The 57,671-nt window shown below is 43.7% G+C and carries 50 protein-coding genes (3 of these 50 running past the window's edge); 26 read left to right on the forward strand and 24 right to left on the reverse strand.

All coding sequences use genetic code 11. The features are described 5' to 3' along the window. Positions 1 to 8, forward strand: partial view of a M23 family metallopeptidase gene (locus C2M32_RS03090; RefSeq protein ID WP_158678085.1) — the end only. 1,087 nt of this gene lie to the left of the window's left edge; 8 of the gene's 1,095 nt are visible here — the last part of the coding sequence; its start codon lies beyond the left edge, outside the window; it ends in the stop codon at positions 6 to 8. After that, positions 1 to 411, forward strand: the 3' portion of a protein-coding gene (locus tag C2M32_RS03095; RefSeq protein WP_234401206.1) for a bactofilin family protein. The gene continues 3 nt to the left of window position 1, outside the view; the window shows 411 of its 414 coding nt (coding positions 4-414); its start codon lies beyond the left edge, outside the window; the stop codon is at positions 409 to 411. Before C2M32_RS03090 ends, C2M32_RS03095 begins: the two co-directional genes overlap by 11 nt. On the opposite strand, the gene C2M32_RS03100 is transcribed toward C2M32_RS03095, so the two are convergent. Then, positions 398 to 868 (reverse strand): hotdog fold domain-containing protein, encoded by a 471-nt coding sequence (locus C2M32_RS03100; protein ID WP_199886104.1) that lies wholly within the window; start codon positions 866 to 868, stop codon positions 398 to 400. The genes C2M32_RS03095 and C2M32_RS03100 overlap by 14 nt on opposite strands. A gap of 156 nt (positions 869 to 1,024) precedes the next feature. Here C2M32_RS03100 and C2M32_RS03105 point away from each other — a divergent pair, with 156 nt between their 5' ends. The 4 genes from C2M32_RS03105 to C2M32_RS03120 all read left to right on the forward strand — a co-directional run bounded on the left by C2M32_RS03105 (position 1,025) and on the right by C2M32_RS03120 (position 5,562). Beyond that, entirely contained in the window at positions 1,025 to 2,212 is a 1,188-nt protein-coding gene (locus tag C2M32_RS03105) for a multidrug effflux MFS transporter (RefSeq protein WP_105167060.1), read from the forward strand. Positions 2,213 to 2,509: 297 nt separating this feature from the next. Beyond that, positions 2,510 to 4,342: a S8 family serine peptidase gene (locus tag C2M32_RS03110; protein WP_105167061.1), complete on the forward strand. Its 1,833-nt coding sequence runs from the start codon at positions 2,510 to 2,512 to the stop codon at positions 4,340 to 4,342. A 123-nt stretch (positions 4,343 to 4,465) separates the two neighbouring features. Further along, positions 4,466 to 5,095: a LysE family translocator gene (locus C2M32_RS03115; RefSeq protein WP_105167062.1), complete on the forward strand. Its 630-nt coding sequence runs from the start codon at positions 4,466 to 4,468 to the stop codon at positions 5,093 to 5,095. Positions 5,096 to 5,103: 8 nt separating this feature from the next. Then, positions 5,104 to 5,562: a methylglyoxal synthase gene (locus C2M32_RS03120; RefSeq protein ID WP_105167063.1), complete on the forward strand. Its 459-nt coding sequence runs from the start codon at positions 5,104 to 5,106 to the stop codon at positions 5,560 to 5,562. A gap of 42 nt (positions 5,563 to 5,604) precedes the next feature. Here C2M32_RS03120 and yegD read toward each other — a convergent pair whose 3' ends face one another. The 6 genes from yegD to sixA form a co-directional block, all read right to left on the reverse strand. Then, entirely contained in the window at positions 5,605 to 6,972 is a 1,368-nt protein-coding gene (gene yegD / locus C2M32_RS03125; RefSeq protein WP_105167064.1) for a molecular chaperone, read from the reverse strand. Between the two features lie 100 nt (positions 6,973 to 7,072). Continuing rightward, positions 7,073 to 7,834: a DNA ligase gene (locus C2M32_RS03130; RefSeq protein WP_267894514.1), complete on the reverse strand. Its 762-nt coding sequence runs from the start codon at positions 7,832 to 7,834 to the stop codon at positions 7,073 to 7,075. 129 nt (positions 7,835 to 7,963) lie between these two features. Further along, a complete protein-coding gene (locus C2M32_RS03135) occupies positions 7,964 to 8,617 on the reverse strand; it encodes an HAD family hydrolase (protein ID WP_105167065.1) in 654 nt (217 codons plus the stop codon). Between the two features lie 23 nt (positions 8,618 to 8,640). Further along, positions 8,641 to 8,940, reverse strand: a complete 300-nt coding sequence (locus tag C2M32_RS03140; protein WP_105167066.1) for a hypothetical protein — start codon at positions 8,938 to 8,940, stop codon at positions 8,641 to 8,643. 121 nt (positions 8,941 to 9,061) lie between these two features. After that, positions 9,062 to 11,380, reverse strand: coding sequence for a TonB-dependent receptor (locus C2M32_RS03145; protein WP_105167067.1), 2,319 nt, complete (start codon positions 11,378 to 11,380; stop codon positions 9,062 to 9,064). 416 nt (positions 11,381 to 11,796) lie between these two features. Then, complete coding sequence (sixA, locus tag C2M32_RS03150) at positions 11,797 to 12,264, reverse strand: phosphohistidine phosphatase SixA (RefSeq protein WP_105167068.1); 468 nt, start codon at positions 12,262 to 12,264, stop codon at positions 11,797 to 11,799. A gap of 162 nt (positions 12,265 to 12,426) precedes the next feature. Here sixA and C2M32_RS03155 point away from each other — a divergent pair, with 162 nt between their 5' ends. The 4 genes from C2M32_RS03155 (at position 12,427) to C2M32_RS03175 (ending at position 19,740) form a co-directional block, all read left to right on the forward strand. After that, the gene (locus tag C2M32_RS03155) at positions 12,427 to 15,099 is read left to right on the forward strand and encodes an insulinase family protein (RefSeq protein ID WP_105167069.1); all 2,673 of its coding nucleotides are present in this window, start codon (positions 12,427 to 12,429) and stop codon (positions 15,097 to 15,099) included. A gap of 84 nt (positions 15,100 to 15,183) precedes the next feature. Further along, positions 15,184 to 17,436 (forward strand): sensor domain-containing protein, encoded by a 2,253-nt coding sequence (locus tag C2M32_RS03160; protein WP_199886105.1) that lies wholly within the window; start codon positions 15,184 to 15,186, stop codon positions 17,434 to 17,436. 741 nt (positions 17,437 to 18,177) lie between these two features. After that, a complete protein-coding gene (locus C2M32_RS03170) occupies positions 18,178 to 18,579 on the forward strand; it encodes an MmcQ/YjbR family DNA-binding protein (protein WP_070991720.1) in 402 nt (133 codons plus the stop codon). 165 nt (positions 18,580 to 18,744) lie between these two features. Further along, a complete protein-coding gene (locus C2M32_RS03175; protein WP_234401208.1) occupies positions 18,745 to 19,740 on the forward strand; it encodes an ATP-dependent 6-phosphofructokinase in 996 nt (331 codons plus the stop codon). On the opposite strand, the gene nhaD is transcribed toward C2M32_RS03175, so the two are convergent. Further along, positions 19,732 to 21,105 (reverse strand): sodium:proton antiporter NhaD, encoded by a 1,374-nt coding sequence (gene nhaD / locus C2M32_RS03180; RefSeq protein WP_105167135.1) that lies wholly within the window; start codon positions 21,103 to 21,105, stop codon positions 19,732 to 19,734. The genes C2M32_RS03175 and nhaD overlap by 9 nt on opposite strands. 337 nt (positions 21,106 to 21,442) lie before the next feature. Next, on the reverse strand, positions 21,443 to 22,318 hold the full coding sequence (locus C2M32_RS03185; RefSeq protein WP_105167136.1) for a DUF368 domain-containing protein: 876 nt from the start codon (positions 22,316 to 22,318) through the stop codon (positions 21,443 to 21,445). Between the two features lie 222 nt (positions 22,319 to 22,540). Here C2M32_RS03185 and C2M32_RS03190 point away from each other — a divergent pair, with 222 nt between their 5' ends. After that, the gene (locus C2M32_RS03190; RefSeq protein ID WP_105167071.1) at positions 22,541 to 23,386 is read left to right on the forward strand and encodes a DUF3530 family protein; all 846 of its coding nucleotides are present in this window, start codon (positions 22,541 to 22,543) and stop codon (positions 23,384 to 23,386) included. On the opposite strand, the gene djlA is transcribed toward C2M32_RS03190, so the two are convergent. Genes djlA through C2M32_RS03205 form a run of 3 tightly spaced genes read right to left on the reverse strand, consistent with a single transcriptional unit; the run spans position 23,387 to position 25,922 of the window. Then, the gene (djlA, locus tag C2M32_RS03195) at positions 23,387 to 24,244 is read right to left on the reverse strand and encodes a co-chaperone DjlA (protein ID WP_105167072.1); all 858 of its coding nucleotides are present in this window, start codon (positions 24,242 to 24,244) and stop codon (positions 23,387 to 23,389) included. Next, positions 24,244 to 24,912, reverse strand: coding sequence for an N-acetylmuramate alpha-1-phosphate uridylyltransferase MurU (gene murU, locus C2M32_RS03200; RefSeq protein ID WP_105167073.1), 669 nt, complete (start codon positions 24,910 to 24,912; stop codon positions 24,244 to 24,246). Before murU ends, djlA begins: the two co-directional genes overlap by 1 nt. Continuing rightward, positions 24,909 to 25,922 carry an aminoglycoside phosphotransferase family protein gene (locus C2M32_RS03205; protein WP_234401209.1) on the reverse strand — a complete coding sequence of 338 codons (1,014 nt, stop codon included), beginning with the start codon at positions 25,920 to 25,922 and terminating at the stop codon, positions 24,909 to 24,911. The genes murU and C2M32_RS03205 overlap by 4 nt, the downstream gene beginning before the upstream one ends. Before the next feature lie 87 nt (positions 25,923 to 26,009). Here C2M32_RS03205 and lptD point away from each other — a divergent pair, with 87 nt between their 5' ends. From lptD to C2M32_RS03240, 7 genes are all read left to right on the forward strand, one after another. Further along, complete coding sequence (lptD, locus tag C2M32_RS03210) at positions 26,010 to 28,256, forward strand: LPS assembly protein LptD (protein WP_105167074.1); 2,247 nt, start codon at positions 26,010 to 26,012, stop codon at positions 28,254 to 28,256. Between the two features lie 16 nt (positions 28,257 to 28,272). Then, positions 28,273 to 29,565, forward strand: coding sequence for a peptidylprolyl isomerase SurA (gene surA, locus C2M32_RS03215; protein ID WP_105167075.1), 1,293 nt, complete (start codon positions 28,273 to 28,275; stop codon positions 29,563 to 29,565). 6 nt (positions 29,566 to 29,571) lie between these two features. Continuing rightward, positions 29,572 to 30,564, forward strand: coding sequence for a 4-hydroxythreonine-4-phosphate dehydrogenase PdxA (gene pdxA / locus C2M32_RS03220; RefSeq protein WP_105167076.1), 993 nt, complete (start codon positions 29,572 to 29,574; stop codon positions 30,562 to 30,564). Beyond that, a complete protein-coding gene (gene rsmA, locus C2M32_RS03225; RefSeq protein WP_105167077.1) occupies positions 30,561 to 31,367 on the forward strand; it encodes a 16S rRNA (adenine(1518)-N(6)/adenine(1519)-N(6))-dimethyltransferase RsmA in 807 nt (268 codons plus the stop codon). The genes pdxA and rsmA overlap by 4 nt, the downstream gene beginning before the upstream one ends. Then, positions 31,351 to 31,740, forward strand: coding sequence for a Co2+/Mg2+ efflux protein ApaG (gene apaG, locus C2M32_RS03230; RefSeq protein ID WP_105167078.1), 390 nt, complete (start codon positions 31,351 to 31,353; stop codon positions 31,738 to 31,740). The genes rsmA and apaG overlap by 17 nt, the downstream gene beginning before the upstream one ends. Before the next feature lie 5 nt (positions 31,741 to 31,745). Further along, positions 31,746 to 32,546 carry a symmetrical bis(5'-nucleosyl)-tetraphosphatase gene (locus C2M32_RS03235; RefSeq protein WP_105167079.1) on the forward strand — a complete coding sequence of 267 codons (801 nt, stop codon included), beginning with the start codon at positions 31,746 to 31,748 and terminating at the stop codon, positions 32,544 to 32,546. A 116-nt stretch (positions 32,547 to 32,662) separates the two neighbouring features. After that, the gene (locus tag C2M32_RS03240; RefSeq protein WP_105167080.1) at positions 32,663 to 34,678 is read left to right on the forward strand and encodes a methyl-accepting chemotaxis protein; all 2,016 of its coding nucleotides are present in this window, start codon (positions 32,663 to 32,665) and stop codon (positions 34,676 to 34,678) included. Positions 34,679 to 34,834: 156 nt separating this feature from the next. Here the strand turns inward: C2M32_RS03240 and tkt are convergent, their stop codons facing one another. Then, the gene (gene tkt, locus C2M32_RS03245) at positions 34,835 to 36,826 is read right to left on the reverse strand and encodes a transketolase (RefSeq protein WP_105167081.1); all 1,992 of its coding nucleotides are present in this window, start codon (positions 36,824 to 36,826) and stop codon (positions 34,835 to 34,837) included. A 265-nt stretch (positions 36,827 to 37,091) separates the two neighbouring features. On the opposite strand from tkt, the gene metK reads away from it, so the two are divergent. Then, entirely contained in the window at positions 37,092 to 38,243 is a 1,152-nt protein-coding gene (metK, locus tag C2M32_RS03250; protein WP_105167082.1) for a methionine adenosyltransferase, read from the forward strand. A gap of 52 nt (positions 38,244 to 38,295) precedes the next feature. On the opposite strand, the gene C2M32_RS03255 is transcribed toward metK, so the two are convergent. Then, a complete protein-coding gene (locus C2M32_RS03255) occupies positions 38,296 to 39,237 on the reverse strand; it encodes an AraC family transcriptional regulator (RefSeq protein WP_105167083.1) in 942 nt (313 codons plus the stop codon). Positions 39,238 to 39,334: 97 nt separating this feature from the next. Here C2M32_RS03255 and C2M32_RS20415 point away from each other — a divergent pair, with 97 nt between their 5' ends. Continuing rightward, the gene (locus C2M32_RS20415; protein ID WP_158678086.1) at positions 39,335 to 39,745 is read left to right on the forward strand and encodes a hypothetical protein; all 411 of its coding nucleotides are present in this window, start codon (positions 39,335 to 39,337) and stop codon (positions 39,743 to 39,745) included. After that, complete coding sequence (locus tag C2M32_RS03260; protein ID WP_105167084.1) at positions 39,735 to 40,550, forward strand: sterol desaturase family protein; 816 nt, start codon at positions 39,735 to 39,737, stop codon at positions 40,548 to 40,550. Before C2M32_RS20415 ends, C2M32_RS03260 begins: the two co-directional genes overlap by 11 nt. A gap of 22 nt (positions 40,551 to 40,572) precedes the next feature. Here the strand turns inward: C2M32_RS03260 and C2M32_RS03265 are convergent, their stop codons facing one another. The 4 genes from C2M32_RS03265 to C2M32_RS03280 all read right to left on the reverse strand — a co-directional run bounded on the left by C2M32_RS03265 (position 40,573) and on the right by C2M32_RS03280 (position 45,753). After that, positions 40,573 to 42,390 (reverse strand): FAD-dependent oxidoreductase, encoded by a 1,818-nt coding sequence (locus tag C2M32_RS03265; RefSeq protein WP_199886106.1) that lies wholly within the window; start codon positions 42,388 to 42,390, stop codon positions 40,573 to 40,575. 128 nt (positions 42,391 to 42,518) lie between these two features. Further along, a complete protein-coding gene (locus tag C2M32_RS03270) occupies positions 42,519 to 43,436 on the reverse strand; it encodes a DMT family transporter (protein WP_105167085.1) in 918 nt (305 codons plus the stop codon). 127 nt (positions 43,437 to 43,563) lie between these two features. Then, positions 43,564 to 44,226 (reverse strand): START domain-containing protein, encoded by a 663-nt coding sequence (locus C2M32_RS03275; RefSeq protein WP_105167086.1) that lies wholly within the window; start codon positions 44,224 to 44,226, stop codon positions 43,564 to 43,566. A 6-nt stretch (positions 44,227 to 44,232) separates the two neighbouring features. Further along, positions 44,233 to 45,753: a CYTH and CHAD domain-containing protein gene (locus C2M32_RS03280; protein ID WP_105167087.1), complete on the reverse strand. Its 1,521-nt coding sequence runs from the start codon at positions 45,751 to 45,753 to the stop codon at positions 44,233 to 44,235. 165 nt (positions 45,754 to 45,918) lie between these two features. Between C2M32_RS03280 and C2M32_RS03285 the strand changes: the two genes are divergently transcribed. Continuing rightward, the gene (locus tag C2M32_RS03285; RefSeq protein WP_105167088.1) at positions 45,919 to 46,563 is read left to right on the forward strand and encodes a TIGR04211 family SH3 domain-containing protein; all 645 of its coding nucleotides are present in this window, start codon (positions 45,919 to 45,921) and stop codon (positions 46,561 to 46,563) included. 47 nt (positions 46,564 to 46,610) lie between these two features. Here the strand turns inward: C2M32_RS03285 and C2M32_RS03290 are convergent, their stop codons facing one another. After that, on the reverse strand, positions 46,611 to 47,096 hold the full coding sequence (locus C2M32_RS03290; RefSeq protein ID WP_105167089.1) for a winged helix-turn-helix transcriptional regulator: 486 nt from the start codon (positions 47,094 to 47,096) through the stop codon (positions 46,611 to 46,613). Between the two features lie 285 nt (positions 47,097 to 47,381). Here C2M32_RS03290 and putA point away from each other — a divergent pair, with 285 nt between their 5' ends. After that, the gene (putA, locus tag C2M32_RS03295) at positions 47,382 to 51,185 is read left to right on the forward strand and encodes a bifunctional proline dehydrogenase/L-glutamate gamma-semialdehyde dehydrogenase PutA (RefSeq protein ID WP_105167090.1); all 3,804 of its coding nucleotides are present in this window, start codon (positions 47,382 to 47,384) and stop codon (positions 51,183 to 51,185) included. 172 nt (positions 51,186 to 51,357) lie between these two features. Continuing rightward, positions 51,358 to 52,596: an HD-GYP domain-containing protein gene (locus C2M32_RS03300; RefSeq protein ID WP_105167091.1), complete on the forward strand. Its 1,239-nt coding sequence runs from the start codon at positions 51,358 to 51,360 to the stop codon at positions 52,594 to 52,596. A gap of 3 nt (positions 52,597 to 52,599) precedes the next feature. Here the strand turns inward: C2M32_RS03300 and C2M32_RS03305 are convergent, their stop codons facing one another. Next, positions 52,600 to 53,658 (reverse strand): general secretion pathway protein GspB, encoded by a 1,059-nt coding sequence (locus C2M32_RS03305; RefSeq protein WP_105167092.1) that lies wholly within the window; start codon positions 53,656 to 53,658, stop codon positions 52,600 to 52,602. A gap of 10 nt (positions 53,659 to 53,668) precedes the next feature. Continuing rightward, positions 53,669 to 54,583 carry an ExeA family protein gene (locus C2M32_RS03310; protein ID WP_105167093.1) on the reverse strand — a complete coding sequence of 305 codons (915 nt, stop codon included), beginning with the start codon at positions 54,581 to 54,583 and terminating at the stop codon, positions 53,669 to 53,671. A gap of 103 nt (positions 54,584 to 54,686) precedes the next feature. Here C2M32_RS03310 and C2M32_RS03315 point away from each other — a divergent pair, with 103 nt between their 5' ends. After that, positions 54,687 to 55,796, forward strand: a complete 1,110-nt coding sequence (locus C2M32_RS03315; RefSeq protein WP_105167094.1) for a tRNA nucleotidyltransferase — start codon at positions 54,687 to 54,689, stop codon at positions 55,794 to 55,796. Between the two features lie 49 nt (positions 55,797 to 55,845). Here C2M32_RS03315 and C2M32_RS03320 read toward each other — a convergent pair whose 3' ends face one another. From C2M32_RS03320 to folB, 3 genes are read right to left on the reverse strand one after another with little or no spacing between them, the layout of a single operon-like run. Continuing rightward, entirely contained in the window at positions 55,846 to 56,649 is an 804-nt protein-coding gene (locus C2M32_RS03320; RefSeq protein ID WP_105167095.1) for an undecaprenyl-diphosphate phosphatase, read from the reverse strand. Further along, on the reverse strand, positions 56,646 to 57,134 hold the full coding sequence (folK, locus tag C2M32_RS03325) for a 2-amino-4-hydroxy-6-hydroxymethyldihydropteridine diphosphokinase (protein WP_105167096.1): 489 nt from the start codon (positions 57,132 to 57,134) through the stop codon (positions 56,646 to 56,648). The genes C2M32_RS03320 and folK overlap by 4 nt, the downstream gene beginning before the upstream one ends. Positions 57,135 to 57,136: 2 nt before the next feature. Continuing rightward, positions 57,137 to 57,490 (reverse strand): dihydroneopterin aldolase, encoded by a 354-nt coding sequence (folB, locus tag C2M32_RS03330; RefSeq protein WP_105167097.1) that lies wholly within the window; start codon positions 57,488 to 57,490, stop codon positions 57,137 to 57,139. A 114-nt stretch (positions 57,491 to 57,604) separates the two neighbouring features. Between folB and plsY the strand changes: the two genes are divergently transcribed. Further along, positions 57,605 to 57,671, forward strand: the 5' portion of a protein-coding gene (gene plsY / locus C2M32_RS03335; RefSeq protein WP_158678087.1) for a glycerol-3-phosphate 1-O-acyltransferase PlsY. It continues 521 nt past the right edge of the window; 67 of the gene's 588 nt are visible here — the first part of the coding sequence; the start codon lies at positions 57,605 to 57,607; the stop codon falls past the right edge of the window.

The following is a 57,671-nucleotide window of genomic DNA, read 5'->3' on the forward strand; positions in this document are numbered from 1 at the left end:
TTCAGTAGTTTAATAGGCAGCGATAAAGCGCCCTCCGGTTTGCCCGCAATCATTTCTCCCAACACCGTCGTTGAGGGTCAGATAAGGTGCGAAGGTGAATTGCAAGTCGATGGTAAAGTGATCGGTGATTTGGCTATCAACACCCTGATCATTGGCCTGCATGGCGTTATTGAGGGCAATGTAAAAGCTCACATTGTTAGGATCAAAGGCACCGTGAATGGCTGTATTGATGCTGATAAGGTCATGCTTGAAAAAACCGCCAAAGTGCATGGCGATGTAATGCATGACACGCTCAGTATAGAGGCCGGTGCATTAATCGAAGGTAAACTCACTCACAAAACAGAGGTGACAAATATCACCTCGTTTAAAGATAAAGCCTCAAACAAAGACAAAACCACTAACGCTCAGTAATGTACATGTTGATATCGGCATGGAAAACTTTAGTACCCTGAGCGTCGAAGATCTCTACGGGTACTATCAAATCTTCCTTATCTTGCCACTGATGTGGCAAAGTCATTTTCGCTTGTGCAGTTAAGTCTGTTTCAGCCTTCCTCAAATACTGTACTGTCATCCCTTTGGGGATCCAGCGATGAGTCTTGTGAGGTACGGTTGCATCAACCATCACACCCGCACATAACTCAGCTAGATTACATTGTGCGATGGCATGGATAGTGCCAATATGATTAAACACGGCTTTGCGTTTCGGTATACTGGCGCAACACTCACCGGGTTCCAACTTAGTTATTCGTGGTTTAATTGAGCCAAAATAAGGAGCTTTTCTACATACAGCTTTACTAAAAAGCCACTGTCCAAACGGTAACCACTGCATTCTTTTATAAATTTTGAGTAATGGAGCCGACACGGTCAATCCCTCTGTAAACGAATTAATGATATCAAATTAACACATCCGACCTGTTGAGAAAATATGCAAGTTAGTGCATTTATACTTTTATTTTGATGACCCGGCGCTTTGTCCTGTTCTTTTTTTATGAGCGCACTAAAATAGCGGCCAAAAGGAGTCGTCATGCCGCAATCTCAATCTATCAGTAAATCTTTAGTATTTATTCTCGCGTTACTCGTCATTTTTTGCCCCTTGGGTATTGATCTGTATTTACCTGCCTTTCAAGCCATGCAGCAAGGTCTAAATGTATCTGAATCAAAAATCCAGCAAACTATCAGCGTGTACATGCTGACTGTGGGACTTGGCCAACTTGTTGCGGGGCCCCTTGCAGACAAATACGGAAGAAAGCCTATCGCCAGTGTTGGAATTGTGTTGTTCATCATTGGCGCTATGTTGGCGTCGTTAGTTGAGAGTTGGCTATGGATGATGATTGCCCGAGCAATGCAAGGTTTTGGAGCCTGCGCGACATTCGTTGCAGCTTTTGCCATTGTAAGAGACAGCTTTGGACACAAAGGCAGTGGCCAAATGATCACTTACCTCAATGGTATTGTCTGTTTTATTCCTGCACTTGCGCCATTACTCGGCGCTTGGTTGACCCTCGAGTTTGGCTGGCGTAGTAACTTTGTATTTCTAGCTGGTTTTTCGCTATTGGGGTTAGTCTTGGTACTTGGCTTATACCGTGAAACTAAGCCTACAGATAGTATCTATCAGGGCCATATTTTAGATTTGCGCCGCTTTATGCCTATGCTAACAAGCTCTGAGTTTATGTTTAATGCTGCGATCACTATGTTTGGCATGGCCGCCATGCTGGTTTTTGTAACCACAGCCCCAGGCTGGATCATGAATCATTTAAATGGTTCTGTCGCTAACTTTACGAGTTGGTTTACTGGCAACGCCGTGCTCAGTATCATCGCCAGCTTCTGCGCGCCTATTTTAATAAAGCGTCACAGCCGCAGAGCACTCATCGTGGGCTTAACGCTCTTTACACTAGGTGGCCTCGCAATGTTGTGGGCAAGCCAATATGCCCACCCAGCAGCATTTATGGCGCCTATGTATATTGCCTCAATTGGTTTTGCCTTCTCGCTGGGCTCTGCGGCTGGAAAAGCCCTCTCAGGTTTTGCTCAGCAAGCAGGCACAGCTTCAGCGTTGATTGGTGTTATGCAAATGAGCGGTGCTGGTGTATTAGCTCTATTGACACAACAATTACACTTAGCCGCACCACATCAATTGGCTCTACATTTGCTCATAACTCTGCCATTTTTAATCGCTCTATTAGGCAAAAATAAACAATTCTTACATAGTGCGGCTTAGCCCGCACCTCCCCCCTTTAAATAGGTATAATTATCATTTCCTTTATAAATCATGTATCTATTATAGTAAACCATGTAACCTGCTAGACATCCTCTAATACTAAAATAGTATATGCACATAATTTAATACTCTAAATTTTTATAAAAAAAGCAATAAAATATTCTTTACGCCGTAGGGCATTTCGATCTACTCTGTTCACCCGTTAATCAATTGTTATTTGTTTAACAATCTTTGACTAATTAACACCCTTCGTTTAACAAGCGATTCACTCATTTTAACGAACTAGAGATAATAATAATGAAACTAAACAAGTTCACTTCAGCATTAATGTTTGCCGGTATGTGTGCAGCAGCAGGCGCACAAGCATCAGATGACCGTTACATCATTCAAGTTGATAATAATAAAAAAGGCGTTGTAAAAGCGCTAGCTAAGCAATTAGGTGCACAACTTCACGTTGATGGTGACGGATTTATCGCTGCAACTTTTTCTGGCAAAGATCTTTCTCAAGTTAAAGGTTTATTAAACAATCCACACGTAAAACTCGTTGAGCAAGACTTTAAACGTGTACCAATGGCTATCTATAACGATGACGCTGGCGACGCGATGACTCAACAACTTACGCCATATGCTGTTTATCAATCACAAGCGAATCAAGTTACTTTCAACCCAAATGCAGGCATGAAGGTATGTGTTATCGACTCAGGTCTTGATAGCTCTAACCCTGATTTCATCTGGGGTAACATCACGGGTGATAACGACTCAGGTACAGGTAACTGGTTCGATCACGGTGGTCCTCACGGTACTCACGTAGCGGGTACAATCGGTGCAGCTGACAACAACATTGGTGTTGTAGGTATGGCTCCGGGTGTAGACATGCACATCATCAAAGTATTCAATGCTGAAGGTTGGGGATATTCTTCTGATTTAGCACACGCGGCAAACCTATGTTCACAAGCAGGTGCAAACATCATCAGCATGAGCCTAGGTGGCGGCGGTTCAAACAACACTGAATCAAATGCATTTGCTAACTTTAACGCTGCAGGTGGTCTAGTAATCGCAGCTGCGGGTAACGATGGTAATGACGTACGTTCATACCCTGCGGGTTACCCGTCAGTAATGATGATCGGTGCGAACGATGCGAACAACCAAATCGCTGATTTCTCGCAGTTCCCTAGCTGTGCAAGTGGCCGTGGTAAAAATGCAACTGAAGATGAAACTATCTGTGTTGAAGTAACAGCGGGTGGTGTAGACACACTTTCAACTTACCCTGCGGGTATGGCAACATCAGCAAGCTTAAACGTTGACGGTAACGTAGTAGCAAGCTCAGCAATGGAAAACTCAGGTACAGTAACTGGCAGCTTATTCTTCATGGGTACAGCTGAAGCAGCGGATGCTGGCGCTAACGGTAAAGTATGTTTAATTGACCGTGGTAACATTTCTTTCCACGACAAAGTAGCAAACTGTGAAGCATCAGGTGGTATCGGTGCAATTATCGTAAATAACGAAGCTGGTATGCTATATGGCACACTGGGTGATACGAACTCAACAAGCATTCCTGCTGTAGGCGCGGCACTTGAAGACCGTGCAACTCTCATGTCTGCAAGCACTGCAACTGTTGACATTGGTACAAGCGATTACGGCTTCATGAGCGGTACTTCAATGGCAACGCCAGCAGTTTCTGGTGTAGCAGCACTAGTATGGTCAAATCACCCAGAGTGTACTGGTCAAGAGATCCGTGCAGCACTTAAAGCTACAGCTGAAGATGCTGGTGCAGCAGGTAAAGACGTATACTTCGGTTATGGTATCGTTAAAGCTGCTGATGCAGACGCTTACCTAACTGCAAACGGCTGTTCAGGTGGTGACAACGGCGGTAACCCAGGTGAGGGCAGCATCAGCTTATCTGTTTCTGGCTACAAACAAAAAGGTAGCAACTTTGCTGATTTAAATTGGCAAGGTGCAAGTACAAGCCAAGTAGATATTTATCGCAACGGTAGCAATATTGTCACAACTGCAAACGATAATAGCTATACGGACAGCATCAGTGGCAAAGGCGGCGGCAGCTACATTTACCAAGTATGTGAGCAAGGTAGTACAACTGTATGCTCTGACACACAAACTGTTGTGTTCTAAAAACCCAACCTAATTATAAGCGGGCTCTAAAGCCCGCTTTTTAATGCCTGTTTTACCAATCATATCTTTTCTGCGCAAAACCACTTAGACTAATTAACATTGTTGAACTTTGCTCAATTTACAATGCTCAATCCAGAATCCTTCGTTTCATTTTTAATTGCGAGTGCCATCATTGCGGTTGCCCCTGGCCCTTCCAATGCGTTTTTAATGGCGCAAACCTTTACCCATGGCCGTGCTGCGGGCATGAAGAGTGCGTTAGGCTTTGCTGTGGGTGGTGTGATCCATACCGTATTTGCAGTGATTGGCTTATCTGCTGTTTTAAAAGCCTCGGAGAGTGCCTATAACGCAGTTTTATACTTGGGCGCTGCCTATTTAGCTTTTCTTGGTTTTACAACCATTAAAGACACCTTAAAAGTACACATAGACAGTGAAGATAAGCCTCATGTCAGTACCAAAAAGTCAGGCAACGTTTTTGTACAAGCCATGATGACAGAAGTGCTCAACCCCAAGGTTGCTTTGTTCTTTATCGCTTTCATTCCTCAATTTGTTGACCCAAGCCTGTCTTCACCCACATTGCAATTGGCCATCTTTGGACTGCTTTACCCTATTTTGGCATTCCCAATTGACTGCGCGTATATTTACGGCGGCGATAAAATAGCAAGCTATTTTCGTCGCCATCCTAGTGCGCCGATTTGGATAGATAGAACATCGGGGTTAATTTTTATCGCGCTGGCCGTCAACCTAATAATATGAGAACAAACATGCAAACTAAGATACAAACCTTACCAAGCAAAAAAAATATCGCCTTGGTCGCCCATGATGGAAAAAAAGCTGCACTTAAAGCATGGTGTCTCACTCACAAAGCGGTGCTACAAAACCATCAACTATTCGCCACAGGTACCACGGGCCATGTGATTGAAAAAGCAACCGGTCTAAGCGTTGATAAATTACTCAGTGGTCCAATGGGGGGAGATCAGCAAATTGGCGCAAAAATCGCCGAGCATCAAATTCATATGTTGGTATTTTTTTGGGATCCATTAGCTTCCCAGCCTCATGATCCTGATGTAAAAGCACTGTTGCGACTTGCCGCTGTGTGGAACATTCCCGTGGCCTGTAATGAAGTTACAGCAGATTTGCTTATTTGCTCACCGAGCATCGGTGATGAAATCATCCGTGATTTACCTGATTACCAAGACTACCTTGCTACCCGACTGGATTAAGTAATTTGTATCGTGCACAAGTGCACGATACAAACAATCGGCTTATCTAAAAATTTTGTTAGCCCACTTGGTTAAACCAGCTGTTACACTGCCAAAGTTATCACCGTTAAGCATAGGAATATTGCCAAGCGATTGCTGTAATGCCGCTTTGAGTAGTGGAGATTGAGCGCTTCCGCCCGTTAGATAAATCACATCAGGTTGAGTTTGCGCACTGCGGATTGCATCCTGCGCCAAGGTACAGATCTGCTTTAAACTATCCGATACAGCGTCTTGCAACTGTGTCTGTGTAACCATCGAATTCAGCCCTGACTCGACAAAATCCAGCGGGGCTAAATAATCATCATCACTAGACAACGCAATTTTGCATAACTCTCCTTGGCGAACAACTTGGTGGCCCAATTTGTTTTGTTGAATTTTAAGTAAACGGGCTAACTTTTCAGGTTCATTTACATCTCGCAGCATAGCTTGAAGTTCACGCCGATTGGCTTGCCCATAGAACTCGGTTTGTAGATGAAGATCATTAATTTTGCAGGCTTGCCAATAAAGTTGGTTTGGCATAGGTAACCCTGACTTTAATGTCGAGCCCAACCCGCATAGCGGCATGAAGTTATGATAAGCCATCGCAATATCAAGATCATTTCCCCCTAGCCTTTTGCCTGTGTGTGACAAAAAGTCTTGCTCTCGGTTACTACGTGCTCGGTAATTTGGGCCCATTTGCACAAAGGAGCAATCACTGGTACCACCGCCAATATCCACGACCAATACCTTTTGGTCTTGTGTGAGTCTCGATTCATAATCAATGCCGGCGGCTAGTGGCTCAAACAAAAACTCAACCTCTTTGAAACCCGCTCGTTTTGCTGCTGTGGTGAGAATATCAATTGCCTGTTGGTTACTTTGTTCGCCACCAATGGCCTGAAAGTTCACGGGTCGCCCTATCACGGTATGGGTTATATTTTGACCGAGCTGACGTTCCGCTCGCTGCTTTATCTGCATGATCATAGCTGTGGCAATATCTTCAAAAAAAGCAATTTGTTGTGGCTTTAGGCCTATGGCACCGAAGAATGATTTCGGTGACTTAACAAAATATCCGTCTTCAGGAAAATCAATATATTCCGCTATTGCAGCACTGCCGATGTGTAGTCCCGTTTCATTGTTCGCTAAGTCTAAGTCTTTACGGATACCGCTGATGCCGCTTAGTAAAGCCGCTCTGGAGTGCCGATACTGCTCTGCATCGGCCGTGTCAGCAAGCTGTTTAGCAACAAAATCAACCACCAAAGAATTATGCTGTGCATACAATGTCGAAGGTAAATAGTGACGCCCTGCTTCCAACTCAAGCATTTTTACGTTTTGCTCATCAACCATTGTAGCAACAGCACAGTTTGAGCTTCCGTAGTCAAATCCAACAATCATATTAACCTCACGACAGAAAAAGGTCGCGCAGATTATCACACTTGCACAGCAAACCTCAACTCAATGACATGCGCCATGGGAGTTTACAGGTTTAACCCTGTTACAGTCGCTCACGCACTCTTAAAAAGCGGGCAAAGCGAGGCTTTGAGTATTTAGTAAAGCCCTGATAGCGATAGGTGATTTGTGTTCCAATTGCAGGTGGCTGCCGACGTAACTGATCACTCAGTCCCGATCCGACTTTAAACTCAATACCCTGTTTGTTTCTTACTTTAAGCGCCCCTATCATCCCTTGATACTTGCCCTTACCCAGTGTGTAACCAATGACTGTCGCCTCAGCATCATGATAGGGCTTGTATTTGAGCACATTATCCGACCTACCGGCTTGATGTACGGCGTCTTTGCGATGCAACATAACCCCTTCTCCGCCACGCGCCAATACCTTGTGGTAATACTCATTCAGTAATTCGTTGCTGGTGAAATCATATTGTTTGATAGCTTGTAAATGGGCGACCAGAATACGGCTCAGTTCATGTTGGTAACGTTGGTAGCGTTTTATAAAGGGCATGGTTGGGTGAGGGGCGTCAAACACTAGATAGCGTATCTTACGCCAATCCTTATCCGCTGCTTGTTTGCTGCGGATCAAGCCACTTACAAAGGCAAATTGTTGATACCCTGACCAGAGTTCACCATCTAGTGGCATACTACCAAGCGGTTGTGTAAACCATTTAGGGGCATTGATGCGAAATCCACCCCGAGTTAATAACTCGGAGCCATTCCAGATGGCTCGAACACCATCAAACTTCTCACTCACCAAGTAGTCAGCGATGGGTATATTTTCACGATATGTGTTTGCTAACTCAATGCTCGGCGGGTGTGCGCTTTACCGGCGGGTAAAAAACAAAGGTAACTTATCAGTAATAGTATCCATACTTTCATTTAAAGGCTCCTTGCACTTGTGTAATGAGCCTTTAACTTTAGTATAGATATACCGTTATGCGAGCTGCTTTATTTGCTCCCAAGCCGCGAGTAAATCGCCCACTTGAAAGCTTGCTCGAGAAAAGTCTTGTTGTTCAGAATGATGATTTGGAACAACAATCGTTCTCAAACCTGCCGCCCGCGCTGAACTTAAACCTGTATAAGTGTCTTCAATGGCAACCGCTTGATTAGCTTTTAGAGAAAGCTGCATGAGCGCTTTGCAGTAGGGTTCAGGGTGTGGTTTAGCGTGCACCACATCGTCCTTACAGATAAAATATTTGAACAGCTTGTCGAGCTTATAAAACTCTAATACTGGCAGTGCTTCGGCTCGCGTACTCCCCGTGACTAATGCCAAGGTAAAGCGCTCATTTGCTCGCTGTAAAACCTCTTTGGCATGCGGCATTAACTTAGGTTGTATGGTTCGTGCAACTTCTACGAAAAACTGGTTTTTCTGATATGTTAAAGCCTCAGCATGAACATTCAGCCCGTGACGTTGATTGAGCGTTGCGGCTGCCTGAAGTGTTGGTACGCCCGAAAATTCACCGCAAAAGGTCAGTTCATCATAGCTTACCCGCCAAGGTTCAAGCACACGCATCCAGCTTTGATAATGGAGCGCTTCAGAATCCACTAAGGTTCCATCAAAATCAAATAAAATGGCCTGTAAACTCATCTTTCGCTCCTTAAAATTGAGGGTTATTCGCTTAACCCAGCTGGCGGCTCAGCACTGGCTTCCAGCCCGCTTTCCACTTCAACTAACTCATAGCCTCTTGGCTTTCTTACGACTTTTAAGACCGGCTTATCAAAAGCTGACTTTAAGCGTTCTGTATCGGCCTGTAGCTCTTCTATGCTACGACCAAACGGTGCTGCCCCCGTTTCTGACCAGTTGGTGACTTTACCATTTAAGTTATATTCCACCTCATGAATTTGATACAACGCGGCTTCATCTTTAGTCGCTTCACAAAAAATCACTCGGTAATTCCAAAATCCAGACATTATCTTTCTCTTCATTTCATACTTGGCTACGACTTTATCAGCTCTTGCCAAGCTTTTCATTACAGACAACAAAAAACCCGCTTGAAAGCGGGTTTTTCATCATTGTAAGTTACTGTGACGTTTAGAAGAAACGTACTTTAAACTCAGCACCTACATAACGTTCTTCATTCAACATGCCTGTTAGGTTGTTGAAATCAACGCCACCAATCACTACTTGCTCATCAAACAGGTTGCGAACAAACGCTGATACTTCGTATTCGTTGTCGCCAGCAGCCCACATGTAACCTGTACGCACGCCCGCTTCAAACAATGCATCACCTCTGAACTCAACAGCTTCGTACAAGAAGAAGTCAATTTCGCTGCGATAAGATACGTCACCATACACAAAGAACTCACCGCCTTCTAGCTCAGTGGTATAGCGTAGTGTAGCGTTTGCAATCCACTCAGGGGCATGAGGTAAGCTATTACCATCGATCATAGCAATCTCATCAAACCCATCGCCATCTGCAGCAAAAGGATTGGCAACTTGACGGTATGGGTCAGTGATTGTACAGGCAGAACCACATGCACCTACTTCTAAGCCAGGAGAATCCAGCTCAGTTTTGTTGTAGCTTAGGTTAAACGTTGCATTTAATTCATCCGTTAACACCCACTCTGTATCTAATTCAAAACCATAACCAGTTGTTTTATCTGCATTGATCAAACGGTTAAAGTTCGCGCCACCACCTACAGCTGTTAGCTGTTGGTCATCCATCTGGAAGTAGAATACCGTCGCGTTTACTCGGCCTTGGCCATCAAGTACATCAGATTTAATACCGGCTTCAATTGAATTAATTGTTTCTGAGTCAGCAACTGTTACAACATCACCAAACAAGATACGACCCTGCACACTTGGTGCACGGAAACCATTTGCGATACGAGCAAACAAGTTAATGTCATCGCTGTACTTATAGGCTGCACTCAAATCCCAGCTTACATGGCTATCGCTTGGGTTAGCTGTTTTTTCTAACAGTGCAGCTGCACCGATTGGGCTCATGGTACGCTTTGCATAAAACTCTTTGTCATCATCAGAATAACGAAGGCCCGCAGTGATTTTTAAATCGTCAGTTACAGTGAAGTCAACTGAACCAAATACCGCCCAAGCAGACGTGTCTTGGTTTTGAACTGCATAACCATTTTGCAAACCGTAGTTGTTCGCAGTTGGGTCATACGTCAACGTGTCATATGAGAAGCTTTCTATCGTTAAATCTTCTTCGAATAGGAAAATACCGACTTGATAGTTAATATCACCAGAGAAGTTGCTTGATAGACGAAGTTCTTGTGTATATTGGTCGTGATCAGGAATTGCATCCGCAGTTTCTGATGGGAAAGGAATTAGACCTGGACCTTGGAAACCGATAAATACTGCACCGTAACCACCGTCGACGTCAGCGCGAGAGTATATTTCAGCGCTTTCCCAAGCTGTGATTGATGTTACCGTGTGCTCAGCCAAGTCCCACTCTAATTTAAGGTTTAGACCTTGAGAGTCAACTTGCTGTGTAGAACGAGAAGCTGCATCATGATAAACAACGTCATTATCATACAGAGGGTTAATGTTATTTGAACCTTTTTCAATTAGGTTCGCACGAAACGCAATGGGACGACCATCTAAATCACGCACGTGGTAGTTTAGCAAACCAGTAAAACCATCACCTTCATACAAAAACTGTACACGAGCCGCTTTTTCGTTATAGCCACCTAGTGAGTCTTCTTTCTCAAAACCTGGCGCTTTAACGTCAATGTAATCTTCTTTATCTTGCCAAAGTACTGACACACGAGTCGAAATACGATCCGTCAATCCAGTACCTACAGCACCTTCAAAGTCTACCGCACCTTTGCTGCCGTAAGATACCGCACCATAAGCATCAAACGATTGACTTGGCTTAACAGAATCAAACTTCACTAGACCAGCCGGCGTGTTACGACCAAACAATGTACCTTGTGGACCACGTAAAACTTCAACACGTGCGACATCAAATACAGGGAAACCTTTTAGAATTGGGTTCTCTTGTACCACCTCATCAACCACTAAAGATACTGGCTGTGATGCATTTAAATCAAAATCGGTATTACCAAGACCACGAACATAAAAGCGCGGAAATGTACGACCAAAAGACGACTCTACAGACAAGCTTGGAATCTTCGCATTCATAAAACGAATATCCATACCCGCAGAGCTGTATGCATCCAAGCTGTCCCCCTGTAGTGCAGATACACTCACTGGCACTTCCTGAGCATTTTCAACACGCTTACGCGCGGTAATCTGGATCACTTCCAGTTGGTTACTTTTTGCTTCAGGGGTTTGTTCAGCAGCGAGAGTAGAAAATGAAGTACCTGCTACAGCAGAGAACAACGTTGCATTGATTAAAGTTGCTAACGTAGATCTTTTCATTGCTTTCATGTTTGGGCTTAACCTTTTATGTGCACTCTTTTTGTTCAACGGTATGTATGGTCGCCGTATCACGTTGGCGTGGTACGTTCAATTTTTCGCGCGTATCTAATTTTGCGCGGACCTCACAACCGAGAGTGCAAAGCGAACCTGTGAGGCTGAACGTGACGCCCACATTATAGCAGCTAAATAAAATATTACCGACATGCCAACAACAAAAAATCGTTTTTTTTGATTTTTTCGCAACAAGAAGCCAGACGTTTACAACTTTTAGCTACAAAAAAGCGCAATGATGAGGACATATGTCCTTCCCTACTTTTGACTCAAAATGTAGAGGTGGGCACTTTTTACCCCGAGTGGAAACGTATGCTTAACAAGCAAACTATCGGGGGGTAACATCATTGAGCCGTACGTCTTAGCGCAAACGTTTATAAAGAAGGTGAGTTCATGCTCTTAAAGACCCCTTGCTGTGTCACTTCATCATATTCTATGACAGCAATCCCAGCAGTATTAAAAATAGGTAGATGACCGGGACATAGCTGTTCCACCAAATAACTTACAATGGGCATGTGGGCAACAATCAGCCAAACATCAAGGTGCTCATTTAAGCTAATGAGCGTTTCGAGATAATCTATTGCAAATGCAGCATTACCCATAGGGGTAACATCTTTGCAAATCTCCACATAGCTGAAGTCGTTGATCGCCAGTACTTGCTGCGCAGTTTGCTGTGCCCGAGTATAGGGACTGACGAGTGCTGCTTGCGGTTTGAAATGCCCTTTTAACCACCACGCCATTTCCTTAGCTTGCTTAATTCCTCGTTCAGTTAGAGGCCTAGCTTCATCATTAACCTGCATAGGGACAGCTTCACCATGGCGCATAATTAAAATAGTTTTCATTGCACTCTCTAATGTTCTTTGTAAATTTGCCTGCTAACCTGTAGCTAATTACCTCGTTTGTTCGCTATATTAAAACAAACGACCCTATAAACATAAAGCAAAGTTCTTCATTTCGCATTGTAAGCTTTCTTTATTTACATTCTATGTATCGGCGGCAAAAATTTGAAAGTTAGTAATAATGATAATCGCAACTACCACCGGCTTACACTCGACAATGGTCTACAAGTTTTAGTAGTCAGTGACTTGTCCAGTGACAAGTCTGCCGCATCGCTTACCGTCAATGCGGGACACTTTGATGATCCTGCGGACCGCCAAGGTATGGCGCACTTTCTTGAACATATGTTATTTTTGGGTACAAAGCAACATCCCCAGCCGGGTCATTTTTCTCAGTTTGTTAGTCAGGCTGGAGGACAAAGTAATGCTTGGACTGGTACGGAACACAGCTGCTTCTTTTTTGATTGTGCACCGCAACAGTTTTTCAGTGCACTGTCATTATTTGCAGAGTTTTTCATTGATCCCCTGCTCGATGCGTCACAAACTGAGAACGAGCGCAATGCCATAGACGCTGAATTCAAAATGAAAATAAAGGACGATGGGCGTCGAATTTATCAGGTCCATAAAGAGACCGTGAACCCCAAACACCCCTTTGCCAAATTTTCGGTGGGTAACAAAACCACGTTGAGTAATCGAGATGTGTGTATAGCTCAGGAAGTGAGGGAGTTTTTCTTAGCTCATTATCAAGCACAATGGATGACGCTCGTAGTTGCTGGTCCGCACTCGCTGGAGGAGTTATCACATCAAGTAGAGCAATATTTTAGTCCTATTCATGGCTCGCACCAACGCAAGGCCGAAATATGTGAGCCACTCTATCGGCCCCAAGATTTAGGATTGTTATTACATATTGCTCCGCGCAAGCATATGCAAAAGCTGATTGTCAGCTTCGCGATGAACGGCATCGATGATTTATACAAGCATAAGAGCGTTAGCTTCTTAGCTCATTTGTTAGGCTATGAAGGAGAAGGTTCACTCTACTCCATTCTCAAAGAACAAGGTTGGATCAATGCGCTATCCGCTGGCGGTGGAATAAGCGGCAGCAACTTTAAAGACTTTAATGTGAGCTTCGCGCTTACTGATGAAGGTATTGACTACTACGAAGATATCGTAGAAATGCTGTTCGAATATATTGCGCTTATCAAGTCGCAACTCGCTGTACTTCCAAGGCTTTACCAAGATAAGAAAACGCTGCTCGACATTGCGTTCAACAATCAAGAACCGAGTCGCTTACTCGAGTGGGCAAGCAGCATAAGCGTTAATATGCATCACTATGAGCCACAGGACTATCTATATGGTGACTATGTGATGCAAGGATTCAATGAACAGTTACACACCAAACTGTGTGGCTACTTATCGCCTCACAACATGCGTATTGTGTTGATCCATCCCGCCGTTGAAGCCACGTTGAAGGCGAAGTGGTATCACACCCCCTACGCTGTCGAACAGCTCAATCATGAATGGCTAAATGCGCTGGCAGCAATCGATACACCATTACCTGAAATGCAGCTACCTAAAGTAAACCCTTACTTACAAGTAGACAACATCTTATACGATGTGACCAATAAGAACCGCACTCCGACGTTACTCAAAGACAAACCAGGCTTTGCATTTTGGTTCAAACAAGACACCACCTTTCGAGTTACCAAAGGTCACTTTTATATTGAAATCGATTCATTGCTTGGCATCAAAAGCGATAAACATATGGCACTGACGCGCCTTTTTGCCGACTTATTAATGGATAGCATGGCCGAGCAGTACTACCCTGCTGAACTAGCGGGCCTAAATTACCATATCAACTCCCACCAAGGTGGACTCACTCTGCATACTGCTGGACTATCTGGAAATCAAATTACCCTCGCATTGCAACTGCTTGAACATATGTTGCATGCAGTGATCAGTGCCACCCGCTTCGCTGAATATAAAAAGCAACTGATTCGACATTGGAAAAATCATAACCATAATAAACCCGTCAGTGAATTATTCAGTATTCTCGGGGCAAAGCTCATGCCATGGAACCCTGAACCTATGGCTTTGGCTAGGGCGTTGAAAACCATTAGTTTCAATGAGTTTTGTCAATTCAGGAATCAATTTTTTGATTCCGTACATATCAAGGCATTTTTACACGGTAACTGGCAAGAAACTCACGCTCTAGAGATGCAGAAAAAGCTTAGGCGTTTGTTTGAGAAAAGTGAGATCTTAGAGGACTTGAAGCGACCTTTGCTGGTGCTTGACAGCTATCAGCAACAGCATATCGAGAAAAGTGGCAGTGAACACGCTATGGTCTTTTATATACAAGCCCTAAGTGAAGACGTGTTTGAGAAAGTCGCGTTGATGATGCTCAACCAACTCATTAGTCAACAGTATTTTGAAACACTAAGAACACATCAACAACTTGGCTATTTAGTTGGAGCAGGTTATGCACCTTTTAACACTCGAGCTGGTATCGCGTTTTATATTCAATCACCGCAATATGACTCCAAACAGTTACTTGCAAGACATGAACAGTTTGTGGCTGAGTTTATTGAACATTTGGAAGCGCTGAGTGATGTAACATGGCAAGAAGCCATTGGCGCATTACGTTTACAAGTCGCAGAGAAAGACAAGAACTTAAGACTTCGTGCCCAACGCTTTTGGATAGCCATTACCAATGATGACCACGAATTTAATATGCAAAGACGACTTGTGGCGCAAATTGACTCCCTCGATAAAGACGCGCTTATTGCATACATTAAAACGATATTTTCACCAACCCATCCAAAAGTAGCGCTCCTTTGTAACTAAAAAAGAAACAAATTACGTCATTTCTCTTTGACTCCGACTCTTGCATCATTTAGATTAAAGCTCGCAATAAAGAGTTATGCATCTATGATAAGACGAACAATAAAAAAAACATCCATCATGATGCTGTTGTACTCCGTACTTAGCGCTCCTCTGCAAGCACTTAACTCCGGTCAACAGCTAGTATTCCTAGAACCAGTCTGGGCCGGGATCTGTCTGACTTTTTTTCTGATCATTAGTTATCTACTGGTGACTAATGCTAGGTTAAAAAAGTCTCAAGCAGTATTGCAGCTATCTGAACAACGATTAAAAAGTACTGTAGAAGGAAGCGGTGATACACTTTGGGATTGGAATATCGCAACGGGTGAAGTTGTACGGATCAACGACAAATATATGTTGCATAAAAGTAAGTCTAATCATTTTATTCCTAACGCAAAGCGAATTCATCCTCAGGACTTACCACTCGTAGAAAAGCTTCTTAAACAACATTTCTCAGAGAAAAGTGCGTTTTTCGAGGCAAGCTATCGCTTGAAAGACACTCAGGATCAATATCACTGGGTATTGGACAGAGGCAAAATCATTGAAAAGGATAATAACCTAAATCCGCTTAGAATGACTGGGACCGTAAGAGATATCAGTCACTTAAAGAGTACTGAGGAGCGCCTCAATTTATTTGCCAAATGTGTCGAATCTCTAACAGACGCGATTGCTATTTATGACGATCACTTTCGCTTGGTAGATTTAAACCCAAGTTACTTAGTGCTATTTGGGGGGAATCGAGCTCAATATGTAGGTAAATCATTTAACCTGCCAGGCTACGATGAACGCTATATCAATCAGGTTATTACCAGCCTCAAAGAAACCGAGCACTGGCAAGAAGAGTTACGACTGAGAAATCACAAAGATATTTTGCTGCCGATCGAAGTCACCATCGATGAAATTAAGAACACTCATGGCCAAGTAACTAACTATGTTGTGGTTTATTCAGACCTAACTGAGCGTAAAAAAGCAGAATCACAACTCCATAATCTATCTAACCGAGATCGCACAACAGGCTTGCCCAATCGCAATCTGTTTTTTACCAATCTAAAGAAGTTAGCACAGCAAGATACTCATCATGCCCTACTTGTGTTCGATTTGGACAACTTTAAAAAGATCAACGACTCGCTGGGCCATCAACTAGGCGATAGCCTCCTTGCCAAGCTAGCAATGCGGTTGAATAAGCTCGCTCGACAAAAAGATACCTTTTATCGACTTGGCGGGGACGAGTTTGCATTAGTCATGACAGGCACCAATGACATTCACACCATCACTCGAACAGCTAAGCTGTTTCTCGCAGCCATTGCCACACCGTTTAAAATGGCAAACCATGAGCTGGTGATCACCTCATCTGTCGGTATTGTGCTGTTTCCAGAGGACGGGGCAACACCTGAAATTCTGCTTAAAAACGCCGATACAGCCATGTATCATGCCAAGCAAAGAGGTAATCACTATTTGTTCTTCAACGATTCGATGAATGAACAGGCAGTAAAAAGGCTGCAAATAGAGAACCTGATGAGATTTGGCCTTAAAGAAGACCATTTCGTTGTTTACTATCAACCGAAAATGGACATTAAAACGGGACGCCTTGTTGGTATGGAAGCTTTGGTTCGCTTCATCACGCCGAAAAAAGGTATCATCAGCCCTGGCATATTTATTCCGATCGCTGAAGAAACAGGGCAGATCATCGATATCGGTGAGGTGGTATTGGATAAAGCCTGTAAGGATGTGAAACGCTGGATTGATCAAGGTTTATTTGACGGTCGCGTTGCCGTGAATTTATCTGCAAAGCAATTCAGTTTGCCTGATTTGACAACCAGAATTGACGTCATCTTACAAAAAAACCAGCTTCCTTCTTATTTTCTCGAACTAGAAATTACTGAAGGCACTATTATGGATGATCCACAAGAAGCGATTGCTATCATGCGTTCTCTCAGTGCACGCGGCATACACCTAGCAATTGATGACTTTGGTACGGGCTACTCGTCGTTGGCTTATCTGAAGCAGTTTCCGCTGAACACGTTAAAAGTTGATAAAGCGTTTGTAGACGATATGTCCTCTGAGCGAGGACGTAACATGGTAGATTCTATCGTCACCATCGCTCACAACCTTGACCTACACGTTGTGGCCGAAGGGGTAGAAAAAGAGGAACAACTTAGTGCTTTAGAGCAGCTTAACTGTCAGACTATCCAGGGTTATTTTTATTCCAAGCCATTATGCGCTGCTGATTTTACAGCTTTTTTAAGAGCTCAGAAACAAAGAGAGAATCAATCACAACCCAAATTGAAGGTCGTAAATTAGTAGATTAAGCACGCCACATACAGCAGCTATGTAATTGATTACGCAGCCATGCACGACGATGATGTACCCTCAATAAGCACCATGCGCAAGGACCGCACATTATACCGGCAACGACCCAACGTTTAATAGGCATTCCCTTACGAATTGCTTCTACATAAAGTAATATGGCACCTAAGAACGACAACACAATCCACATCATAAACCAGCTTAACCTACGACTTTTAATAACGGCGCGCAGGGTATCAAAATGCACAGTATTTGTACAATTAAATATTAATTGTTGCAAAATATTGCATTATTTAATTTAATAGCAGCTCAGTTCGATGCAATATTAGCAATAAGAGTGATGTTAATATAGTAGCTAGTTGATTATTAAATAATTTATTTTCTAATCATCTAAACTGCATTGAAAATTGAAACTACGAGGTATGGTTTTCATCATTAGCAGCCCGATTTAGCACGTGCTAGAGAGCGTTTTAAACGTATCAACATTAGCCGAGCAAACTTCGCATTGTTCATAACTTGATTCAGTTAAAACATGCGCAAAAGGCCGAATATTATACGATTTAAACAACTAGTTAAGTTCAAATTGTTGTTTTTTATATGTAATACTAAATTGGCCTATGTAAACAGAAGCTTTCAAGCCGTTTTATAAACGGGTAATTACAGTATTCTCATAATAGCTGCTAAAATTAGACCATGTTGTTTTAAATTATTTAGTTACGTCAAGGACACGATCATATGGATCAAAAAAGCGTACATGACTATTTGCAAAGTAAACCCGCGACGTTTATAACTCAGCCGTTTGCTCAAGATGTTGATGTCTACAAAGTGCAACACAAGATGTTTGCGACTTTATCTGAAGGTAAAGAAGGTCAAGTGGATGCCAATGGTGAGCCTGTCTGGTGGCTTAATTTGAAGTGCGATCCCGATGAGGCTTTGTTACTTCGAGATGAGTTTCCAGCTATCGTTCCTGGTTACCACATGAACAAACGTTTATGGAATACGATCATTTTGGACGGCTCAGTGCCCGACGAGAAAATTAAAGAGATGATCGATAATTCTTATAATATCGTTGTCGATAATTTGCCAACCGCACAAAAAGAAGAACTAGCAAAAATCGCAGCGTCTTTAAATAAATAAATAGATTGGATTTGGCTCCCCTCGCACATCAGCGAGGGCCATTTCCCTTTCCCCCTCCCCTTCTATTTCCTTTTCCCTTGCTCTGCTTCTAAATATGCTTGTATGCTGGCTGTGCTGCTCATGTGTTATCTATAATTACATTCATAGTTTGAAGAAGGATTTATTATGAAGAAGATCGCTGTTTTAACAAGTGGTGGGGATGCACCTGCCATGAATGCTGCAATTAGAGCAATTACATTGAGCTGTAATTACCACCAGCTACAGTGTGTCGGCTTTTATCACGGCTACAACGGTTTAATCGATGATCAATATGTAGAAATGGAGCATTTTGACATCAATCCAACCCTACAACAAGGTGGCACCATTTTGAAAAGTGCACGCTGCCAAGCCATGCTGACTTCCGAGGGCATCATTCAAGCGTGTAATACCTTAAGAAAGCATGAGATTGACGCATTAGTAGTAATTGGTGGTGATGGCTCATTGAGAGGGCTACAAAAAATCAAACAGCACTGGGAAAAACAAGTCATTGGCTTACCGGGTACCATTGATAACGACCTCAGCGGCACTGACTACACCATTGGCTTTGCGACTGCTGTCACAACTGCGACCCATGCAATAGATAAAATTCGCGACACCGCCAATGCATTTGAGCGCATATTCATTGTTGAGGTTATGGGTAGACACAGTGGCCACATCGCTTTTAATGTAGGTATCGCTACCGGTGCCGAAGCCATTATTTCTTTTGAGAATTTCTCTGCCGACCAAGCGCAATACAAAGTAACTGAGCTTTTGCGTGCAATTGAAAAACAACAGCGCACCCATGGTAGCTTTCTCATTGTACTCGCTGAAAACTTATGGCCTGGCGGTGCTCAAGCACTAAAAGAGAGTCTCACCGAACAAGGAAAAGTAGACAGTGCCATTTGTATCCTGGGCCATATTCAGCGAGGTGGTAGTCCGGTTCCTGAAGATAGAAACCTAGGAACTGAACTGGGACTGGCAGCTGTTGATGCTATATTAATGGGAAAAGACAATGTGATGATAGGACGTGCCGCAGGCGAAATCGTTGCCACACCACTTGAGCAAGTTATCAATACGGCTAAGCCAGTAAGCGCTCACTGGGTAAACGCTCACCAGCAACAATTAACTCATTACCTAAAATAGCTCAGCGTTAAGCCAGAGGTGCATCAGTACGCTGGCAACATAGCCCAAAGCAATGACAGGCGCCCATTTCAAATGACCAATAAATGTGTAGTAACCACGCGCCTGTCCCATCAAGGCGACACCTGCTGCAGAACCAATAGATAGCAGACTGCCCCCAACTCCTGCGGTGAGGGTGATCAATAGCCATTGTCCATGTGACATTTCAGGCTGCATGGACAACACAGCAAACATCACCGGAATATTATCTATCACCGACGACACGATGCCCAAAAATATGTTAGCTGCCGTTGCACTCCACTGCCCATATAACATCTCAGACAGAAGACCTAAATATCCTAAAAAGCCAAGGCCTCCTACACACATAACAATGCCATAGAAGAATAATAAGGTATCCCATTCGGCACGCGCCACTTTATTGAAAACATCAAATGGCATCACACTGCCCAACAGATCTATACGTCTTTGATCGCCAGCTTGCAGCGCTTTATTACGTCTTTTCTCCAACGTAATACGCAAGTAATAGCCAAATAGTTGTAAATAGCCTAATCCCATCATCATTCCCAGAACTGGTGGCATATGCAACAAGCTGTGACACAACACCGCAGTGAGAACAGTCAATAAAAACAATGCTAGGATGCGTCTAGCACCGCGCTTCATTTTAGTCGGCTCATAAAGCGCCGAAGGCATTTTCTTCTCAACAACAAAGCTCATTATAAATGCAGGCACCAAATAGTTGACTAGCGAGGGGACAAATAAAACCATAAACTCATTGAACTGCACCATACCCGCCTGCCAAACCATCAAAGTCGTAATATCACCAAATGGGCTGAATGCTCCCCCAGCATTTGCAGCCACCACAATATTAATACAGCTGAGATTAATAAATCGTTTGTCACCTTCAGCCACTTTCATCACCACTGCACACATTAACAGCGCCGTGGTTAAGTTATCGGCAATAGGTGAAATAAAGAATGCTAGAAAACCGCTTATCCAAAACAAACTCGTGTAACTAAAGCCTCGTTGGATCATCCAAGCCCGCAACGCGTCAAATACTTTGCGCTCCTCCATAGCATTTATGTACGTCATCGCAACGAGCAGAAATAACATCAGTTCGGCAAACTCTAGTAAATTATGCCTAAACGCTTCTTCCGTCACATGAGGAATATCGTGAGTAACATAGTAAGCGCTGATGAGTATCCAAATTACGCCCGCTGCCACCAATACTGGTTTGGACTTTCTTAAATGAAGCTTTTCTTCAACCATGACCAATGCATAGGCAATCACAAAGATCAGGATACAAAGCCCGCCTAAAAACGATGACGTCAGGTCTAGTCGTTCCACGCTTGCCCAAGCGGGGGAAACCATACCGATTAACAGAATGACCAACAAACCAAACTTGTAACTCACTGTGCTCATGGACTTATTTTGCCTTTTTATCTAGTGGACGAAGGTGCAGCAAAGATATTAAAAAACATAGCATATTTGTTGAGTCATTAATCATTCTTATACAAACGATATACGCCCTAGTCTTTGCATATTATATGTTCGCTTTTTTGGTGAAGATTGAATATTACCCATTGGTATTAAACCAAAATCCAAAAGGGGGACGTAGTCGGCTTTTGTACAAATCAAGAAAGGGAGTTTGGTGGTAGAAGAAAATAAACAGCCAACACAGCAAGAGCTCATGTTGGCTGCCCAGAAATTACTTGTTTGTTAGCTTTTCAATCGCCAGAATGAGTAACAAGCCACCCACTGCCAGCGCTATACATATTCCGGTTTGCGGTGCCATACCAGTCACTGCTGCAAACTCCATGGGAGTCACATTTTGCTGTAACAGAGGCTTTTCTATGCCGCTAGAACTCGTGTAGGTTGATAGCACGGTTTTCCACGGCCAGAGTAAATTGAGCGATCCCAACAAAAAACCAGCCAGTAGTGAAAATGTCACCTGTTGATACTTATCGAGCAGCCAAGATAAAAAACGAGAAAAAACCATGAGCCCCACCACACAGCCCACCAAAAATAGCCCAACCAACATAACTTCTTTTTGCGTAATGGCCTGCAGAACATGGCCATACATTCCCATCAATAACAGGATAAAGCTACCAGAAATGCCGGGTAAAATCATAGCGCACACCGCAATTGCACCAGCAACAAAAAACATCCACCAATGGGGCTGAGCTTCAGTAGGCGCGAGCGTCGTAATAACAAAGGCAATCGCCGCACCGAGTAAACAACTTAGTATCGTTTGCCACCGCCAGTGAGTAACCTGCTTGGCTACATGGATAAACGATGCCACTATCAAACCAAAGAAAAATGACCATACCAAGATTTGATGATTAGCCAACAAATAGGTGATTAACTTTGCTAACGACGCGGCACTGGTTATTAACCCTGCAAATACAGCCAACAAAAAAGACCCGTCAATATGACGCCAGCACGCTTTGATACCATCATTTTTCAGTATACCGAGTGCCGCTAGATCAACACTCTTTATCGCATGTAAGAAGCGTGAGTATATGCCTGTAATAAAGGCAATTGTACCGCCAGAAACGCCCGGCACAACATCCGCGGCCCCCATGCCAGCCCCTTTCAAAAATAACCAAACATAGTCTCTTTTAGAATCACGATGCTCTGTCACTTATCTACTCCATCTTAAATTTGGGCTTAGTCTAACGGAAAACGACTCTTGCAAACAGCATCATAAATCGGTTGTTTCCATATTTAGCGCGTATGATTTGACTAAATAAAAATGTATCGCTGCCGATATGGTGACATGAGCCAATTTTTTTAAAGCATTGTTATGAAGCTTATTTCGCTAATTTTATGCGTGTTCCTAGTACCGGCGAGCACTTTTTGCATCGCTGCCTCTGCGCCATTTATCATGCCGCCAGCACGCACAGCCATAGAACAAGGCGACCTAAACAAGTACTTTTCTAAACAGCTTGTTGAATTAGATACCGAACATGGCAAAGTTTTAGCTTTATATTCGCCCTATATGAGTGCAATCAAACGTGGTGTTGTGGTCATGCTTCCAGGAGCAGATCAAGGGCCATTATCACCCCACGGCCTCAGCTATCTATCTCAAGCGCTGACAGATGATGGTTTCGATACCTATGCATTGCAAAGTCCTGAACTCAACTGGCAAGCTGGCATGTTTTCAGACGACGCCACCAATGAAAACACATCCTCTGAGTATCAGGGCCCTTGGTCAGAAGCCATGCTAGATGAGTATAAAGAAAATTTATTGGCCAGCTTTGAGGCATTACAGCAAACTCTCGATTTGAACCCTGAGCAACAGTTTGTCGTTATTGCTGCTGGAACCAGTGCGGGTGTGTTTTCAGAACATTTGGCTGCTCTACCGAATGTTGAGATTGACGCCCTCATCACCCTCAGTGCACAACTTCCTAATATTAAAAGAAATAAGCATTTACCAGCGGTACTGTCACTGGTTAGCCCCCCCCTACTGGACATCGTCTACTCACAAGACAATCAAACCTTGCTAGACAATGCACAGCAAAGGAAGCGGTGGGTCAAACGCAATAACAAATATGACTACCGACAACGTGAGTTGTTTGGTGCAAGCAACGAACCGCTGCAACATCAGCGGTTGAGAAAGGAGCTTGACGGCTTCTTAAGGCAATTGTGATTAACTGACCTTTTTCAAAAACTCGTATGCAGACTGAATATCTTGGCTTTTACGTTTAGCAACCTCCATCATGTGCTCAGGTAAGCCCTGTGACACTAACTTATCGGGGTGATGCTGGGCCATTAGCTTACGATATGCTCGTTTGATGTCTTTCTCACTGGCATCATTACCAAGCCCCAACACCGCCAATGCCTGTGATTTAGAAAAGGTGCCGCCATTGCTCGTTGTCTGTTTTTGTTGATAGTGGTTCTGTTGTTGCCCATTTTGCTGACTGTGATGCTGGGCTCGCTGCTGACGAAAACTAAACTCCGCCTGATAACGTTTAAGAATAAACTGAAAATGGGTGGCAGAGATCCCCAAATATTGACTGACTTTTTGCAACAACTGTTTTTCTTGAGCCGCCAAGTGCCCATCCGAAAACGCCATTTGAATTTGGATTTCTAAGAATAACTGCAACAAATCATAGCGCCGAGCAAAGACATCTTTAAAATCACTGATCGCCTCTTTTAATTGGAAATCGGCACTTTTACCCGCGCGAAAAGCATTTTGAGCTTCCTGCCTATTTTCACCGTGCAGCCCCATTTCATCCATAAATGCCGATGCAGCCTGAATATGAATTTCACTCACCCGACCATTAGATTTAGCAATGTGCCCCATAACCGCAAAGCAGCTAGAAAAAAACAGCGCTTGGCGTTGATGTAAGTCATCGCCACTAAAGAACCCTTGAAAGCCACCAACCTTATCAAAGTTTTGTTTTAAGCTCTTGTCGAACATGTGACCGAGCCAAAACCCTAAAATCGCCCCAACCCAACGCCCAAACATGAAGCCAAAACACGTACCAAGCAACTTACCCCACATTATTGTTGCTCCCACTTACGATTCATTTCTGATAGCCGTTCAGGCGTGCCTATATCGTGCCACTGACCTAAATACAGTTGTGTAGATACCCGGCCTTGTTCAAGTGCTTCTCTTAGCATTGGGCCTAAAGGAGTAAATCCAGGCGTCAAATGTGAAAAGAAAGAGGCGTGATATAAACCTATGCCCGAAAAAGTATAACGCTGTTCATTCAACGGTTGATGCGCCAAACGAAAATCACCGTCAGGATTATGTACAGGGTTTTCGACCAAAACGATATGCGCTTGTTGCGGCTCTAACACCAACTGCGTTAACGCACTCACGTCATAATCGGTAAATATATCGCCATTAATGACGATAAACTTGTCATCGTCATTACTTAGTAGCGCTAAGGCGTTGAAGATACCACCTGCGGTTTCTAAACCTTCCTGCGGCTCATAACTGTAATGGATATGCACACCCCATGACGAGCCATCGCCAAAATACTGAACGATTTTGTCCCCTTGCCAAGCTAGATTGATCACTATGTCTGTGATACCTGCATTTTTCAGGCGCTCTATGTGATACTCAAGTAATGGACGGCCAGCTACCGTCAACATGGGCTTGGGTACATCAGCGGTCAATGGCATCATTCGCTTACCGCGTCCAGCCGCAAGGATCATGGCTTTCATACTGTTAAACTACTCAACTTTGCTTCTACTTTTGGCATTATGTCATGCCGTATCCAAGTTGCAAGCCACTGAAACGACTCGTAACATTTCGCAACATCATGGATATAATCCAAAGTTGGAAGTATATTTTGCAGATATCCAGATTTACCATCTCGCAGTAGCAGGCGGCAGAATATCCCCGCAGCTTTAAGATGCCGTTGCATGCCAGTTAAGTCAAAATATCTGCTGTACTGCTCAAACGTCATTCCAGCAAGTAAGTTTGCATCACGCAACACCACAAAGCTGGCTTTTTGTAATACATTAAATTCGTCTTGTGGTAACTTGAAATAACAATCTCTAAGTAGAGATACTGCGTCGTAAGTAACCGGTCCTTGCACCGCATCTTGATAGTCTATAAGCGCCCACTCGCCACTTACATTCATGATATTTCGACTATGAAAGTCGCGATGCATCGTCACCTGAGGCTGTGCGAGCATCGCATCAACCAACTGCTTTTTTAGCAAGAGCCATTGCTCAACAGGCAAACTGCTTTCGTCTAGTTCTAACCAATCACACACCAACCATTGCCAGAAAATATCTAACTCCATGCCAATAAATTCAGCGTCATAGGGTTTCATAAATTCAGAGACGGGAGTACTTGCGATGTTCGCAAGTAAGGCAATGATTTCTAGATAATCTTGCTGCCGAGTTGTAGTACTCAGTCTATCAGCTAAATGCTCAGAGCCTAAGTCCTCCAACAACATGAGACCATTGTCCATATCAGCGTGCAAAATGCTTGGCACCCTCAAGCCGCCTTGCGCAAAACAACTGTTTAGCGCGACAAATGGCTGGTTATCCAACTTGTCAGGGTCTGAATCCATCAAAATGTAGCTGTGCTCTCCACTGACGACCCGACTATAACAACGAAAACTGGCATCGCTCGTGATAGCACGATGTTGGTATTCGATATTACCAAAGTACGACTTTAAAAAGCCTTCATACAAGCTTTTTCTATTTTGCTTTTTTGTCACAAAATTCCACTCTTAATTACTGTATTTCACTAAGTTTTACTTTATCATGTCTTGCTTAATATAAATAACGGCGTTCAAGGTTAATAAATGAGCAAAACATGGGCTGCAATCGTCTCCGTATTGGTAAGTACCAGTGCGATGGCTGCATCTGAGTCTACAGCACAGCTATGTGGCCAATTTTTGCAAACGCAACCATGGCAACCACTCAGCTCACTACCTAACAATGCAATCGATATTCAAGCTGACGATGTCGAAATGCAAGGGAAAGAAAGCGCGGAGTTTTCGGGCAATGTTGTTATTAATACCAACAAAATGTCGCTTTTTGCCAGCAGTGCACTGATTGACAAAAAACAAAGCCTACTCAATGCAACCGGCCCACTGCGCTATCGTGACCCATTCACCGATGTCAACGCCAATGCCCTTTATGCAGATTTGAATGATAATGAAATTAGCTTACTTGGCGCTGACTACCAACTAACACAACAGCTTGGTCGCGGGGGCGCAGAGAAGTTTTCCGCCTCTGGGGAAAAAATTTCGTTATTCAACTCAAGCTTTACCACTTGTCCATCAGAGCAACCTTTTTGGGCGCTTGAAGCGGACAACATTACCTTATCAAAGCAAGATGGGTGGGGTGAGACACATAATGCGGTGCTCAAAATTCTCAATACACCGGTTTTATACATCCCCTATTTTACCTTTCCCATCGACGAGCGACGTAAGTCTGGGCTACTAATGCCAAAAATTGCTCCTTCAAGTCGCTATGGATTAGAAGTTGTGTTGCCATATTATTGGAACATCGCACCAAACTATGATGCCACCCTATCACCTCGATACATGTCAAATCAGGGTATACAACTTATCAGCGAGTTTAGGTATCTAACACCAAAGCACTCTGGTCTTCTAGGAATAGAATATCTGGAAAAAGATGACTCTGAGCCGACGCTTGAAGAACGCTATCTGGTGCACTGGAATCAACAAAGTTACTTGAACAAAAATTGGCGTTTGAGCCTTGATATCACCAACGTAAGTGACGATAACTATCTCACCGACTTAACCTCCGATTATGCAAGTGAAACAGGCACACAATTGGATAGGACGGGTATTTTGAGCTATCTCGGTGAGCAATGGCTCACCGATATTAGATTTCAAACATTCGAAGTCTTGGGGGATCATACTGAGTCATATGCCGCGTTACCACAAATAAACTGGCGAAATCGATTTGCTTATCGCGCGTTAGGCATAGACTTTAATCTGCAAGGTGAACTGAGCCATTTTCGTAATAAGGATCTCCTAATTGAAGAAGCAACTCGCTTTCATATTGAGCCAAAAGCCAGCTACAAGATAAATGACTACGCATGGTCATTACTGGGGGAAGTTAGCCTGCTGCATACCCGCTATAAGCAAGAAGGTGATTTACAAAACACACAATTTACAAGTGATGTGACGCGTACTTTGCCAAAGCTTAGAATACATACACAACTTAACTTTGAGCGCGAAAGTACCCTATTCGCTTCAGGTGGTACACAAACACTAGAGCCTCAAATGCAGTACTTATACACGCCAGAACGTGACCAGCAGAATATCGGCTTATACGACACCACCAAAACTCAGGATGACTTTTATGGTCTATTCCGCGAGCAGCGATTTTCAGGCGTGGATAGAATCGCGCAGGCTAACCAGATCACATTAGGTGCCACAACGCGCTTATTCGACGACAAAAACCTGGAGCGGTTCAACTTCAGTGCAGGACAAATTATATATTTGGAAGATAGTGTTAAACCAAGCGCGCAAAGTCTCGATGGCCAAACAAATTATAATGCCTTGTTTGCAGCCCAAACCATGATACATTGGCACAGGCGTTGGTACTTCTCTGCAGGTATTCAGTACGATGCCGACGCAAAAGAGCTCATTGAGTCTCATACAACACTGGATTATAAAGGTGACAACAATAAGTTAGTTCAATTGAACCATCGTTACGCCAGTGATGTCTCAGGATATGAAATTGATCAAGCTGGTATGTTTGCCAGTTTACCTATTAATGATAATTGGCAGTTAGTCGCAAGCTATCACCGGGACTTAAACACTTCGCGTAGCGTTGAGGTCTTTGCTGGAATACGCTATGAAAGCTGTTGCTGGGCAATTCAAGTTACGGGTAAAAGGCAAATTGAAACAGATTTAAATCGCACTATTAATCAAAACGATGCGCAATTTGACTCAAGTATAGGCATTAGCTTTGTGCTAAAAGGCCTTGGCGGCAAGTCAAATTATGATATTGAGCAAGTCCTGCAACAGGGACTATTCAACTATCGACGCCCTTATTTTTTAAATAATTAATAAATATTAGAACATTATGAATTTTAAAAAGCTGTTATTGGTTGCCCTATTCGGGATGAGCATCAACCAACACGCATTCGCTGAGCGAGTGCAAATTGATAAAGTAGTCGCTACCGTAAACGACGGGGTGATTTTACAAAGTGAAGTAGACCAGATTATCCAGCGAGTTAAAGAGCAAGCGAAGCAACAAAGCACCGAGCTTCCTTCTGATAATACGCTACGCATTCAAGCATTAGATCGACTTGTCGACCAAACGCTGATGCTACAACTTGCTGAGCGTATGGGCATGGAAATATCTGATGCCCAACTTGATCAAACACTGGCTAGTATTGCTCAGGAGCAAGGCGGAACCATCGCTGATTTAAGAAAAACCGTTGAAAGCAGTGGCGAAAACTTTCAAGAGTATCGTGAACAAATTCGTAAAGAGATCACCATTGGTCAAGTAAGAAGAGCAAACGTTGACCGCCGCATCTATATTAGTCCTCGGGAAATTGCTAATTTGCAGAAAATACTTTCAGAGCAAACGGGTAACGCAGAGGAGTTTGATTTAGGCCATATCTTAGTCAAGATCCCAAGCAAAGCGACGCCAGAAGAAATCGAAGACGCGAGAACACGTGCGGACAAGGTTATTGAGTTTCTCAATGAAGGCAGAGATTTCAAACGTATTGCGATTGCTTCTTCAAGTGGTCCTAAAGCCCTTGAAGGTGGTCAATTAGGATGGATGAGTATTAACGAAATGCCTTCGTTGTTTGCTGAGGCTATTAAAGGCAAGAAAAAAGATGAAATTGTTGGCCCAGTTCGTTCAGGAGCAGGATTTCATATTTTAAAGGTTCAAGACATTCGTGGCCGCCAAGTTGTTGAAACAACTGAGGTTCGATCTAGACATATTTTGATTAAACCTTCCATCATCCTAAGTGAAGAAAAAGCAAAAGAAATGCTCACTGGCTTCGTGGCTGATCTAAGAGCAGGCAAGGCTGATTTCGCTGAGTTAGCAAAAGAACACTCGGAAGATCCAGGTTCAGCCCTTAAAGGCGGTGAATACGACTGGACGGACCCAACGACCTACGTACCTGCGTTTAGAGATGCAGTGCTATCGTTAGATAAGAACGAAATAAGTGAACCATTCAGAAGTTCATTTGGTTGGCATATTGTGCAATTACTTGATAAGCGTGTTGCAGACAAAACCGAACAAGCAAAACTCAATCGCGCTCATGGATTATTGTACAACCGTAAGTTCAAAGAAGAAGTGTTCAAATGGCAAAGCGAAATAAGAGAGCAGGCCCATATTGATATTTTCCCTGTTGAGTAAGTGATTATGAGCCTAAGAATTGCGATCACGCCTGGCGAACCCGCTGGCATTGGACCCGATCTCGTTATAAAGTTGGCGCAAAAAAGCTGGCCAGCACAATTAGTTGCTGTGGTTGACAAAGGCTTGATGGAACAACGAGCAGCGCAACTTGGACTGTCGGTTGAAATGCTCGAATTTGACCCGAGCCTGCCTGCGACTCCGGCAGAGGCAGGTAGCTTGTATTACATGCAAGTTGATAAAGGGGGTGAAGTCGTTCCTGGTGTTCTGGATGAAAAGAATGGCCGCTATGTTTTAGAAACATTGCGTTTAGCATCTGAAAAAAATATGGACGGCACATTTGATGCGGTGGTCACAGGACCAGTTCATAAAGGCATCATCAACCGTGCTGGTATTTCTTTTAGTGGCCACACAGAATATTTCGCTCAGCAATCTGGAACCGCCGATGTCGTAATGATGTTGGCAACTGAGGGCTTGCGCGTGGCGTTGGTCACAACGCACATTCCACTTGAGTACGTATCAAGAGCCGTTACCAAAGAGCGACTTGCAAAGGTAGCAACTATCCTGCATCACGACCTACAAAGTAAGTTTGGTATTGAGCAGCCAAAAGTGTTGGTCTGTGGACTAAATCCCCATGCGGGTGAAGATGGTCATTTAGGCAGAGAAGAAATAGATACCATCTCTCCAACCCTACAGATGCTTAACCAGCAAGGCATGAATTTTATCGGCCCACTACCCGCTGATACACTATTTCAAGCGAAATATTTGGATAATGCAGACGCCGTGCTTGCTATGTATCACGATCAAGGCTTACCTGTGTTAAAATACAAAGGATTTGGTAATTCGGTCAATATCACTCTAGGATTACCCTTTATACGCACCTCTGTTGACCATGGCACAGCCCTTGATTTGGCCGCCACAAATAACATTGAGGTGGGTAGTTTTGATTTAGCGATCCGCGAAGCTATCAAGCTCGCCACTGAAAAAGCACAGAATTCATGACAGATAAAGTACACTTAGGGCATCGCGCCCGTAAACGTTTTGGCCAAAACTTTCTAAACGATGACATGATCATCGACAAAATAGTGACCGCCATCGACCCTAAACCCACGGATAATCTGGTTGAGATAGGCCCAGGTCTTGGTGCTATCACTGAGCCTGTTGTTGACTTAAGTGGACATTTAACTGTTGTGGAGCTTGATAAGGATCTAGCTGAGCGCTTAATCCACCACCCTTTTATGGGACCTAAGTTGACAGTACATCAGGGTGATGCGATGAAATTCGACTTCTCAAGCTTGATTAAAAGTGACGAGAAATTAAAGATTTTCGGTAACTTACCATATAACGTGTCAACACCTTTGTTGTTTCACCTGTTTGAATTTGCGGACCACGTTGAGCATATGCACTTCATGCTGCAAAAAGAGGTTGTTAAGCGCATGGTTGCCGGCCCTGACTCTAAAGCTTTTGGTCGTTTAAGTGTAATGACACAATACTATTGTCATGCAATGCCTGTTATCGATGTCCCCCCTGAGTGTTTTAAACCAGCACCTAAGGTCGATTCGGCAGTGATCCGCTTAATCCCTAAAAAGCCAGAGCAACGCACAGCTAAGTCAACTAAGATACTAAACACCGTATGTTTAGAGGCATTTAATCAGCGCCGTAAAACACTACGCAATAGCTTATCAAACCTGTTAACCTCTGAAGAAATGGAACAATTAGGTATTGATGCCTCTAAACGTGCTGAAAATCTATCACTTGCACAATTTATTGATATAGCTAACTGGATATATGACAACAAGCAGTAATATTGGCTCACCGATCAAGGTTTCCGTAGAAACATTTTACGTAGAAGCCCAATCGCAGCCCGAAAAAGACAAATACGTATTTGCCTATACCGTTACAATTAAAAACCATAGTTTGTGTAGTGCTAAGCTACACAGTCGCTATTGGCTTATCACCGATGCCAACGGCAAAGAGACCGAGGTAGAGGGTGAAGGTGTGGTAGGTGAAACGCCTACTATTGGGCCTGGTGAAAGCTACAAATACACCAGCGGTGCGATTCTCGATACGCCACTGGGTACAATGCAGGGCTACTATGTAATGCGTAACGAGTTTGGCAGTGAGTTCAAAGCACCGATTGAAGTGTTTCGTTTAGCCTGCCCAAATATCCTACATTAAGTACTATGGCTCAATACGCGATTGGTGACTTACAAGGTTGCTATAAACCCTTTGCGCAACTGCTCGAGATTGTTGACTTTAACCCTAGCCGAGATCATTTGTATCTGGTTGGGGATGTCATTGCCCGTGGCCCTGATTCTCAGGCCTGTCTCGACTTTTTATGTCACAACCAACACGCGATTAGCATTACGCTGGGTAATCACGATTTACATCTTTTAGCATGTGTCGCACTTAACAAAGCACCCAACCCAAAAGACAAGCTTGAGAACGTATTTGCCAGTAGTAGATTATCTCAATATGTTGCGTTATTGCGCGCTCAACCACTGGCTGTGTTTCTGCCCGAGCTTGATACTTTTATATCTCATGCTGGCATACACCCTGATTGGAGCGTATCACAAGCAATGGAACTCGCCCAATTTGCCCAACAATGCTATCAATCAGATGAAGCGCTATCATACTTTGCAAACATGTATGGAGAGCATCCGAAACAAGCTCTCAATAAATTGAATTCTCATGATAAATTTAAAGCTGTAGTAAACACCTTTACCCGTATGCGATTTTTAGATGACAAACAGCAATTGAATTTGAGCAACAAGGGACCTGCGAGCTCAGCCAAGGTGCTTAGCCCATGGTTTAAGCATGAGCGTTTTAAGCACGATAGAACTCGTTATATTTTTGGTCATTGGGCGGCACTTGAAGGTAAAACCAATATGAAGAATATCATTGCCTTGGATACTGGATGTGTCTGGGGTGGTCCAATGACCATGCTGGACCTACAAACAAGTGAGTATTTTTCAAGCAAATAAGGTATACTCGCCTAGTTTTACTGAATTTTTTAGTCGCTTCTGCTATAAAATACTTAACTTATCCTGAATGAAACCGATAAGTTATTCAATCCTATTAGTAAATTTATGGAACCTGTATGAACTTGACTGTTAGCCAAAGAATTTGGGGTGGCTTTATATTTATCACCCTTTTACTGCTGTTAATTGGCGGAAACTCCTTGCTAAGGATTGCAAATATCGATAGCTCTACACAACAGGTGAATCGATTGTCACTCCCTGCTCTAGATAAAAGCTCAGAGTTACAAGTAGAGTTTTCATTAATGAGTAAAATGGCGCAAGGAACCTTCTACGCGCAAACACAGCCTGAATTGGATAAACTGAAATCGCAATTTAGCAAAAGGCAGCAAGCGTTTGAAAAAACCTATGCACAGCTACAAGAAGTTGTACAGGCAAATCCCAAGTTATCAAGTAGCGCTAGAGATGTAGGTAAAAGCTTCAATACCTTTATAAAGTCGGTAACTAGTCTACAAAAAGATAAAGCACTTGAACTCGAACTACGTAAAACACTCAAAGTACAGCTGGAAAACATCGAGTTAAACGCAGAAGATGCCACAACCGTTGTTTTGGATATCATAGATTTAGACGATCTGAAAGAGCAAAATGCCAGAGCCTATCAAGCCGCCACAAGCATGGAGAATAACTTTTCCTCTGTGGTAACCAATAGCACAGATATGCTCTCCATAGACAATCTTAATACGCTGTCAATTGTTAAAAACGATCAAAGCTACCTTGTTGAAGAACTGACACGCAATATGGCACTAATGAAAGGCCCTGTGGAAGCGTTAGATGCCGATTTATTCGCTGATTTAGAGTCATATCATCAAGCATTAGAAAAGAATATAACTGGCAATCAAAGCTTATATGAAAACAAAAAACGTTTACTCAATGCGCTTGATATGACGCGTAAAGAATTACAAGACTCTGAACAAGCCACTCAAGGTGCCATCAAGCAACTAGATGAACTTCTGGACGAAGCAAGTAAAGTCGCGTTTAATCTGCAACAAGGTGTGCGTGAAGACGTGGCTGCGGCTAACTTGTGGACATGGATCGGTATGATAGTCGCCACACTCATGGCCATTGTGGTTGCATATATTACTGTGAATTTAATTACCAAGCCTTTAGCTGAAGTAAACCGCGTACTAACCATCGTTGCGCGTGGCGATATGACGCAAAGACTAGATGATTCTGCAAAAGATGAATTCGGCGAATTATCACGTAGCTGTAATACTCTTATTTCAAGTCTACGAGAGTTGATTACAGGTATCGTTTCTCGTTCAACACAACTTGCAGCAGCGTCTGAAGAAACATCAGCTATCACCACTGAATCAAGCCAAGCGATCCGTAATCAACAAGCGCAAGTCGAGCAAGCGGCTACCGCGACAACGCAAATGAGTAGTACGTCACACGGCGTCAGTAACAGTGCACATCAAGCATTGTTAGAAATTAAAAATGCCGACAAAGAAGCCGAGCGCGTAAAAGGGATTTCTTTTGAGAATAAACATACCATTGAGCAATTGGCACGTGAGGTAGATGAGGCCTCAGCGGTGATTAACAAACTACATCAAGATAGTGCGTCAATTGGCGGGATCTTAGATGTGATTCGTGGCATCGCAGAGCAAACCAACTTGCTGGCGCTCAATGCTGCAATTGAGGCTGCCAGAGCGGGCGAACAAGGCCGTGGTTTTGCCGTCGTTGCCGATGAAGTGCGCTCACTAGCCAGCAAGACTCAAGAGTCTACTCAGGAGATCCAATCAATGATTGAATCGCTACAAGCTGGCGCTGAGGAAGCGGTAAGAGCCATGTCTAAGGGTAAGCAACAAGCCGAGTCTTGCGTAGAGCAAAGCGATCTGGCCAACGAAGCGCTGAACAGCATTACACTTGCCGTATCTCAAGCTCATGATGTGAGCGAAGAAATATCGAACGCCGCCAATGAGCAGCAACAAGTAGCTCAGGAGATCAGTGAGCGACTTGAGTCTATCGTTTCGATTGCAGAACAAACTGCTGAGGGTGCAAACCAGACGTCAATCTCAAGCAGTGAAGTAGCGAAGCTTGCAGAAGAATTGAGACAGTCAGTAGAGCAATTTAAAGTTTAAGCTGACGGTGATACTAAGAAGCGCCCTTGAGGCGCTTTTTTATTGTCTTTTTTACACGCTGGCTTACGAAGTTTTAGGTGTCAAAAGCGATTTATCTAATATCTAATATAAAAAAAAACCCGCAAGCGCGGGTTTTTGATTTGATTTACTTAGTCATTAAAACAAGCTGTTTGCCTTGTTTACCACATTTTGTACTGTGAAGCCAAAATGAGCAAATAGCTCATTGGCAGGTGCTGACTCACCAAAGGTATTCATGCCAACCACTGCGCCGTTTAGACCAACATACTTGTACCAGTAGTCTTCGATCCCCGCTTCTACAGCCACGCGACGTGTCACCGAGCTTGGTAATACGCTTTCTTTATATTGCGTTGATTGGGCATCAAACACATCGGTTGATGGCATAGAAACAACGCGCACTTTCTTACCTGACTCGCGTAGTTCTTTCGCTGCGTCAACGGCAAGTTGTACTTCTGAGCCTGTGGCAATCAGAATTAAGTCTGGGTTGCCATCACAACTCAATACATAACCGCCTTTTTTAATTGCCTGCACTTGCTCTTCATCACGAGCCTGCTGTTCAAGCCCTTGGCGCGTGAAGATCAAAGACGTTGGACCATCTTTGCGCTCAATCGCTTGCTGCCATGCTACTGCTGATTCAACCTGATCACATGGACGCCAGTTAACAAGGTTTGGTGTTAAACGCATACTTGCGATCTGCTCTACAGGTTGGTGTGTAGGACCATCTTCACCTAGACCAATCGAGTCATGCGTGTACACAAAAATGCTTGGTTGCTTCATCAACGCAGCCATACGTACCGCGTTACGCGCATATTCCATAAACATTAGGAAAGTCGCACCGTAAGGTACAAACCCTTTGTGAAGCGTAATACCATTCATAATGGCTGACATGCCAAATTCACGCACACCATAGAAAATGTAGTTACCTGATGCGTCATCCGCAGTTAAACCTTTTGAACCTTCCCACAGCGTAAGGTTGGAGCCAGCAAGGTCAGCAGAGCCACCCATAAATTCTGGTAAAATCGGTCCGTATGCATTGAGTGCATCTTGAGATGCTTTACGAGTTGCTGGATTAGCCGGATTTGCTTGCAACTTGGCGATGTATGCTTCGGTATGCTCAGTCCAGTTTGCTGGTAACTCACTGTTCATACGGCGCTCGAATTCAGCCGCCAACTCTGGGTATTCCATTTGATATTCAGTGAACTTAACAAGCCACTCGCTCTGCTGCTGCTGGCCTCGTGCTGTAGCGTCCCATTTTGCGTAAATATCTTCTGGGATTTCAAATGCACCATGCTCCCAACCCAAGAACTCACGCGCAGCCTTAATTTCTTCATCTCCTAACGGCGCACCATGACAATCATGACTACCTGACTTGTTCGGAGAACCATAGCCAATGACGGTTTTACAACAGATCAATGTTGGTTTATTAGATTCAGCACGCGCAGCCTCGATTGCCGCTTTAATCGCCTCGCTATCATGACCATCAACATTTGCAATAACATGCCAGCCATATGCTTCAAAACGCTTTGGTGTATCGTCGCTAAACCAACCTTCCACTTCACCATCGATTGAAATACCGTTGTCATCCCAAAATGCAATCAGTTTTCCAAGGCCAAGTGTACCGGCCAGTGAACACGCTTCATGAGAGATACCTTCCATCAAGCAGCCATCACCTAAAAACGCATAAGTGTAGTGATCAACAATATTGTGCTCACCACGGTTAAACTGAGCCGCTAGAGACTTTTCGGCAATCGCCATACCAACCGCATTGGTGATACCTTGACCAAGAGGACCTGTGGTGGTTTCTATACCCGGAGCATAACCATATTCAGGGTGGCCCGGTGTTTTTGAGTGCATCTGACGGAAGTTTTTTAGATCATCAATCGATAATTCATAACCACTCAAATGAAGCAAAGAATAAATTAGCATTGAGCCATGACCATTTGACAGAATAAATCGGTCACGATCAGCCCACTCTGGGTTACTCGGATTATGCTTTAGATAGTCGCGCCAAAGCACTTCAGCGATGTCCGCCATGCCCATTGGGGCACCAGGGTGACCAGATTTGGCCTTTTGAACCGCATCCATTGATAGAACACGGATTGCATTTGCAAGTTCTTTGCGAGATGGCATGAATTCTCCTACCTTTAAGTTTGTTATGCGCGGGTGTTGAAAGTCCCCATTCTTACTTATTTTTGGGCCAAACTGCAACGTAAAATGCCAGAAAAAGTTGCTTCGAGCCGTGATTTTCGGGCCTTACAAGGCATTTTTATGAATTTGGACGTCTAGGCGTAAAAAAACTAGGCATGTGCTCAAAATTTCGTTAAAATACCCGCCTTATTTTTTTCGCGCTTATCCATGTTGTTTGTGAAGCGCAATGTTTATGAGCATAAATAAAATGGCAAAACACTTATTTACTTCTGAATCGGTTTCTGAAGGTCATCCGGATAAAATTGCTGATCAAATTTCTGATGCGGTACTTGATGCAATCTTAGAACAAGATCCAAAAGCACGTGTTGCGTGTGAGACTTACGTCAAAACCGGTATGGTTATGGTTGGCGGTGAAGTGACTACAAGCGCTTGGGTAGATATCGAAGAATTAACACGTAAAACTGTACGTGAAATCGGTTATACGCACTCAGACATGGGCTTTGATGCTGATTCGTGTGCTATTTTAAATACCATTGGTAAGCAATCACCAGATATTAATCAAGGTGTTGACCGTGCCCGCCCTGAAGATCAAGGCGCTGGTGACCAAGGTCTAATGTTCGGTTATGCATGTAACGAAACTGATGTGTTAATGCCTGCACCTATCACATACTCGCACCGTCTTGTACAGCGTCAAGCTGAAGTGCGTAAAAGTGGTGAACTAAGCTGGTTACGCCCTGATGCAAAATCACAGGTTACTTTCGCTTACGAAAACGGTAAAGCGGTAGGCATTGATGCGGTTGTACTTTCAACACAACACTGTGACTCAATCTCGCAAAACGACTTAGTTGAAGCTGTGATGGAAACCATCATCAAACCAGTACTTCCTGCTGAACTTATCACTGAAGCAACCAAGTTCTTCATCAACCCTACGGGTCGTTTCGTGATCGGTGGCCCAATGGGTGACTGTGGTTTAACTGGTCGTAAGATCATCGTTGACACATACGGTGGTATGGCACGTCACGGTGGTGGTGCATTCTCTGGTAAAGATCCATCAAAAGTAGACCGTTCAGCAGCTTACGCAGCACGTTATGTTGCTAAAAATATCGTTGCAGCTGGTCTTGCTGATAAGTGTGAAATTCAAGTTTCTTACGCTATCGGTGTTGCTGAGCCAACATCTATCAGCGTTGAAACATTCGGTACTGGTAAGCTAGAAGAAACACGTTTGATTGAAATCATTCGTGATCACTTCGACCTACGCCCTTATGGCATTTTGACAATGCTAGACTTAGAGCGTCCAATTTACCAACCTACTGCGGCATACGGTCACTTCGGTCGTAATGAGTTCCCGTGGGAGAAAACAGACAAAGCTGAAGCATTAAAAGCAGCAGCTGGTCTTTAAGTATCAAGCTTAAGTTAAAAAAGGTGCCAATTGGCACCTTTTTTATTGGCGGTTATCTGGTACTTTGTTGTTTTTTTCGCACATATTCACTAGGCGATTGACCATACCAACGTCGTACCGCGCGATTTAACGATGCTTGTTCGGCATAACCTAGCAGTTCGCTCAACGCCTGCTTGCTTAAGACGTCACAGAATAAAGTAAAACGACGCTTGCGTTCTTGCTCCACCAGCTTACTAAAACTCAAACCATGTGATTTTAAATGTCGCTGTAAAGTGCGCGCTGAAGTACCTGTCATATCTGCTAACTGCGTGACCGACATTTGCTGTAAATCGCAACTATGTAAGGTTGGCTGTAACTTAGCAAGCCAACTCTGATCGCTGCTATAAGCTCGGTGTAAGTCTTGGATCAGCGGATATAAATTAGCGTTAACCAGCTCATTTTTGGTGAGAATAGCTAGGTTTAAAAACTCGCTGTCGAAAGTGATAGCATTACGTATTGCTTTGTCACTCACTGTACAACCAAACCAAGATGCTAAACGCCGCACCTGCATATCAGTATAGTGACTTGTGAGTTCCACATGATGTGGATAAAGGGTTTTCCCAGTGATCTTTCTTACCATAGCCACCCACCCCGTCATGTTGCGCAAAATTGCCTGACGGTTATTCTCATAGGGCTGCCATGCGATACATGCTTGTCTATTTGATTGACTAAATTGACACACCCCGATATCTGCCACCGTTTTATCAAACAATAGCAACGCATCCACGGCTTCTAATAACGTAGTCGAAGACTCAACTAGATATCCCAGCAAGCCATAATGGGCACTATCTACTTGTTTGCCCAATTCAAATCCCCATAGAGGATCGTCCTGCTGCTTCGCTCCCTCATCTAACGCAGCAAAATATTGCGCCATGGGAATCCGGCTTTGTAGCAGCGTATTAGCGGGTAAATAATCTGCGATAACTTGACAATACTGACGGCAAACATCAAACATAATGGCGCATAATGACAAAAAATTGAATGATTGAGGTCAAGTATGCCGCGTCTTATGACGTTATGCTAGCGCAAGGACACCACAATAACGCGAGAAGATGATGAGACTGCTCGATATATATGTTTCCTTGCCCTTGGATAGCCCGCTGACTTTGGCTCAGCTTTGCGATACACACATTCTCAGCAAAATCTTCAAAGGCCAATTTCACCCCTTACCCGAAATCAATCAGCAAGCAAGACGACGCGTAACGATGCGCGGACACTCTTTCATTGAAGTTATCACCCATATCAGCTCACAGCGGTTATGTTATGAAATAGAAGGACAAGGGCCCATTAGACATCATCAGGGCGTGATCTCATTAACCGAAATGAATACTCATCTTAGACTCCGATATCAGATCTTTGGGTTGAGTAATACGTTACTTCCCAATTGGTTACTAAAACTGATACTGCTGTACGACTTCAAAACAGCACTACGTCGCTTAAGGAAGCTCAACCATGCAAGCTGACTATATCCTCTTAGCATTAAGCCCTGTGTTTGCCATTGCCATCCTCTTGGAATATCGAAAAGCCAAAGCCAGCTATACGCTCAAAGAATTTGCCTTAAATGCCACTTTGGCCTTGTCACATCAAGCAGCAGATCTGCTGTCACTCATTTTACTGATGCCGATGTTTCATTGGCTATACCAGCATGGCGCACTCTTTACGTTCGAGATCAATGGTTACACGCTGCTCGCAGCATTCATCATCCAAGACTTTTTATATTACTGGTTTCACCGTGCCAGTCACCATTGTAACTGGCTGTGGGCAGCGCACATCGTTCATCACAGCTCCATCAATATGAACTTTTCTACCGCTATGCGACAAAGTCTTTTTTATCCCATCGTCGGTATGTGGCTATTCTGGCTTCCGTTGGTTTTATTGGGATATACACCCGAACTAGTGATGTCGATTGTTGCACTTAACCTAGCCTATCAGTTTTTTGTACATACCGAACACGGCCCCCAATTAAAATGGTTCGGTAAGGTTTTCAACACTCCCACTCATCACTGTTTGCACCATGCTCATAACGCCTGCTACATAGATAAAAATTTTGGCGGTGTCTTGATTATCTGGGATAAATTGTTTGGCACATTTGCTCAACCTGAAGCCTCTCAGCCCCCAGAATACGGAGTTACCGACCGAGTTTATCGCCTTTCATTGGTAGACGTGCTTTTGACTCCTTGGATACTACTAGCACGTCATGTGCAGAAACAACCCACTTGGCGAGCCAAATTAAAGGTATTGCTGGGCAGTCCTAAAACACTAGAATAGACACTGCCCTTTCGCTGACTTATCAATTAAATGATGGTTTTTCGAGTTCGAAGATGTTGTAATCATCCTTGATGTAGGACTTTTTAATCTCAACTAATCGCGCATAGTTTTGTTGAAAGTAAACCGGTGTTGGAATTGAGGCATCCTTAAAACTGATAAACGCGCCATATGCTCCCTCTATTTCGGTATTTCTACTCGCAGAGATCCAATCCATCGCCCGATTTGTGTCTACATAAACGGCGTTGTTTTGTAGTTCGAGTTTATCCTTAACACTTTCATTCCACCAAGTTTGATATTGAATGGTATACAAGCACTCTCGGTACGGAAATGACACTCCAAGCGCATTACAATCTTCTTTAAGGTTGTGGTAGAAATCTCCCACAATCGCTCCCAAAGTCACATAACTAAATAACCCGACCGAAGGGTTATCTGCTTGAATAAGTGGTGAGGTTAAAGACATCAATAATTGCTCATAACCTCTATCACTTAGGCCATCTGGTTTTACTAATTTAGAGGTTATTTTATGTGGTGCAGGTGCGTCGTAATCGGGGGTGAATGCTTGCTTTTGCTGCAAATCTTGGTGCAATGGCATGTCTTGGTCTGCAAGGCTTTCTCTTGCCCAATTGCTGAGCAGCGTGTGATCATAACTATAGGCAGGTGCACCACTGGCCTTTGTCTTTCTTTTGAGCTTCACTTTACCGCCTACCTTGGCACATGTAATTTTTGGCTTAGCAGCATTATTTTTTATGGGTCCAAAAGCTTGGTCAATAAAGTCTCGCATAGCCTGCTCTGTGCCCTGCCAATAACCGTACATAGTACAAGGATGGTACAATTGGTCATATGGTAATGCACAATTACCAGCGTCTTCTGCGATAGCATTGACTTTCAAGTTTGTGCCTAATAGATCGGGTGTGTCAGTCGCCTTTATCGCATCTTCCCACGCTTTAAGTATTTCTAGTGTTGGCCTTTGACATAGAGGTTCATAACGACCTTTTTTTGATTTTGAAAGTGTATTCCATACAACCTCGAATCGATGTATTTCATCGGGCAACTCGAATGTTTTTACCTTCAACTCGGTGACAATCCCCCAACTCATACCGCCACCACCACGCAGTGCCCACAGGATCTCGGGCTCACAGCTTTCACTTACCTCGACAACTTCACCATTACCCAGTACCACTGTCGCGGCAACTAAATGTTCACAACACATACCATACTTGCGAGTCCACGGACCCCAACCACCGCCCTGAATAAAGCCTGTTAAACCGACGGTCGCACAAGTTCCATGCGCTATCATGCGGCCACATTCAGCTAATTTTGGTGTTAGTTGGTAAAACCGATAGCCTGCACCTATCGTTGCAACTTCTGTACATGAGTTGTAGTGAAAGTGCTTGATGCGACTCACATCAATTAAAATGGTATTACTGCCACTGCACTCCCCTTCATGGTCATGACCACCTGCTCGCACTCTAATGGGTAAATTGTATTTGACGGCTAACTTATAGATAAATTGCACTTCAAGCGTTGATTCACACAATGCAATTGCAAAAGGATGTTGCTGAAAACGCGTATTGAAAATCATCGCTTCGGTTTGATAATTATTCAGACCTGCAACATCACTCAACCCATTGATGGCCTGGCTAAGAAGGCGAGACTGACTAAAGCCGCCTTCAATTGCAGCTTGATAGAACAGCTTAAAGTTATTCACCGTTTCAGCGAACACCGCTTGCACTTCACGCCTTTGATTGTGGGGATCGGGGGTATCTTGTGCGGCTCTTTGGGTAAGTTGTTCCGTTAATCCAATAACAACGTCTTGTATTTGTGATTGTTCACTATGCATGCTTATGTATCCTTATACGTGTAGCTAAGTTCCACAGTTAAGTATTATGGATTTTCACATGATGACCTATTACACAGCGTTACATTATGAACAATTCGAATGCGCCTTTTTAAGATATGTAAGCGTTCCTATTGGGAGCGCTTACTATTGATCAAATAAACTGCCATAAGCGCTAATAGTGCTCCACACGCTACGGGTAATGACAGCGGCTCAGAAAAGTACCATGCTGACAATCCCATCGCCGATGCAGGGACCACAAAAATAAATGAACTAGAGCGATTAGAGCCTAACTGTTGGTTAGCTAAGAAGAATACACTCGTTGCGACACTCACAACGATAACAGACAGAAATAACATGTGCTGCCAATAGAAAGCAGAATACTGGCCCATGCTCGTCAACGGAGAATGTTCATATGCGAAGCCATAACTCACAAGTGTAGCGCTGCCATACATAAGCGTACTAAATAACAAAAAATCAGCAAAGCGAGTGCCTTGCTGACTCACTAAGGTCAAAATAGCCCAAGTAAATGAAGCCATAATAAAATACGCGTTACCTGTGGCGACAAGTTGATGATAATTAAACTGCCAAATCTCAATCATACACAGTCCACCCGTAAGCCCTAAAGCTAAACCAAGCGCCTGCAACTTACCAATCGTTTGCTTAAATACCACGATCGTCAACAAAAAGGTTAAAACCGGATTGGTGGTAGTAACCAACATGCCACCTTTGCCTGGTAACCCATCATGTAATCCTAAAAAGAACAGTTGGTTATACAGCGCTAATATGATGCCTGCGGGTAGTGACCACAGTAAGGCTTTACGTGAAAACCTTAACCGGACTAACTTGAAATGGTTAACTAAGAACAATATGGGGATCATGCCTAACGTCGCCATTGCAAGCCGATAAAAGACTGTCACAGGTGCTGGCGCTAAGTCTGCGATATACTTCCCAGAAATCCAACTGGCCCCCCATACCAACATCGCCATAATCAACATAACGATAATGGGAGAGTCTGAGGGTCGTTCCGCTTGAGTGAGTGTGTTCATATTACTCCTGAATAAAATAAAGCGCCTGCATAGTGGGCGTGTACGTTAAATCGGCTAGTGCTACACGGTTTCTATGTATCATGAAAAAAGATCACTGGCGTGGCAAAACTGCGATTGTCCCTAAGAGTTATTTCACCTCTTGTCGGTTGAATGTCTCGCAGTTACCTGCAACAAATGCGCTTGGTGAAAACTGATATTTTTCATCGGATATAAGTCCATTGAGAGCAATAAAGCTGTTACGGATATTTTTCAGCGCGGTTTTGTTTACCAACCAATCTGGCAGTGTGCCATTTGGATCAGCGTAAATTTGATGTTCAATGTTAAGTCCCTGCTCAGTTTCTTTTAGCAGCCAGTAACCTCGTACCGGTTCAACCCGAATAGCGTTACTTTTCGGTGCATCAACCTGAACACTCACTATGTCCATACGATAATCGCGTTCATTAATTTGAGATAGACACGAGTGAGTCACCATATCTCGATTACTGACAGGCCAAGGAGAATCAAAGTAAGTATAAACAATCGCTTGCGCTAAATTTGGACGGGATAATACGGTTACAGAAGATACACTGCTAAGCCACTGTGGTGCAGCTTTGGTATCATTCATCACATTGAGTAATGAATCAACCGAAGCCCCGGTATAAAAGGCATTCACTTTCACATAGTTAATACCACTTTCGTGGCGCATATAAGCTATCTGCAGGTCATCACTTTTATACCAGTTACGCCACTGTGCCGCTGAACACGAGAACGTGCTCATTGCAATGGTCGCTATCACAATGAGCTTTAACATGCGAAATTAACGCCAATATGGAAAGCTTTTGAACGACACACTGCGGCTTTGTTCCATCGCCCCCACCAAAAAGTCAGCTTTCTTTTCCAGCCAAACTTGAATATCCGCTAGGCTTTGAGATTCCTGCCCTTGGCACAATTGCATCAGATACGACAATGTATCCAATTCATAAATACCATATACAATGTCAATCCACGGTGTTCTAAACTCTTGTCTCGCTTCTTTGTCATATAACTCGCCCAAACAATTACCATTGAGCAGAGTATTCTCTAATCGGGCTCTAAGGTGCAGATAGTCGCCTTTTGACAGCACTTTCCCTTCTGGAAGTAATTGGTGCAGTTCTTCCCAATCTCGGTCGAATAACTCTCTTGCGACATCACTTAGCGGCATCTGAGCGGCATTGAGCGCTGTTTGATCCCAGTTTTGACGCCAGCCTTTGTCCAACAACCAGCGCGTCAACGATAAAATTAAGCGGTTATAACGCGCACAGTGAAATAGATCTTCGATGTCAGTTGGCGTTGGCTGAACATCTTTCAAGTCATCTATAACTTGTGCCAACTCTGGGGCATTGCTAATTTTCTTGTAGTAAGCATGTCGCTTAGATGTGTAGGTTTTTAGATGAATCGCATTTTCAACCCACTCAAGCTCACTAAGAAGCCATTTTAGTTCGCTGCGCAAGTGCTCCGTCGATGACTTATCAACAATGGCATTAAATAATCTAAAACTGTGACGGATCAAAGTGATGCCATCAATAACGCGTTTAAGTGTTTTTAAACTTGGCTTATCAAAGTAGCACTGCTCATGTTTTTGTACGAACTGGATACCATAATTAATCGTTGCGATAAATGCCTGCTCTTGAGTCGTCCCATGTTGTAAAGGCACAAAACCAATGAACTTATTGGGCTTAAGAGGAGTGTCATCCGCCAAGCGATAACCCCGAGCAGCTTTTGAATATAACCCCAAACGCATACCTGAGACGTTTATCAAGTGATCTGCTAATAAAAACAAATCGCTTCGCTGGCCTTCCACCAACTCAATTTCTAGCTCTGAAATGGCTTCGACTTGTCCTTGGGCAACAATTTCCCCTTTATCCAAAACCACTTCTATCTTACTCCCTTGTTCCGTTTCTATTAACCAGGTACGGCGAATAAAATTAGTACTGAAGATCGGGAATAAGTTTTCATTTATAACATCTACTTGCATACCATGTGGCCAAATCCCCATGTCAAATGCAAGTAGGTTAGGACGGCCAGAGTCTAGCGGTAAATTGTATTCTGGGCGCTGATGCAACCCTCCGACAACTTCTCCCGCTAACTTTATGGTTTGCTCGCATTCATCATCACAGCAACGGGTACGCAAACCTATGTCTAAAGCTCGCAATTCGCGACTCGGCGTGTCGAAGTAAGCATTTTGAAGATTCTTTGCGGGTTGATTAACAACGGTTTTCGCAAACTGCGTGATGAGTCCTGGGATCAGAGGAACTTCATTGTCTGAAAGTAAAAACTTCAGTTCTATTTCAGTGTCCATTTGGGCAAGCTAATACCTATGTAGTTATTGAACGCTCAAAATATACAATGATAGGCTTGTTTGCAAACTTTTTACCGCAAGTTCAGTGAAGTTTCATCGCCGACTTGCTATTAACGACTTAAATCCATACTATTTCTACAAACTATCAAAAACTTGGGTCGACCTATGTTAAACAGAATTGTTTTGCCAACGCTGCTGGTATTATGCTCACACTTTGCTGTAGCACAAACAGAAGAAACACAGTCACCAGTGGAAGAAGCAACTACCACTGAAACAGCACCTCCATCAATTCAAGCGGGGGATGCTGCATATATCGTTGATAACTTGTTTATTTATATGCATTCTGGCCCAGGAAAGAACTATCGAATTTTAGGCTCAGTCGACGCAGGTACAGCGATTTCTGTCGTCTCTAATGAACAGAATGAATTTATTCAGATCATTGATGACAAAGGCCGTGAAGCGTGGGTTGAGGCAAAATTTGTTTCAAGAGAGCCGGGCTTAAGCCAGCAACTTACTCAAGCAAAAGAAGCGTTGGAAAATAGCCAAAGCGAAATTAATTCATTACGCGACGAGCTCCCTACCTTACAGCAAGCAAACAACGATTTAAGAGCAGAAAACCAACGTCTACAACAAAGTATTACAGAATTACAAACCGCGTTGAATGAGCAGCAGCAAGCTAACATCAACAAAAAGCAAAAAGCGCAACATTTACTGCTTTCATATGGCGCTGCCATTGCACTAGTTGGGTTACTGTTCGGGGTTATACTTACGTTATTGCTGTCACGTCGTAAACGTTACGATGGTTGGTAAACACATAAAGCTATTCTTTAAAAAGGTCGCAATTGCGACCTTTTTTATTATAAGTTGAGCACCTCTACACCTCTATCAGACTTGATATGCTCAATAACCATGTAGGTGTGATTGGTGCCAACACCGGGTATCTCAACTATTTGCCCCAATACTTCACGGTATTGGCGCATATCCTGAACACGGATCTTCAACAGATAATCAAACCCGCCAGCCACCATATCGCAAGAAACAACATTGGGTAAATCCACAACATGCTGTTTAAAAGTATCAAACACCGACTCTGTCGAACTTTTCAGCGTGATCTCTACATGCGCGACCAGATGTTGTCCTAGTTTCACTGGATTTAATCTAGCTGTGTAGCCCTCAATATAGCCCTCTGACTCAAGTTTTTTCACTCTATCAAGGCACGGACTGGGACTTAAGTTAACCGCCTTGGCTAAATTTACGTTCGATATACGGCCATTTTTCTGTAAGACATCTAAAATAGCTAAATCAATGCGATCAAGTACGCGAGTTTTGATTGAAGTAGTCATTCAGCATTTTATTCTGTGAGAGTTAATAATCTCCCGCTAATTTACCGTAATCGGAAAAAATAAGACAGCATATACTGCTGTATTTTGGATAGAATGGCGGCGAATATTGATATACAACCGAATGCGTGATGGCGATATTTTAAACACCAGAATCATTATGATATGGTGCATTCAACACATTGCATTTAATTTGTCGTAATTAAACAGGCTGGGCCTGCTGCACTACACCAAGGGTGCTGGTACTAATTACATGTATTTTTGACTCTACACTATTGAGGGTTGCTTATGCTTTATAACGGCGATTTGACAACTAGCTGTCCTATCCGACAAAAAATCCGTGACTTCTACCGAATTGATGAAAATGAAGTTATCGATCATATTTTGCCGCTTGCTGAGGTAGGCGTTACGGCTCGAAGCCGAGCATGGGAACGTGCGCGTCAATTGGTTTTAAACATTCGTAAAGACCAAGACGGCCAAAATGGCGTTGATGCCTTGTTGAATGAGTTCTCACTTTCTACAGAAGAAGGTGTGGTACTGATGTGCTTGGCAGAAGCGTTATTGCGAGTTCCAGATAAAGAAACACAAGATAACCTGATCCGCGACAAGCTAGCTAAAGGTGACTGGAGTTCACATTTAGGCAGCAGTGACTCTTTATTCGTTAATGCGTCAAGTTGGGGCCTGTTAGTGACCGGTAAAATGGTTAACTACACAGATAAAAATAAAGAGCAGCAATTTGGTGTATTGAAAAAAACCATCGGCCGTTTAGGCGAGCCTGTGATCCGCAAGTCAGTAAACTTTGCGATGAAGATTATGGGTAAGCAATTCGTGATGGGTCAAAATATTGATGAAGCCATCGAGCGCGCAGCGGAAAAAGAGCAAAAAGGCTACGTGTACTCATACGATATGCTAGGTGAAGGCGCTCGCACAATGGCTGACGCCGAGCGTTACTTCAACAGCTACATGACCGCTATCCATGCTATTGGTAAAGCAGCCAATGGTCGTGGGCCAATTAAGAGCCCAGGTATATCAGTTAAACTCTCTGCTATTCATCCTCGTTACGAGTTTAGCCACCGCGAGCGCGTGATGAGCGAAATCGTGCCTAAATTAAAAGAGCTGGCATTGGCTGCTAAAAAGTACGACATCGGCTTTACCGTCGATGCGGAAGAAGCAGATCGTCTAGATATTTCTCTTGATATCATTGAAGCAGTATTCTCTGACGATGAACTAGGTGATTGGCAAGGTTTCGGCCTCGCTGTTCAAGCTTATCAAAAACGTGCGATTTTCGTGGTTGAATGGTTAGCTGACCTTGCTCGCCGCGTAGGCCGTCGTTTAATGGTTCGTCTCGTTAAGGGCGCATACTGGGACACCGAGATCAAGACCACTCAACAAGATGGCTTAAATCACTTCCCTGTGTTTACTCGCAAGGCCACAACAGATGTGTCATACAAAGCGTGTGCAATTAAATTACTTGAAGCACGTGATGTGCTGTTCCCTCAGTTTGCAACGCACAATGCTTATACAGCGGCGACCATTTTAGAAGTTGCTAAAGGTGATAACCAAGGCTTTGAATTCCAACGCCTACATGGCATGGGTGAGTCGTTATTCGACCAAGTCGTTGAAAATGAAAAAATTCAATGTCGTGTCTACGCCCCTGTTGGTCAACACGAAGATTTGCTTGCCTACCTAGTACGTCGTCTATTAGAAAATGGCGCAAACTCCTCATTCGTAAATGCCATTGTTGATACATCTAAGCCAGTTGAATCATTGCTGCCAGACCCAGTTGAGACCCTGCAAGGTCTTCGCAATAAATTCAACAAGCAGATCAAACTGCCAATCGAATTATATGGTGATGAACGCCCCAACTCAAAAGGGATGGACTTAACGGATATCAATACGTTGACACCGTTTAAAGAAAACCTAGACAATTGGTTTAGCGAGCACTTAATCGACGAGAGCCAAGTAAAAGAAGGCCATCTAGCGGTGCGTAACCCTGCCAATCACAAAGAAGTGGTAGGTCAGGTTCGTGTCCATCAAAGTGATGACATGCAAGCCATGCTGGAAAATGCCGACAAAGCGTTTGCAAGCTGGTCACAAACTCCTGTTAAAGAGCGTGCTGACTTGCTGCGCCGTGTTGCTGACATTTTAGAACGCCATCATGATGAACTGGTTGCTATCTGTATCAAAGAAGCCGGTAAAGTCGCCCAAGATAGTATCGATGAAGTACGTGAAGCCGTCGATTTCTGTCGCTACTACGCCGCTCGTGCAGAAGAGTTAGCACAGGATGAGCGCTTTGAAGCACGTGGGGTTATTTTATGTATCAGTCCATGGAACTTCCCTCTGGCTATCTTCTTAGGTCAAGTTGCAGCTGCAATTGTGACGGGTAACACTGTTATCGCAAAACCAGCCGAGCAAACCAGCTATATAGCATTACGTTGTATTGAATTAATGCACACGGTTGGCTTACCTGAGCACGTTGTTCAACCTGTTATTGCGCGTGGTAGTGAAGTCGGTAAGCACATTTTGCCTGATGAGCGTATTCAAGCGGTAATGTTCACAGGTTCGACTGAAACAGGTACTTTGATTTCGCAAATTCTTGCCGAGCGCAACGACATTCAGGTGCCATTGATTGCAGAAACCGGCGGACAGAACTGTATGATTGTGGACTCCACAGCGCTACCTGAGCAAGTGGTTGACGATGTCATTTCTTCTGGCTTCCAAAGTGCTGGACAACGCTGTTCTGCTCTGCGTGTATTGTTCCTGCAAGATGATGTCGCTGATGGCATCATTACAATGCTAAAAGGTGCGCTTCAAGAACTACATGTTGGCGACCCATCGTTACTTTCTACCGATGTTGGTCCGGTTATTGATGAAAAAGCTCTGAACACCTTAACTTCACACGTTGAGTACCTTAAGAGCAATGGTAAATTGTTGTTTGAATCTAAAATCCCAGACAACAGCGAAAATGGTGCATATTTCTTTGCCCCACGTTTGTACGAAATTGCTGATTTATCAGTACTCAAACGTGAAGTATTTGGCCCAATCGTGCACATCGTGCGTTACAAAGCGAACGAGTTAGACAAGGTAATTGACCAGATCAATAACACAGGTTACGGCTTGACCATGGGTGTGCATTCACGTATTGAAGAGCGCTGTCAGTATTTAGCCAAAATGTCTCGTGCTGGTAACGTATACGTTAACCGCAACATGATCGGTGCCATCGTCGGTGTGCAGCCATTTGGTGGTCGCGGCTTATCTGGCACAGGCCCGAAAGCGGGTGGCCCTAACTACTTGTATCGTTTGGTGAAAGAAAAAGCGTCACCTGAAAACGTACAAATGACCAACCTGACTTCTGATGAGCTTGAGACCCATGATTTCCCAGGTGCTGCAGAACAAGTTGATTTACTGATGCGCAACTCTATGCGCGATGAAAAAATTTGGCGCAATACGGCGCTGAATGACCGCGTATCTTCTGTTCGTCAGCTGCTTGCTAAGATAGCAACTGTTGAGATCATCGATGAGTTGGCCGATGACTTAGCTAAAACACTTGCCGATGCTCGTGCACAGCTAAATAGACTTGAAAAGCGTATGCGCACCTATACGACCCTACCAGGTCCAACGGGTGAATCAAATACCTTACACCTAGAACCTCGCGGTTGTGTGGTGTGTTATGCGGACAAGAGTACTTCGTTTAACTTCTGGGCTATTTCTATCATCACGGCACTCGCCGCTGGTAATACCGTGATCACGGTAGCGTCAGAACTGTTCTACGAAGAAGCACAAGCGTTCAGAGATAAGTTTATCTCAACGGGTATTGCCGAAGGGGTATTCCAAGTTGCGAAGCCGAACCAGCTACAAGCTATTTTGGCACATCCACATCTATCAGGTGCGGTTGTCGCGGCTCGATCTTCGCGTTTGGGTTATTTCAGTCAGCAGCTTGCTGCACGTTCAGGAGCAATTCTGCCGGTGATCAGTGCTGAATACTATGACACGCTAATCAACCGTCTAGTTACTGAAAAAACCATCAGTATTGATACCACAGCATCAGGGGGTAACACCTCATTGATGACCTTGGTTGAAGACGAAGAATAAATCGATTTATCGTAAATAAAAAAGCCAGCATATGTTGGCTTTTTTTCTGCCCCAGTGATGCCATTCGTTGGTAAAAACATCCTAAATTCTCATCATAATTTATTCTTACTGCGCTTTTATTTGAAGGATTCTTTGCTAACCTTAAATTACTTGCCATTTCTAAGATACTACCGTGAAAACCATAGATATCAGTGAGTTAAAACCTGGGATGTTCGTTGTTGGCGTGACCAAACAAACTGGGCATGTGAAAGTGAAAAATCAAGGCTGGGTGAAAACACAAGATGGTATCCAACATCTACTCAAAGCAGGTGTTATGGCTGTAGAAATAGACCCTGATAAAACCCTTGGTACGCCCCAAGAAGCCCCCCAAGAAACCAATGAGCAACTCAAATCAGAACCAACACCGGAGCCTGTTTTACCATCAAAAAGCGCTTCTCCAAAAGCTCATGACCCATGGCATAAATCAACCTCAATAGAAAGTGAACTCGATAAAGCCAATGAGCTCTATCAGCAAGCTAAAGCGCTCCAAGAAAAAACATTTTCTGACCTAAAACAAGGGAACCAAATAGACTTATCACCATTTCAGGATACCGCCGATGGGTTGATTGATTCTGTATTTCGAAACCAAGATGCGCTGGCCTGCATCGCGCAAATCAAAGAAAAAGACGCATATCTGTTAGAGCATTCAATTAATGTCGCTATTTTAGTAAGTATTCTAGCCAAGCATTTGTCATTAGATAGACATATTATTGAACAGATCACCCTAGGTGCATTGCTACATGATATTGGGAAAATCCAAGTGCCAGATGAGATTTTGCATAAGCCTGGCGCACTCAGTCATGAAGAATATGAGCAGATGAAACAACACGCTCGTTACAGCTATGACATCGTTTCCGATGCCAAACTTGGCGACATTGCGACTGAAATTGCAGGCTTTCATCACGAGCGCTTAGATGGAAGTGGCTACCCGTTTTGCAAAACAGCGGAGCAGCTTTCCCAATATGTACGTATGGTTGCAATCGTCGACAGCTATGATGCCATTACCTCTGAGCGTGTTTACAAAAATGGAAAAACGCCCGTTGCCGCATTTAAAATTTTGCGAGAGCATGTACCACACCACTATGATGAATCACTTCTCAACGCCTTTATTCATTGTGTTGGCGTATTCCCTGTAGGCACACTGGTAAAACTCAAAAGTCAGCGCGTTGGTATCATCAGTCAAAGTAACCCCGATACACCTCTACAACCCGTGGTCAAAGTTTTTTACCACGCCAAAAACATGCACTACACAGAGGTGCGAGACATCGACCTATCCAGTAAACGTGTGGAAGATGAGATTGAAGCCGCTATTAAGCCAGAAGAATTCAGCCTCAATCTGATGAAGTTCTTTAAACATTCAATGCTGCCATAATACTTATGGCAGCCAGTCTTGCATCGCTTTCATGCTGAACTCATAACCATCAAAATCGAACAAAGCCTGCTCAGGCGTTATTTCTAACAATTTAAGCGCACCGATGCTATCCCCTTCATACAACTCTCGGTTGTTTAGCTTAATCCAACGTTTTTCAGGGTCGGTTGCATAGATATGTGCCTGATAGCGCAATGTTGGCAGTGATTGCTGTAAAGAGTTAGGTAACAATTCAACTGGAGTTGCCCGAGCCGAATCTTTACTGCTGGCAGTGATTTGATGCGGTTGATTGTTTTGTGTTTCAACAACAGCCTGTGCAAATGCCTCTTTTAGCTCTTTTGATACTCCAGCCAATTCGGGGTCTTGCATGTTCTGTGCAGCTGACTGACTGAGTGGTTTACCTAACACCCTATATTGACTTAAATCTTCCGTTGTTCCAGATGCCATTGGCTGTAGTTGAGGTAACTGTTGCTGTGACGAAGCCTGTGGCAAACTTTGCTGAGCAAACTGCGCAGTGCCTTGTGAAGCAACTTGCTGCGGCATTGCGTTAAACACTTGCTGGTTCACAACAGGCACCAATTGCTGTCGATACACCGGCTGACCACTGGCATCCACCCCTATCTGAACCGACATCCATTGGTACTGTACCTGAGGGTTCATAACAGCATTATTTGCCATAGGTTGCGTTAGGGGCTGTGAAGCAGGTATCGGTATCCCTGTGTTAGCCGTTACGGGGGGGGATGCAGGTGTGACTGTGTTTGTCGCCTTCTCAGCTGTGTCGGCAACGGCGACTTTAGCAGTCTCACCGCGTTCCTCACCTGACTCATTCACGCTTTGCTCAGCCTTAGCTTGCTTGGGCTGCTGTTGCTGCGCAAACGAGGATTGCACGAAGTGACCACTTAGGTAGCCCGCAAAAGTGAACCCACCAACTAGCACCACCGCCGACAGACCAAATACCACTGTACGATAGAGTTTAAGTTGTTTTTGGTGCTGGTAAGCTAAGTGATCCTGCTCACTATGCCCTGCTTGCTGCGATTGCTTTAATGCATTAACTAAATACGACATAACTCACCAATTAAAAAACAAATGAAAGAACAAAACCAAACGCGAAGCTTGCTAAAGCTGCTGATGACAGCCACCAAACTTGAGATTTGGCCGGTCTGGATTTTTCAGGGACTAAATTAAGCGGCAACGCCTCTTTGGCGGCCTGCATCGCTATCTTTTTATCCACAACTTGCTGTTGTGCAGAGTAGGCCCCCAATAGGCATCTATCCGCCAGCAGATTCAACAGCCTAGGGATCCCCGCCGTCACTTTATGCATGTAAGCAATCGCATCATGATTAAATATCATCGTTTGACTGCCTGCCTTTTGTAATCGGTGCTGAATGTAGGCATACACTTGTGACTGAGTTAATGGCAGTAAATGATAACGAGCGGTGATGCGCTGGGCCAACTGACGCAACTCATTGCGTTGTAACAGGTGTTGCAGCTCAGGTTGTCCAACCAACACAATTTGCAGTAATTTCTTATGGTCAGTTTCCAAATTGGTCAATAAACGCAACTGCTCTAATACCTCTGCCGCAAGATGCTGTGCCTCATCAATGATCAACATGGTGTGACCACCTGTCGCATGGTTTTCGAGTAATCTGGCTTTAATTAAATCGGTTAATACTTTCAAGCTAGCCTGCTGGGCAGGATAGTCGATTTTCAATTCATCACAAATACTGGCGAGCAGCTCTATCTCTGACAAGGCGGGGTTTAAAATAAACGCTACCTGAGTGGTTTCAGGTAACTGTGCCAGCATACTGCGAGTGACGGTGGTTTTTCCTGTGCCCACTTCACCCGTCAACAATACAAACCCCCCTGCATCTCCCAAGCCATATGTTAAGTGCGCAAGTGCTTCTTTGTGTCTGTCACTTAAAAATAAATATTCAGGATTGGGGGCAATGGAAAACGGTTTTTCGCTTAGTCCAAAATAGCGTAAATACACGATGCGTCTCTTTATTGTTATGATGGTGCCTATAATGGCAAAAAAACACGGTAAGTTAAAACCCTGTTTCTAATTTTGCGTAATTTGTTTATTTGAGGCTAATATGCAAGTGTATCTAGTTGGCGGTGCTGTACGTGATGAGCTTTTACAACGCCCTGTTACCGAAAGAGATTATGTAGTGGTTGGTGCCACACCTGAGCAAATGCTCGCGCTTGGCTACAGCCAAGTAGGAAAAGACTTTCCAGTTTTTTTACACCCAGAAACAAAAGAAGAATACGCCCTTGCTAGAACAGAGCGTAAACAAGGTCAGGGTTATGGTGGATTTATTTGTGATTTTGCGCCAACCATAACACTTGAACAAGATCTATACCGTAGAGACTTAACCGTCAATGCCATTGCTAAAGACCAACAAGGAAACTTGATTGACCCTTATAATGGACAACAAGACATCAACAATCGTGTCTTACGTCATGTCAGTGACGCATTCAGTGAAGACCCTTTACGCGTGTTACGTGTCGCGCGCTTTGCAGCTAGATACCATTACCTAGGCTTTAGCATCGCACCTGAAACCCAACAATTGATGACGCAAATGGTCGCAAGCCAAGAACTGGCCACGCTTACCAAGGAACGTGTTTGGATGGAAATTGAAAAAAGCCTCACTGATGGCCAAATTGAAGTCTTTTGCAATATCTTACAAAAGGTAGGTGCGCTGACTTTAATTATGCCTATGCTCACCTATTGGAGCGAGGAGCATGCAAAGCAATTGGCAAGCGCCATCCAGTCACTTGATAACACGCAAGCAAATTACAAACTCATCCAATTTTGCTTGTGGTTAGCACCTAGCTCACTAGATGCTCTAGAGGGCATTGAACAGCGACTTAAAATCCCAAACAAGTACGCACAAAGTGCCCGTGATTATTGTCAACACCAAGCACTTTTATTACACAGTAAAATCGACGTAAGCGCAGCGCTTGCAATGTTTAATCAGCTTGACCTATGGCGTCGCCCCGAACGCTTTGACCTGCTTTGCCAAGTTGCGCAGAGCGATGCTCAAATACACAATGATGTGATCGATACGTTACAACAAGCCGCACAGGCTGCTCTGGCAGTTGCGCCACAAAGCATCATCGCACAAGGTTTCAAGGGGGTCGAAATAAAGCATCAACTGGCTCTAGCTAGAGAACGTGCGATTAAACAGATATTAATGCCATAAATAAAAAAGCCCGCATTATCCGATGCGGGCCTTGTGAAACTGATGACAGTTACCAAAGTAAAAATGCAAACAATGCACCACCGAGCAACAACCTGTAGATCACAAAAGGCATCATGCCCATTCTTTCAATGACCTTTAAGAAAAAGTGAATACACGCGTATGCGGTGATAAATGACAATATCGACCCCAACACGATGGCATTCCAGCTAATAATTTCCTCACTGCTTGAAAGCTTATAGACGTAATACGACCCAGCCGCAGCAATCACGGGAATAGACATTAAAAACGAAAAGCGCGCAGCGCTTTGCTTATTTAATCCAAGCAATAGACCCACCGTCATAGTGATCCCCGAGCGTGAAGTACCAGGAAATATCATCGCAACTACTTGAGATAAACCAATCAGCAATGCACTTAACCAGTTAAGCTGATAAATGTTTTTTAACTGTTTTGCACTTTTATCGGCATACCAAAGTAATAAACCAAACACAACGGTGGTGGTGGCAATGATCCAAGCATTACGCGAATAAACTTCAACAAAATCTTTTACTAAATAACCAATAATCAACGATGGAATAGTAGCAATCAGTATCCACCAGCCTAACTGACTGTCATCGCTTCTGCCTTGTGCACCAAAAGAAGCAAACCATGCGCCCAGAATATCTGTCACTTCTTTACGAAAATAAATCACCACCGCCAATAAAGTCCCCACATGCACTGCAACATCAAAAGCAGTGCCTTGGTCGGCCCAACCCAATATTTGCGACGGTAAAATAAGATGAGCAGAGCTCGATATCGGTAAAAACTCCGTTAATCCCTGAACTAACGCCAAAACTATAATTTCAATAATACTCACGGCAACGAAAACTCCACTTTCCACAATTTTTGATTCGGGTTGTCATAGGCTTGCCAAATATCGGCAATACTTTTTTTATGTACAGGATGAATGTGATCTGGAGCAATCTCATAGAGGGGTAATAACACAAACGCATTTTTGGTTATTTCATCTCTAGGTAGTTGAGCAGGTTGCTCACAGATCACGTCATTATAAAATAGTAAATCAAGGTCTAAGGTTCGCGGACTAAACTTTTTGTCCTGACGAGTTCGACCATTATCCAGTTCAATTTGTTTTAGCAACACACACACCTGTGCTAACGACAGATCTGTTGATGCACTCAATACAGAGTTGTAAAAATTACTGCCATTAAAGCCAACGGCTACACTCTCATATACGCTAGAATGCGTATAGTTCGGGAAATGTTTAATCAATGCCCTTAAACCAGCTTTTAAGTTATGCTCACGATTTACGTTTGAACCAAGACTGATATAAATCTGCGCCATAACTAACTTTTCACTCTGGTGATTTCAACACCAACCGTCTGGGCAGCAGCGACCGCTGCAGGCTTACTGACCTTTATGGTGACTTGCTGAACATTAAATTCAGCCAAGATCAGTGCCGCCAACTGCTCCAACAGTGTTTCAAGTAATTCCACAGGTTGCGCGGTCGTATGGGCAATAACGCGCTCACTCACTTTGGCGTAATCCACCGCAAAGTTTATATCATCACTTTGGGCGGCGGCCGAAATGTCGGTCAACATCTCAATATCAAAGTACAAGCTTTGTTTACTTTCCTTCTCAAAGTCGTAAACTCCTATTATAGTTTCGACGTGTAGTTGTGAGATATAGACCTTATCCATTGATACTCCACTGATTGCATAACTGGGTTCTGTGACTACTTATTAAGTTATCCACAGTCGGCATAGAAACGCCGATCATAGCCGAAAACGTCACAAGACAAAATAAGGAAAAACGTGTTAGTTAGTTTAATCTGTCTCTGTGCCTATTTAATTGGCTCTATCTCATCAGCCGTATTGGTGT

Origin of the sequence: Pseudoalteromonas sp. T1lg23B, from assembly GCF_002964665.1 — a bacterium.
In the GTDB taxonomy this organism is placed as follows: Bacteria; Pseudomonadota; Gammaproteobacteria; order Enterobacterales; family Alteromonadaceae; genus Pseudoalteromonas.

Bases quoted from the DNA above. Each gene is read 5' to 3' on its own strand.
- lptD (WP_105167074.1), top strand. From the start codon at position 26,010: ATGAGCAAAACATGGGCTGCAATCGTCTCCGTATTGGTAAGTACCAGT.
- C2M32_RS03285 (WP_105167088.1), top strand. From the start codon at position 45,919: ATGTTAAACAGAATTGTTTTGCCAACGCTGCTGGTATTATGCTCACAC.
- yegD (WP_105167064.1), bottom strand. From the start codon at position 6,972: ATGATTGTTGGATTTGACTACGGAAGCTCAAACTGTGCTGTTGCTACA.
- sixA (WP_105167068.1), bottom strand. From the start codon at position 12,264: ATGAAAACTATTTTAATTATGCGCCATGGTGAAGCTGTCCCTATGCAG.
- rsmA (WP_105167077.1), top strand. From the start codon at position 30,561: ATGACAGATAAAGTACACTTAGGGCATCGCGCCCGTAAACGTTTTGGC.
- murU (WP_105167073.1), bottom strand. From the start codon at position 24,912: ATGAAAGCCATGATCCTTGCGGCTGGACGCGGTAAGCGAATGATGCCA.
- tkt (WP_105167081.1), bottom strand. From the start codon at position 36,826: ATGCCATCTCGCAAAGAACTTGCAAATGCAATCCGTGTTCTATCAATG.
- folK (WP_105167096.1), bottom strand. From the start codon at position 57,134: ATGGCGCAGATTTATATCAGTCTTGGTTCAAACGTAAATCGTGAGCAT.
- C2M32_RS03270 (WP_105167085.1), bottom strand. From the start codon at position 43,436: ATGAACACACTCACTCAAGCGGAACGACCCTCAGACTCTCCCATTATC.
- pdxA (WP_105167076.1), top strand. From the start codon at position 29,572: ATGAGCCTAAGAATTGCGATCACGCCTGGCGAACCCGCTGGCATTGGA.
- nhaD (WP_105167135.1), bottom strand. From the start codon at position 21,105: ATGGTTTCCCCCGCTTGGGCAAGCGTGGAACGACTAGACCTGACGTCA.
- C2M32_RS03120 (WP_105167063.1), top strand. From the start codon at position 5,104: ATGCAAACTAAGATACAAACCTTACCAAGCAAAAAAAATATCGCCTTG.
- C2M32_RS03135 (WP_105167065.1), bottom strand. From the start codon at position 8,617: ATGAGTTTACAGGCCATTTTATTTGATTTTGATGGAACCTTAGTGGAT.
- C2M32_RS03185 (WP_105167136.1), bottom strand. From the start codon at position 22,318: ATGGGGGCCGCGGATGTTGTGCCGGGCGTTTCTGGCGGTACAATTGCC.
- surA (WP_105167075.1), top strand. From the start codon at position 28,273: ATGAATTTTAAAAAGCTGTTATTGGTTGCCCTATTCGGGATGAGCATC.
- C2M32_RS03190 (WP_105167071.1), top strand. From the start codon at position 22,541: ATGAAGCTTATTTCGCTAATTTTATGCGTGTTCCTAGTACCGGCGAGC.
- C2M32_RS03110 (WP_105167061.1), top strand. From the start codon at position 2,510: ATGAAACTAAACAAGTTCACTTCAGCATTAATGTTTGCCGGTATGTGT.
- apaG (WP_105167078.1), top strand. From the start codon at position 31,351: ATGACAACAAGCAGTAATATTGGCTCACCGATCAAGGTTTCCGTAGAA.
- metK (WP_105167082.1), top strand. From the start codon at position 37,092: ATGGCAAAACACTTATTTACTTCTGAATCGGTTTCTGAAGGTCATCCG.
- C2M32_RS03280 (WP_105167087.1), bottom strand. From the start codon at position 45,753: ATGGACACTGAAATAGAACTGAAGTTTTTACTTTCAGACAATGAAGTT.
- C2M32_RS03260 (WP_105167084.1), top strand. From the start codon at position 39,735: ATGCAAGCTGACTATATCCTCTTAGCATTAAGCCCTGTGTTTGCCATT.
- C2M32_RS03265 (WP_199886106.1), bottom strand. From the start codon at position 42,390: ATGCATAGTGAACAATCACAAATACAAGACGTTGTTATTGGATTAACG.
- putA (WP_105167090.1), top strand. From the start codon at position 47,382: ATGCTTTATAACGGCGATTTGACAACTAGCTGTCCTATCCGACAAAAA.
- C2M32_RS03145 (WP_105167067.1), bottom strand. From the start codon at position 11,380: ATGAAAGCAATGAAAAGATCTACGTTAGCAACTTTAATCAATGCAACG.
- djlA (WP_105167072.1), bottom strand. From the start codon at position 24,244: ATGTGGGGTAAGTTGCTTGGTACGTGTTTTGGCTTCATGTTTGGGCGT.
- C2M32_RS03115 (WP_105167062.1), top strand. From the start codon at position 4,466: ATGCTCAATCCAGAATCCTTCGTTTCATTTTTAATTGCGAGTGCCATC.
- C2M32_RS03170 (WP_070991720.1), top strand. From the start codon at position 18,178: ATGGATCAAAAAAGCGTACATGACTATTTGCAAAGTAAACCCGCGACG.
- C2M32_RS03235 (WP_105167079.1), top strand. From the start codon at position 31,746: ATGGCTCAATACGCGATTGGTGACTTACAAGGTTGCTATAAACCCTTT.
- C2M32_RS20415 (WP_158678086.1), top strand. From the start codon at position 39,335: ATGATGAGACTGCTCGATATATATGTTTCCTTGCCCTTGGATAGCCCG.
- C2M32_RS03105 (WP_105167060.1), top strand. From the start codon at position 1,025: ATGCCGCAATCTCAATCTATCAGTAAATCTTTAGTATTTATTCTCGCG.
- C2M32_RS03140 (WP_105167066.1), bottom strand. From the start codon at position 8,940: ATGTCTGGATTTTGGAATTACCGAGTGATTTTTTGTGAAGCGACTAAA.
- C2M32_RS03160 (WP_199886105.1), top strand. From the start codon at position 15,184: ATGATAAGACGAACAATAAAAAAAACATCCATCATGATGCTGTTGTAC.
- C2M32_RS03240 (WP_105167080.1), top strand. From the start codon at position 32,663: ATGAACTTGACTGTTAGCCAAAGAATTTGGGGTGGCTTTATATTTATC.
- C2M32_RS03175 (WP_234401208.1), top strand. From the start codon at position 18,745: ATGAAGAAGATCGCTGTTTTAACAAGTGGTGGGGATGCACCTGCCATG.
- C2M32_RS03315 (WP_105167094.1), top strand. From the start codon at position 54,687: ATGCAAGTGTATCTAGTTGGCGGTGCTGTACGTGATGAGCTTTTACAA.
- C2M32_RS03255 (WP_105167083.1), bottom strand. From the start codon at position 39,237: ATGTTTGATGTTTGCCGTCAGTATTGTCAAGTTATCGCAGATTATTTA.
- C2M32_RS03290 (WP_105167089.1), bottom strand. From the start codon at position 47,096: ATGACTACTTCAATCAAAACTCGCGTACTTGATCGCATTGATTTAGCT.
- folB (WP_105167097.1), bottom strand. From the start codon at position 57,490: ATGGATAAGGTCTATATCTCACAACTACACGTCGAAACTATAATAGGA.
- C2M32_RS03275 (WP_105167086.1), bottom strand. From the start codon at position 44,226: ATGTTAAAGCTCATTGTGATAGCGACCATTGCAATGAGCACGTTCTCG.
- C2M32_RS03305 (WP_105167092.1), bottom strand. From the start codon at position 53,658: ATGTCGTATTTAGTTAATGCATTAAAGCAATCGCAGCAAGCAGGGCAT.